Origin of the sequence: Photobacterium atrarenae, from assembly GCF_024380015.1 — a bacterium.
Classification (GTDB): domain Bacteria; phylum Pseudomonadota; class Gammaproteobacteria; order Enterobacterales; family Vibrionaceae; genus Photobacterium; species Photobacterium atrarenae.
In genome coordinates, this window is sequence record NZ_CP101508.1 from 741,838 (window position 1) to 799,508 (window position 57,671).

Genomic DNA, 57,671 nt, shown 5'->3' on the forward strand with positions numbered 1-57,671 from the left:
ATCGGCAGACTGAATCGCGATTTCAGCCAGTTGCTCTGCGTTTGGATCCGGGTTGATCGCGCAGTCACCGTAAACCAGAACTTGGTCTGGCAGCAACATGAAGAACACAGAAGAGACCAGAGACGCGCCTGGCGCTGTCTTGATCAGCTGTAGCGGTGGACGGATGGTGTTGGCTGTGGTGTGAACCGCACCGGAAACCAGACCGTCAACTTCGTCACGCTCAAGCATCATGGTCCCCAGGACCACGGTGTCTTGCAGCTGCTCGCGGGCAACGACTTCGGTCATGCCTTTGTTCTTACGCAGCTCAACCAGACGCGCAACATACTGCTCGCGAACCGCTTCCGGATCGATGATTTCAACGCCGGCACCCAGAACAACGCCCTGTTGCTCAGCTACACGCTTGATTTCTTCCGGGTTACCCAGCAGGACACACTCGGCGATACCGCGCTCGGCACAGATCGCTGCTGCTTTCACGGTACGTGGCTCGTCGCCTTCCGGCAGGACTACACGCTTGGCCGCTGCACGGGCAAACTCAGTCAGCTGATAACGGAATGCTGGTGGGCTCAGGCGGCGCTCACGGCTTGAACCTTCAGACAGGGACTCAATCCACTGGCCGTCGATGTGGCTGGCCATGTATTCATTCACCAACTCAACACGCTCTTTATCGTCAGCCGGTACTTCCAGGCTGAAGCTCTGCAGGTTCAGTGACGTCTGCCAGGTGTTGCCCTGGGCCGTCATTACTGGCAGGCCGGTCTTGAAGGCGCGCTCACACAGATCCATCACAGGTTTCGGCAGCTCATAGCCACCGGTCAGCAGCAGGGCACCGATTTCAACGCCGTTCATCGCAGCCAGGCATGCGGCAACGATCACGTCCGGACGGTCTGCAGAAGTCACCAGCAGTGAACCAGGACGGAAGTGCTCTACCATGTGCGGAATCGAGCGGGCACAGAAGGTGATGCTCTTGATGCGGCGGGTTTTGATTTCACCTTGGTTGATGATTTCAGCGTTCAGGTGATGGGCAATGTCGGTCGCACGGGTGGCGATCAGCTCAGAGCTCCATGGCGCACACCCCAGCACGCGGATTGGGCTGGAGTTGAAGACTTGCATCACTTCAACGTGAGTTGGTACGGTCGCTTCAGCATCGTCAAAGATCTCTGACAGATCCGGACGGGTGCGGCCTGCCGCATCAACCGGCGCGTTCAGTTTGTTGACGATCACACCGGAGATGTGTTTGTTTTTGATCCCGCCGAAGTTTGAGCAAGCCACTTCGATGCGCTCTTTCAGCTGTGCCGGATTGTCGGTGCCCGGGGCAACGACAAACACGATCTCAGCGTCCAGAGTTTTGGCGATTTCGTAGTTGATCTGGTTGGCGAACGGATGCTTGCGGGTCGGGACCAGACCTTCAATCAGAGTCACTTCTGCGCCTGCCGTGGATTCTTTGAAGCGGGCCACGATGTCTTCCAGCAGCACGTCGCTCTGGTCGTTACGGATCAGCTCTTCGGCACGGGCCATCGAGAAAGACTCAGCCACTTTCATATCGCTGTTGGCAGTGATGATGGTGGTGGTCAGATCCGGTTGCTCACCACCGTGACGTGGCTGGGCAATCGGTTTGAAGAAAGAAACGCGAACACCTTTGCGCTCCATGGCACGCAGGACACCCAGACTTACACTGGTCAGACCAACACCGGCGCCAACCGGAACAAGCATAATAGTACGAGACACTATAGATTCCTCAACGATTCAGGAAACAATGGTGCTGTTCAATAACGGTGAGTCACCGCTATTGGACAGCACCTCAATATGTGGACACCCGGACCGGCTTCAGATCAGTTCCGGTCGGGGGATGTGAAAACGGCCGGCCCAGGCCAGCCGCTTTCGAACGTTCGTCGCGAATTAGATTTCAGCCAGACGTGCTGTATCTTCGGCGATGATCAGTTCTTCGTTGGTTGAAACAACCATGGCAGGAACACGGCTGTCGGCAGTGGTGATCACGCCTTCGCCGCCGAAGCGTGCTTTCAGGTTTGCTTCACCGTCAACTTCTACACCCAGGATCGCCAGGCGGTTCAGCACCATCTCACGGATCGGGGCAGAGTTCTCACCGATACCACCAGTGAAGACGATTGCGTCCAGGCGGCCTTCCAGAGAAGCCGTGTAACCAGCAACGTATTTCGCCAGACGGTGGCAGAATACGTCCATGGCGCGGGTCGCTTCTTCTTTCTCACCGTAGTTGTCTTCAACGAAACGGCAGTCAGAAGTCACTTCAGTCAGACCTTGCAGACCAGACTCTTTGGTCAGCATGGTATTGATTTGCTCAACGGAGTAGCCCAGGGTGTCGTGCAGGTGGAAGATGATCGCTGGATCGATGTCACCACAACGGGTACCCATCACCAGACCTTCCAGTGGCGTCAGACCCATCGAGGTGTCAACAGACTGGCCGTTTTTGATTGCACATACAGATGCGCCGTTACCCAGATGGCAGTTGATGATGTTCAGCTCTTCCGCTGGCTTGCCCAGACGCTCCGCGGTTTCACGCGTGATGAACAGGTGAGAAGTCCCGTGCATGCCGTAGCGACGGATACCGTGCTCTTTGTACAGGTTGTATGGCAGTGCGTACAGGTACGCTTCTTCTGGCATGGTCTGGTGGAACGCCGTGTCAAATACTGCAACGTTCTTCAGCGCCGGGAATGCTTTTTGAGCGGCTTTGATACCGATGATGTGCGCAGGGTTGTGCAGCGGCGCCAGGGTTGCACACTCTTCGATACCTTTCAGAACGGCTTCGTCGATCAGGGCAGACTGGGTGAATTTCTCGCCGCCGTGAACAACACGGTGGCCGATCGCTGCCAGGTTCTCTGCCAGTTCAGGTTTAGAAGCAAGGATAGTTTCAACCATGAATTTCAGGGCTTCTTCGTGCGCTGCGCCGTCACCCAGTTGAGCTTCGTGCTTACCGTCAAGTTTCCACTTGATACGTGCTTCAGGAAGGTGCAGACATTCTGCAAGACCTGTCAGATGCTCCTCACCAGAGACTGCATCAACAACAGCGAATTTAAGTGAAGAACTGCCGCAGTTAAGAACTAAAACCAGCTTAGACATGAGAGTGACTACCTATAATCTGTCTGAAAGTTGATATTCAACTGAATAAAAATTACCCATAGGATAGCCGACTTTTATCTCAGTCGAACTAACCTGGGTCAAATTCGTGTTATGTCCGTATCGGCGAGAATTGAGAACCCCCACACTTCCGTCCATCCTTGGAGGTTTGCCTCAGGTTGCCATAACGGTGAATACAGGCAACAATTAGTTTAGGCGCGCCTAGGATAGCGATTGTTAAGCAATATAACAAAAAGATTTTTAGAAAATTTTAATTTCAATCAAGTTTGTTATCACTAGATTTTAAATTCTATAGATTTTTTTGAGTTTTGGTGGTTTATGAGTCAGAAAAAATCGATCTGGGCCTCTTTTCAACAGGGCCAGCAGTACATGGCGATCTGGCCGATGCGAAAAGAACTGGCGGCGATGTTCCCGGAATCGCGCTATATCAAAGCCACAAAATTTGCCAGCCGGGTGATGCCGGCGGTGGCGGTGATGAGTGTACTTAGCCAGATGGCGTTCAACAATTACGAGGCGCTGCCGCAGGCGATTGCTGTGGCGCTGTTTGCCCTGAGTATGCCGTTGCAGGGGTTGTGGTGGCTGGGCAGGCGCAGCCGGACCCAGTTGCCGCCGTCGCTGGCAAGCTGGTATCGCGAGCTGCACGGGAAGATCACCAGCGAAGGGTTTGCCTTACAGCCGATGAAAGCGCAGCCGCGTTATCTGGAATTGGCCCAGGTGCTGAACCGGGCGTTCAAGCAACTGGATAAAACCGCGCTGGAGCGTTGGTTTTAACAGCCTGGCCTTAGGATGCTCGTTCGGAACCACGGTAAGCAAGCTGCTGGAATAAAACCAGAGAGACAAAAAAAGTAGCCGCCGGGCTACTTTTTTTATGCTGCGCGTGTATCTGTCGCGGCCATTACTCGTCGTCGCTGTCGATTTTCTTTTGGCGTACACCCGGCTTGGCCAGGATTTCCAGGTAGAAGGAGGCCAGTGCCAGGGACTCGGCTTCATCAATGAACTTATTGATTTCCTTGACGTGAATGACCTTTGCTTCCTGCTCGGTATGGCCGAATCGGCAGTCGAAATCCCAATAGTCCGCGCCGGCAGGCAGGCTTTTTCTGCGCTCCCGCTTGAGATATTTCTTCACTTCATACTTAACCGCTTCTACAACACGCGGAACTGCTTTCTTGGGGTGAGTTAAAGCAAATGTCTTTTTCATCGTTTTCCTAAAATAAAAAGGCCCGGTCCATGCCGGGCACGATGCGCATCATACTGGAAATTGTCCGCAGCGGCTAACTCCGCGTGCGCTGTGGTTAGCTGAGCAGCAGACTGTCGTCGGCCAGCTCTTCACCGCGAACTTTGCTGAACATTTCCAGCAGGTGCTTGACGTCCAGCTGCGCGCGCTCTTCGCCGTCAACATCCAGAACAATCTCGCCTTGGTGCAGCATCACGGTGCGATCGCCGTAGGCCAGGGCATCCTTCATTGAGTGGGTGACCATCATCACGGTGAGATCAAATTCCTCGACCACTTTCTGGGTCAGGGCCAGGACGAAGGCCGCCATCCGAGGGTCGAGCGCTGCGGTGTGCTCATCGAGCAGCAGTAGCTTGCTGTCAGCCAGCGTGGCCATCACTAGGCTCACCGCCTGGCGTTGGCCGCCGGAGAGCAGGCCGATATTATCCCCGAGGCGATCTTCCAGGCCCAGGCCAAGGATGCTGATCCGCTCCTGGAACAGTTTGCGGCGCTGGGAAGAGAGGGCCATTTTCCAGCTGCGGCGGCTGCCGCGCTTATAGGCCAGCGCCATATTTTCCTCGATGGTCAGCGAGCCGCAGGTGCCGGCCAGCGGATCCTGAAACACCCGCGCCGCATATTGGGCGCGCTGGTGGACCGACTGGGGGGTGACGTCGATATTGTCGATCAGCACCTGGCCGCCGACCATCGGTGTTTCGCCGCTGACGGCCCCGAGCAGGGTCGACTTACCGGCACCGTTGGAGCCGATGACGGTGACAAACTGTTTCTCCGGCACCGTCATTGAGATGCCTTTCAGGGCCTGGTTTTCCAGAATGGTCCCTTCGTTGAAGGTGACGCGAATATCATTGAGCTCTATCATTTTTCACCTTCACTGTGGTTCAGCCAGCTTTTTTGCGCCGGCAGGCTGTTTTTTCTTGCGCTGGATACGGGTTTTCATTTTCGGCGCGATGAGGGCGACTGCGACCAGCAGGGCGGTGATCAGGTTCAGATCAGAGGCCTGCAGGCCAAACATGCCGCTGCTCAGGGCAAAGGCCACGGCGAGGCGATACAGCACGGAGCCGAGGATCACCGCGACCACTGCGACCCAGATCTTGCGACCGGGGATCAGGGTTTGGCCCAGGATCACTGCCGCCAGGCCGACCACGATGGTGCCGACCCCGGAGGTGACATCGGCAAAGCTGTTGGTTTGGGCAAACAACGCGCCTGAAAAGCCGACCAGGCCGTTGGAGAGCGCCAGCCCGAAATAAGTATAGAGCGCAGTGTTGCCGCCCTGCGCGCTGACCATACGGCTGTTGACGCCGGTGGCGCGCAGGCCGAGGCCGAAATCACTGCCGAGCAGGCGGGTCACCAGCCAGCCACTGCCGATCACCAGCGCCAGCACCACCAGCAGGCGAACCAGGCTGGGATCAAGCCCGGCATCGAAGGCCAGGATTTCAAACGGGGTGAACAGGGTATCTTCCCCCAGCAGTGCCAGGTTCGGGCGGCCCATGATCCGGATATTGATTGAGAACGCCGCGATCATGGTGAGGATACTGGCCAGCAAGTGCAGAATGCCGCAGCGAATGGCGAGGAAGGCGGTGACCAGGCCGCACAGGCCACCGGCCAAAATGGCTAACAAGGTCGCTGTCCAGGGATCAATCCCGGCGACAATGGCAGTGGCGGCGACGGCAGCACCCATCGGGAAACTGCCGTCAACGGTCAGATCGGGGAAATCCAGCACCCGGAAGGTCAGGTAGACCCCGAGGGCGACCAGTCCGTAGACCAGGCCGATTTCCAGGGTCCCCAGCAAGGCAAAGAAAGACATCCATATTCTCCTTGTCTTTGTATTGGTTCAGGCTGTGCTCCAGGGGCCGGCTTGCAGGTCGGTCCCTGAAATCAGATCATCCCCGTGATTAGTTGGCGACCGAGGTCGCGCGCGTCAGCACTGATTCCGGGAAGGTGATCCCGAGTTTTTTCGCCGCTTTCTGGTTCAGGGCCAGATCAGAGCCTTTGGCCACTTTGACCGGCAGCTCAGCAACTTTCTTGCCTTTGAGCAGGGCGTCGACATACTCGGCGGTCTGGACGCCAACCTGGTAGTAGTCAAATCCCAGTGCGGCCAGGGCACCGTTCTCGATGTAGGTGGTGGAGGCGCCGACAATGGGTTTGTTAGCTTGATTGGCCGCATTGACCAGGCCGTCAATGGCACTGGCCACAGTGTTATCGGTTGGGGCATAGATGACATCAGCCTTGGCGGCGACAATCTGTGCGGCAGACTGGACATCAGCACTCTTGAGTGCGGTCCCTTCGACCACTTCCATGCCTTTTGCCTTGGCAGCTTCACGCAGCAGTTCAACCAGGGCAACTGCATTGGCTTCGCCCGGATTGAACACCACCCCGATGCGCTTGGCCTCAGGCAGCAGCTCCTTCATTAAATCCACATGCTGGGCGACTGGCGAGAGATCGGACAGGCCGGTGACGTTACGCTTGGGGTGGTCCATATCTTTCACCAGCTTGGCGCCGAGCGGATCGGTCACCGCAGTGAAGACAACCGGGATAGCGCGGGTGGCTGCTGCCAGGGCTTGTGCGGTTGGGGTGGCAATCCCCACCAGAACATCCGGACGTTCACCGACAAACTGCTTGGCGATTTGAACCGCAATGGCCGGGTTCCCCTGCGCGGTCTGGTAGGTAAATTCAAGGTTTTCACCTTCGACATAGCCTTTTTGCTTCAAGCCGTCTAAAAGACCATTGCGCGCAGCATCAAGTGCCGGATGTTCAACAATTTGCGATACCGCGACTTTGGCGACATCGGCGAGTGCCAAGGGGGCGGTCAAGGCCAGGGATGTGGCGACACAGGCGGCAGTAAATAGTTTATTTATCGGATTTTTCTTGAATTCCATCTCACAAGCTCCTTGCCAGGTAATGTAGTACGGCGCGGGGGAATAGCGTGGTTATAAAGTGGGTCCCCTCGGAATATTGTTTTAGCGCAATGTGGAAAGAAAGAACATCTATATTTTAACAAAAATTAAACATATATCAGGGCGTTTATTCTGCTTTTGGTTCTACAAGTAAACGATCTGGCCAATGATAATTTAAATCTCAGTTCGTTTTTCGAACAGCTCGATTTGTTTTGGTTGAATATTCTTATTTAGAATTTGTCGGGTGATCCGGCCTGACTTTGCAGCGCTTCGTGGGAAACCCACAGCTTGGCAAGGTTTGTTATGCAATGGATGGATTAACCGGCGATTGTGAGTCAGGGTGGGGCTTGGCTTGATGGCCACAGGCGTTGTTGCCTGCGGCTCAGGGGAGAGGGTTAGCGAACTGGCTTTTCCGGATGGCACTGGAGTGAATCGTTACGGGAGTGGATCTGACTCATGGCTGCCATCATCTTGTCCCGATCGACATAACCGGTCGGCAACGGCTTCATGGAGACCTGGTAATCCGGTGCCTGTGCGGCCAGTTGTCCCTGTTCGGTTACCGGGGTGACCATCACCACCTTCAGGTTCGGGTTCCGTGACCCAATTCGCGAGGCGGTGCCCAGCCCTTCGGCAACGTGGAAGCGCCCGGCAATGTGCATGATCTGCTTGTCCGGGTGACGTGTCAGGTAGTTCACCATGCTTTCGGCCATGGTATCGTCCCAGGCGGTCTGCGCGGCGAATTGACGGCGGGTTTTGGCTTCATCGCCATGGTGCATGGATGCGTTGAATTTCTCCAGGTAAGCATCCGGTGTGAGCGTCAGTGAGCGGGCCACCCATTGGCGTTCATCTGCTGGCAGGCGGTCGAGGTAGCTCGCGCCGAACTTGCCGATGCAGCGGACAATCGGTTTGGGAGCATTGGCTGCAATCACATCCAGTTGATGCTGTTTGGCAAATTCCACCAGCGGGCGGTAGCTGCCGGTGTAGTTGGGCCAGGCATTGCCTTCTTTGATGAGCGTTTTCTCCCCGATTTCGCCCGCCAGGTATTGATCGACCACCGCTTGTTTATCGCGGGTGAATTGTTCCATCGACAAGGCCAGGTTCGGGTTTTGTGCATACAGGGCGGCAAAGAGTCGGGTCTGCATCAGATGAGCCCCCGGATGACCGTGCCACTCTCCGACTAAAATGATGTCGGCGTCCTGAAGGGCCCGGGCCATTTCCGGTAGGGTCAGTGAATCCCCTTGCGGTGAGGTGATGCTGTAGTCGTAAAACGTTTGTGGCAGCGGAGCACTTTGAGTTGCCGTTGGCTCAGTACTGCAACCGAACAAGAAGCCTGCCAGTCCGAGAAGAAGCCATTTTTTCATGAAATCACCACTGTGGTTGAAAGCGCAGACAATTGACTGTGCGAACAGGTGCTTGCTGCATTAACTGTAGACGGGGCGGGATCATAAGGGAGAAAAAAAAGGAACGCAATCGAAGTGAGAATTATTTTCAAAGGGGCCGGTAGCCCCTAATTCTGGCGGTCGCAGGTCTGGCGGGATCAGTGCTTGCGGTAGACCCGGATCATAAAGTCCGTTTCGCACGGGAAAGCTTCGCTGGTTGCCAGCTGTTGCCAGATAGCGGCACTGGTTTTCCAGGCAAACGGCGTCATCTGCATCAGGGCGGTGGCCGCAGCGCCGGGTAAATCCAGGGTTTGGTGCAACTGCTGCTCGTCAATCAGGCTAAAGCCGTCGATTTGCTCCGGGGCGACATCGTGTAGTCGCACTTCATCGTAAATCAGTGCTTTGAGCTGGTACAGGTGGCGCGCAGCCGGGGTCACGGTGAGCACAATGCCGCCGGATTTGACGGTCCGCTTGAGCTCTTCGGCCTTGCACGGGGCGTAGATCCGGACAATGCCGTCCAGCGAGGCTTCGGCAAACGGCAGCCGGTGGCTGGAGGCAACGCAGAAGCGGCAGGCCTGGTGGCGCTTGGCAGCGTAACGGACCGCGACTTTGGAAATGTCCAGCCCGTGAACGGCCAGGTCGGGGTGGCCGACGGCCTCACCGATAAAACCGGCGGTGTAGTAGCCTTCGCCACAACCGATATCCAGCAGTTCGGCGCTGTGGGGCGGCAAGTGTTGGGCGAGCTTGGCAATCACGGCATTGCGCAGCGGCGCGTAGTAACCGGCTTCCAGAAACTGGCGCCGGGCCTGCATCATTGCTTTATTGTCCCCCGGGTTTTTCGAGCTTTTGTGGTGCGCCGGCATCAGGTTGACGTAACCTTCTTTGGCCTGGTCAAACTGGTGATTGTTGTGGCAGCGCCACTGGTTGCCGCTCAGCTGAAGCGGGTGGTGGCAGAGGGGGCATTGGTAAGGCATGACAAAAACCGGGGTGTTGAAAACAGCCGCCATTGTAATCACCCGCCTCCCTTGCTGCAAGCAAGGCGGCGGGTTGAGATTGTGCCGGGCTCCTGCTGTTCTCAGTTCGGCCGCACTTTGTACTCGGCTTTGTCGAGGTTGTGCTTTTTCATCCGCAAATAGAGCTTTTTGCGCGGGATCTGGAGGTAGTTCGAGACATCGTTAATCCGTCCGGCAAACAGGTAGAGCGCATCTTCAATCACTTGCTTTTCGTAGCTGCCGACCAGCTCGTCCAGCGGGCTGCTCATTTGATCCAGCGGTTTAGTGCGTTCCTGGCCGGCCAGCTTGACGATCCCGATGGCATAGAGCTCGGCGACATTTTTCAGCTCCAGGACATTTCCCGGCCATTCATAGCGGCTGAGCGTGTTGAGATAGGCCTTGTCGACCGGCGGGAGCGCTTTGCTGAGCTTGTGGCAGCTCAGTTTCAAAAAGTGCCGGAACAGCGGAATAATGTCGCAGTTGCGCTGTTTCAGCGACGGGATCTGAAAGCGGATCTGACTCAGGAAATAAAACAGCTCCGGTAACAGCTTGTCCTGCTCGACCTGGGCTTCCGGAGGGCCTTCGACCAGAGCCAGCACCCGGACTTCTTTTTTCCCCTGTCGTTCTTGCTCCAGCAGGAAGCGGCACAGCCACTTCTGGGTTTCCTGCGGCATGTCCTGAGGATGCATCAGGCACAGGCTGCCACCGCGGGCGGTGAGCATGCTGCGCTGCAGATCGGCCGTACACTGAATGGCTTCGCCCGTAATGGTGACATAGGGACCGGCACTGAGGGCGCTTTTCTGGTGCAGCAGCCGGGCGATGGTATGGCGGCCGACCCCATGCTCACCTTCAATCAGCACATCTTTAGTGGTGAGTGCCACTTCGGCAATTTGCTCACGCAGTTTGATCATCAGGGGACTGTCGCCGATCAACAGTTCGGCCGTGGTTTGCGTCAGGCTGGTACGCTGTTCAATCAGCTGTTTGCGTACCGGCAGGTGTTTGTCGAGCAGGGCCAGCAGCTCGTTGGGCTGGAGCGGCTTTTGCAGAAAATCAAGTGCGCCTTTTTTGACTGCGTCGACGGCCATCGGGATATCGCCGTGGCCGGTGATCATGATGACCGGCAACTCCGGGTCAAGGGTTTTGATCTGCTCGAGCAGCTCCATACCGCTCAGGCCCGGCATATACATATCGGTCACAATCACCCCCGGCCAGTTTCGGTCCAGTAAATCCAGGACCCGGGACGGGTCAGTGATGGCGCAGGTTTTGTAGCCGGACACTTCCAGCAGATGTTGGTAGGCATCAACGACATCTTGATCGTCATCGATGATCAGTACTTCAATATCGTTATTAATCGTCATAGCAGTTTAACTCCAACACGACCAGTGCGCCGCCATGAAGGTTCGAGGCGAGGTAGATATCCCCTTCCAGGCGGTCCAGAATTGAACGACAGATGCTCAGGCCGAGACCGAGCCCGACGTCTTTTGTAGTGGTAAAAGGTACAAAAAGTTGTTCAATAATTTCGGCATTGAACCCACTGCCGCTGTCACTGACGGCCAGCCGCAGTTGCCGTCCCTGGTTGGGGAGGGTGCAGACTGTAATGGTGCGTTCGGCCCCGGCCGCTACGGCATCACAGCTGTTGACCAGCAGGTTGACCAGAACCTGCTCCAGCTGAACCTGATCAGCAAGCACCATCAGGTGCGGGTCGAGCTCGCTAACGATGGCGGTTTTTTGCACTTTGGCCCGACTTTCGACGATCAGCATCGCTTGTTGCAGCGCGTCCTGGAGGTTGACTGGAACGAGCGGACTGTTGGCCGATTGCTTCTTGGCAAAGTTGCGCAGGCTGGCAATGATCCGTCCCATGCGTGAGGTGAGGCTGTCGATTTTATCCAGGCTGACCGGCAGTTGCTCCGAGCGACCTTTTTCCAGCGCCACCCGGGTGGCGAAGACATGGGTTGAAATAGCGCTCAGGGGCTGGTTCAGCTCATGGGCCAGCGAGGTCATGGTTTGGCCCACAACAGCCATTTTTGCGGCCTGGATCAGTTCATCCTGGGTTGCACGCAGATCGGCTTCAATTCGTTTGCGATCGTCGATTTCGGCGTTGAGCTGGCGGTTGCGGTTGAGCAGCGACTGGGTTTTGTCACGGACCATGTTTTCCAGCCATCGTGCGGCATTTTCCTGCTCGGTAATATCGGTCATGGTGATGATCACTTTGTCGCTGTTGCCCTGGCGGAACAAGCGAAAATCAAGGCGCAGATACAGCATTTTGCCCGAATGATGATCGTGTTTGAGGGTCAGGCTGCATGCGCCGTTATTGAGCAACGGACTGCCGAGGGCAAACAGGGTCTGGAGGCGCTGTTGCATGCTGTCGCTGAACAAGCTCCATAAGGTCTGCTGCGTTGAGGTATTGTTGTAGTGGAACAGCAGCTGGGCACTGGGGTTCACCGACTCTACCAGCCCCTGCAGGTTACAGGTGATGATACTGGCCTGGGTGTTGTTGATCAGGTTGAGGGCATTGCTTTGCTGCATTTGTTGCATCTGGTGGCAGAAGAGACGCAGGTTATCGCCCAGCATACCGATCTCATCCTTGCCGGAGACCTGCACCTGAGTATCGAGCTGGCCGTTGGCGACGGCGTAGAGATCCTGGGACAGTAAGTTTAATCGCTTGACGATGCCACGCCCGACCAAGTGGATTGACAAGATCACCGACAGGCAAACGGACAGCAGCATGGTGCCAAACAGGATCAGGTTGCTGATGGTGATGGTCCGGTGCGCCTGTTCATTCAGCTGATGCAGGTCGTGGTTCTCCTGCTCCACCATTTGTTGGATCAGATCTTCCTGGCTGGATAACCGGGTTTGGATCCGTTCCTGATAGCGCGCGATGTTGGTGTGGAGTTCGATATCCTGACGCAGTTGTGTTTCCAGTACCCCGGCCGGTGCCACCAGAGTGATAATTTCTTTGAGAAGCTGGTGGTAAGCTGTGGTAGCGGTGTAATGATCGAGGTTTTGGCTGATCGCATTAATCTCTTTGACTTTATTACCGATATAGTAAAAAGCCTGGCCTAGATCCAAGGTATGTCGCTGCTGCATGATTTCCTGAACCAGTAAAAACAGCTCGCTTTCCTTAACGGTAATGGACTGGATGTAGGAGAATTCCGTCATGGTTTCCCGGATCGCTTCCGGCCCCAGGGCATTGGGCACCACGCTGGTCAGTTGCCATTCAACCTCCTGGCGCAGGGGGGCCAGTTCGTCGACCAGATCCTTGTGCAGCCATTTGAGGGTCTTTTCGGTTTGGCTGACGGCATAACGATGGGCGTTTCGCTCGTAGAGTAGGTCGGTATAGACCGCGATGTCTCCAAGCAGGGTTTCGTGTTCGGCTTTAATGGCCTGGTAGTGGTCGAGATCGGCAGTTTCGTTGATCGCGGTACTGATCCGTTCCAGCTTTTCGCTGATTTCCTGCTTGAGTTTATTGTGGTGCACCGGATCCTGGTTGTTGCTCAGGGCATTGAGTGATGCCTGTAACCCGGCGGTGTTGCGCTCAAGCCGGTAACTGGTCCACAGTGCCGGTAGGTTTTTATCGACAATGGCTTTGATCTGGGTATCTAAGGTATTCCAGTTGATCACGGCGATGATACTGACACTGATGGTCAGAAAGGACATAAACGCTATGGCGGCAATCAGCCGGTTGCCGATGGTATTACGGATCAGCATGGCAACGTCTCACTGGCACCCGGCAGCAGCCCTGACTCGGCGGATACCGGTTCGGCAGGGGCGAAGCGAAGAGTACACGGCATTGCGAGTGGGGTTCGGCTCATGGCTTCCTGCAACGATTTGGGCTCGAAAGGTTCGGACTGCAAGCTTACTCCGAAGTGCTGATAGAAATAAAAATTGTTCGATGAACTTCTATGCTGTTAGCTATTTTGTTGGGTTGGGGGTGTTATGTTGAGTCAATATTGACTCGCAGGAAATGAAACTTGGTTGAAGATCACATATTCCGGTCAGACCTACCTAGTTTATCGCAGGAAACTGGGCGAAAGGAATCACAAATGGTGCCCGGTTGTGGGGCTGGAAAACGAAAACCGGAGCCATTGCCCCGGTTTTGATTCAGATGCTGTGCCGCCCGGGCCGTCAGGCATTGACGATTTGCTGTATCTCTGTGGCGGACAGGTGGTATTGGCGCGGGCAGTTGCGCCAGGTTTGTAGCATGCGTTGGTATTTGTCCTGCATTGGAACCTGGCTGTTGAAGTTGTGCTCGGCTTTTTCGAATTGTGGATACAGTCCTTCTTCTTCGGTCAGGAAACGAACATAGTGGACCAACTGCGACTCGGTGGCCGCATCGAAGCCCAGGAACTGCAAGCGGCGCGGTTCGACATCGACTTGCTTGTCCGCATCAAGCATCTTGTAGGATTCCTGTAGTGCGTGATGCAATTCCATCGCGTCAATCACCTGGCGGCATTCTTCTTCAGACAGGCAGCCAAAGTCTTTGTTCAGCTCACGCATCTGCAGCCCGTAGCCGCGCTCGACAATCGTTTGCAGGCGGCGGTACTTGGCGGCATTTTCCGGATCCATTTGCGCCATCAGATTGTACTGATTTGAAAGAATAAGACGTTGCGCGTTGGTCATTTCCATAGTGGTAGGCCTTTCATTATCTATTGAGCTGGGATTGAGATTAGCAGGTTGCGGGTAAAAAAAATTGATCTGACGACGGCTTGAAGGTGATTTTCCGTGAAATATAAATGACCGACGAAAGCTTGCCCAGTCAGGCTTCGCAGCGGATCAGGCCGCGGCTGGAAGCCCGGCTTTTCGCGGTCTTGGGAGAGCTTGCCAAAAACAGGGTTAATGAATTGATAACGTACTGATATACTTCAGCTCTTAACTTGCTGCAAGGATGTAGACACGGATGACATGGTTACAGGTTGCCGGTTATGTGGTGTGGTTGGCTGTGATACTGCTCAGTTTTCCCCGCGAATTCTGGCCCAAGTTTCGCTATGAGAAGGACTACCAGCATCTGGTGATGGCGAGCATAGTGATCCTGTTTATGTTGTGGGGACTGCGGGCCGGGATCGCCGATGGGCTGCAGGTGCATTTTCTTGCCCTGACGGTGCTGGCGTTGTCTCACGGCTGGCAGATTGCCACCTTGATTGGGTCGGCGGCGACTTTGCTGATGGCGGCGCTGGGCTTCGTGGCCTGGCCGGATATCGGCCTTTATGCCCTTACGGGCGTGATGCTACCGGCGATGTTCAGCTTTGCGGTGTTTTGGCTCAGCTACCGTTTTCTGACCCGGCACCTGTTTGTCTATATCTTTGTTGCTGCCTTTCTCAACGGCGCGCTGACTATGATCGTGCACCTGCTGCTGACCAGTGGCTGGATGTTCTGGAGCGGGACGTACAGCTGGGCTTATATCATGGACAATTATCTGTCGCTGCTTCCGCTGTTGCTGTTCCCCGAAGCCTTGCTGAACGGGATGGCAACGACCTTGCTGGTGGTCTACAAACCCGAGTGGGTCAGAACCTTTGCCGATCGCGATTATTTAGATCCGTTTAATCATAAAAAATAACCTTCTTCACTACGCTCATCAGACTCTTCTCGCGAAACAGAAATCCCAAAGAGCGCCTTGGGCGCTCTTTGGGGTCCTTTATCGCAAGTATCCGTTTTAGCTCAGGTCGGTGATATTGTCGTTTTCATCGAGGCCGAGTGCCATGAAGGCTGGAGTTCATGCCAGCTCGGCGCGATCATCTGAGGTGTTATCCGAATGACGGGCGTCATTTTCAAGCTCGGTGACGGCGACCATCTGGCCATAGACCGGGCGCAGGGCCCGCATTACATCTTGGCGGCTGATGATACCGACCAGTTTGTCGTCAACGACGACCGGGAACTGGTGCGGCCGGGTGATCACCATGGTGCGGGCACGCTCACTCAGGGACTGGGTGGTGAGCTGGGTGGCAATGCCGCCGCTGGAGACCGGGTAGAGAATATTCTTATCAATACTCATATACTCGGCGATTTCCACAATAGCGTTGTCCGGGCTGACGGTTTGGATCTCATGTTTCATCAAGTCCTGGACCTTGCGCTCCGGATCCGGCATGTAGTCGTTGAGCCAGAGGTCGACCAAGCTGTCGTGCAGGGAGAAGTAGCCCACCAGGCGTTGATCCTGGGTCAGCACCGGGGCACCGGTTAATTGCGCCGCCAGCAACTGATCCAGCGCCTCGGCAACTGGCATACCCGGTTGCAGCGTGACATCGGCCGGGCGCATGAAGTCGTTCACAAGTAAGTTGTCCTGCAGCATAGTATTATCCATATTCCGTGTTGATTGGTTTGAAAAGTCAGGTTGAATCAGGGTGGCGCCCGGCAAAGCCTGGAGCGGCGCGCGGTAAATCGTCCAGTAGCCAAGCCCGACCAGCACCCCGCCGCCGACGATATTGCCCAGGGTGACCGGGATCAGGTTGGCAAAGACGAAATTGCTGATGGTGAGATCGGCATACTGGCTCGGATCGGCGCCCAGCTCCACCCAGAAGGAGGCCGGGGCCAGGTGCTGGATGGTGATCCCGAGCGGTACCATGAACATATTGGCGACGCTGTGTTCAAAGCCGGTGCTGACAAACATCGCAACGGGTAGGATCAGCATTGCCATCTTGGTCATCATGTTGGCTGAGCAAAAGGTCATCCACACCGCCAGGCAGACCAGCATGTTACACAGTACCCCCAGCGCAAATGCCTGCAGCGGTTGGTGGTGCAGTTTGTGCTGGGCAACATTGAGCGCATTGAGCCCCCACTGACCGCCGTCAAGCTGATACAGGCCGGCCATCATGACCAGCACTAGCAACAGCATCGCGCCGAGGAAGTTCCCCGCATAGACCTTGCTCCAGGTGGCGATCATCCGCCGTGGGGTGATCTGTCGGTTGGCACAGGCAATTGCTGAGAGCACGGTACTGGTGAACAGCTCGCCGCCGCAGATCACCACCAGGATCAGACCCAGGCTGAACGCCAGACCGCCGAGTAGCCGGTTCAGCCCCCAGCTCAGGTGGCTGCCGCCGGTGGTGACGGTGAGGTAAAACACGAAGGCCAGGCCGATGAACACGCCGGCAGTGACTGCCAGAGCGACCGTGGTTCGGGTCGGTTTGGCGGTTTTTCCCACCGCATAGATCTCCGCTTGTTTCATCATCTCCTTGGGGTTGAAGTCACCGGGAGTGGAAGGCATTGCCGAAGCCATAAGCCAGTCCTCCCGCCGTCCTGACGAGCCCGTCAGTGTTGATTTGTAGATAGGATATTGAAATTGCCACTTTTTCCTCCTTGTGACGAATAACTGACTGTTAGGATAAAGGGACAAAAAAGTGTGAGTAAAATTGATAATTTCTTTAACCCACATTCAAAACATTGATACTCTGTGCAGATAGGAAATGGATTGCATTATCGGGAGTGAAATGATGCGTTATTCACTGAAACAGTTAGCGGTTTTTGACGAGGTGGCCAGGACACGCAGTGTCTCCAAGGCCGCGGAAAACCTGGCGATCACCCAGTCTGCGGCCAGTATGGCCCTGTCTCAGTTGGAGCGGCTGCTGGGCCGTCCGCTGTTTGAACGTCAGGGAAAGCAAATGACCATGACCTACTGGGGCGCGTGGCTCAGACCCCGTGCCAAGCAGCTGTTGTTTGATGCCCAGCAGATTGAGCTGGGGTTTTACGATCAGCACTTGGTCAGCGGGGAGATCAATGTTGCCGCCAGCCAGACCGTGGCTGAACATCTGTTGCCGGAACTTATCAGTATTATTGATAAAGACTTTCCTGAACTGCGGATCCAGTTGATGGTTAGTAATGCCCAAAAGGTGATTAACCGGGTCCGTAACTTTGAGTGCGACCTGGGGATCATCGAGGGCCGATGTGACGATAGCCGCCTGGTGCAGGAGGTCTGGTGTCATGACCACCTGGTGATCATTGCCGCCCCGCATCACCCTTATGCCAAGATGGAAACCGTTAGTCTGGCGCAACTGGAGCAGGCCAAGTGGGTGCTGCGGGAGCAGGGCGCCGGAACCCGCAAGAGTTTTGAGAGCGCACTGCACGGGGTGATTGATGATCTGGATGTCTGGCGTGAGTACGAGCATATCTCTGTCCTGCGCAGCCTGGTGAAAAATGGCCCGTACCTGAGCTGCCTGCCATATTTGGACGTAGTACAGCACATTGAGCGGGGAGAGTTGGCGGCGCTCAAAGTCCCGGAGCTGAATATGCAGCGGACCCTGTCGTTTATCTGGCGTGCCGATTCGATTGAGAACCCGTTGCGCGACTGTATTCGCCGTGAGGCGGTGCGGATGATGAAAGATCGGAAGATGGAGATGTGAACCGCCTGTTGGCAGCTGGCTTAATCCTTCTATATCAGGAAAGTTGATAGCGGCAAGAAAAATTATCGATATGCGCCATTGTTAATATCTGGTGCAAATGTCACCAATTTTACAATTTAGATACGACAGCTCGCCATTTTATCGACTTTTCGTGTCTACTTTTGCCCTTTAGAACTAATTGAAAGCCATTGATGTCTTAAATTATCTATTTAGTTCAGTTAGTCAGTGGTTTTTTTATCATCATGATCATTGATACGCATCTATATAATATCTGATGCATATTGTGGGCGGGGACATAACGTCAGTCGTGTCGAGGGGATCGACGAGCAGGAAAGTAGGGTGGCCGCAGTATAAGGCCCGGCCACCTGAACGGGATCAGTACATCACATGATGGCCATAGTTCGCCAGAATAGATTTGATGCTTTCCATGGTCTCTTTGCTGGGTGGCTTGACGCCGGCCAGCGGATAGTCAAATCCCAGCGCTTCCCACTTGTGGACGCCCAGCTGGTGATAAGGCAGTAGCTCGATTTTCTCGATATTGTCCATATCCCGAATGAACTCGCCTAACAGGTGGGCAGAGCGCTCGTCATCGGTATAGCCGGGCACCACGACATAGCGGATCCAGGTTTTTTGTCCGCGCTGGTGCAGGTAACGGGCAAAATCCAGCACTCGTTTATTCGGGACCCCGACCAGCTCATGGTGGATACTGTCATCCAGTTGCTTGAGATCCAGCATCACCAGATCCGTGTTATCCAGCACTTCATCGATCACTTCGGTGTGTTTACGTACATAGCCGTTGGTATCGAGGCAGGTATGGATCCCTTCCGCCTTGGCTGCGCGGAAAAAGTCGCGGACAAATTCCGGCTGTAGCATGGCTTCTCCACCGGATGCGGTCACCCCGCCACCGGAGGCATTCATAAAGTGGCGGTAGGTCACCGCTTCTTTCATGATTTCTTCAACGCTGACTTCACGACCGCCGTGCAGATCCCAGGTGTCTCGGTTATGGCAATACTGACACCGCATCAGACATCCTTGCATAAACACGATGAAACGGATACCGGGTCCATCCACGGTACCGCAGGATTCGAAAGAGTGAATACGGCCTTTTACTGACATGGTGACGCTTCTCCACAGGGGATGTGTTTGGGTGTTATTTTATTACAAATTGGTGGACTAAAATAGCGAAAAGTACGTTGGAAATGTAAGGTTAATACACTTTCTGTTGCTTTAAGTATGGGCGATTGGTGTCGACCCGGAGCGGAAGTTAACCGGGGTTTCCGCTTGTTATTGAGCTTTTTCACTTCTGTAACCAAATGCATCGAAAATAATGCATCCCTACTACTAAATCATTACATCTGATTGGCAAATTGCGGCATAAATCTCATCAAAATATGCGCAAAGCGCTTATGATTTTAGTGTGATATCAGTTGGCATTACACATGAGGTTATACGGGATTGACCTTGGTGCCGGCCTGGCTGTTTTGGGACAGAAAATAAAAGCGATAATAACAAAAGGAGATGTATGTTCAGTTTAAGTAATTTGACCGTCAAGCATAAGTTGATTGCCTTGGTGGTCAGCGCCATTGTTCTACTCGTCAGTGTCAGTATTCATGATGTGCTGGAGCAGAAAAAGGTAGCGTATTTCGAGCGGAAAGCGTCCTTGAAAAGTCAGGTTGAGCTGGCCGTTGATATTCTGGACTACTATGCGTCGCAGCAGAGCACCCTGGGTCGTGAGCGGGCGCAGCAACAAGCGATCGCGATGATCAATGCGGTGCGTTATGACACCACCAATTACTTTTGGGTGATGACGCCGGAGATGGAGATTGTCAATCATCCCCTCAAGCCGGACCTGAACGGCAGCTCTGCGCGTGGACTCACCGACGCCGGCGGTAAGCAGCACTGGCAGGAGATGGTCACGGTGTCGGCGCAATCCGGTGCCGGATATCTGGATTACAGCTGGCGCTCCCCGAAAGGGAACATTGAACCGAAAGTCTCCTACGTGCAGCGTTTCCCGGCCTGGGGGTGGATTGTCGGTACCGGGGTGCATGTCAAGGATATCGAAGATGACTTCAAGGCGAGCGCACTGAAGTCCGGGGTGATTGCGCTGATCGCGACGGCAATTCTGATGACGATCGGCTATGTGATCAGTAAAAATATTTCCGAACCGCTGGAGGCGCTGGTGGAGAAGTTTGATGCCATCGCCAGCGGTGACTTACGCATCAGCTGTGATGAAGTGCGCAAGGATGAAATCGGCAAGCTGGCGCGGCGCATGGATACCTCGATTGGCAGTATCCGCCAGGCCCTCAAAGTTGCCCACGAGTCGGCGATGCACTCGTCGCAGATGGCCAGCACGATTGCTTCGGCCAGTGAGGAAAGTGCGCACAGTATCCAGTCGCAGCATATCCAACTGGAGCAATTGGCCACTGCGATGAATGAAATGACGGCAACGGTGGCCGATGTTGCCAATAATGCGGATCAGACAGCGCTGATGACCAACGGGATCTCCGACAAAGCCACGGTCAGTAATGATAAGCTGGAAGAGACCACCCGTCATATCCGTCAGGTGGCTGAGCAAGTGGCTGAGGCTGATCAGCGGGTGGAGGCACTGAAACAAGGGGTCACCCAGATCAGCGAAATGGCGGATGTGATCCGGGGCATTTCCGAACAAACCAATCTGCTGGCCCTCAACGCGGCGATTGAAGCGGCCCGCGCCGGTGAGCAGGGACGTGGGTTTGCGGTGGTCGCTGATGAAGTACGGAGCCTGGCGCAGCGCACCCAGTCTTCCACGGAAGAGATCCAAACCACGGTCGATGCCCTGACCCGCGGCGCGTTCGAAACGGCAACGGCGATGAAAGCCAGCCATGAGAGCAGTCGCAGCAGTGTTGAAAATGCTCAGGATACCCAGCTGCAGTTGCAGAATATGGTCGAAGAGCTATATCAGTCGAATGATCGGGTGGCGCAGATTGCGGCAGCGGCCGAGCAGCAGGGGACGGTGTCGGAAGATATTAACCGCAACGTCAGCAGTATTCATCTCTCGGCCAATGAGGTCAACGCCGCTGCGCAGCACCTGGCCGATCAAAGCCAGAGTCTGGCCGAAGCCTCGGAAGAGTTGGCGCACAAGTTGCAGCACTTTAAGGTTTGATTTCTGCCGCGTGACTATTGCAGCAAAAGAATGCAGCAAAAGAAAAGCCGGTCGCAAGACCGGCTTTGGTTTCTCTCGTTGTTTAGCTCTGGCCGCGGTAATGCGGCCAGTGATCTCCCCGAGTGGTGGGGCTGAACTGAGCCTTACAGCGACTCAGTAAAGGTCCGTGCAATCACGTCTTTCTGCTGCTCGGCCGTCAGAGAGTTAAAGCGAACGGCGTATCCGGAAACACGAATTGTCAGCTGTGGGTACTTCTCTGGGTGCTTGACGGCATCTTCCAGGGTTTCACGGTTCAGGACGTTGACGTTCAGGTGCTGACCGCCTTCAATTCCTGCCTCGTGGTGGAAGTAACCATCCATCAGGCCGGCCAGGTTTGCTTTCTGGGTATCTACATCTTTACCCAGTGCGTTTGGCACGATAGAGAAGGTGTAAGAGATCCCGTCTTTTGCATCGGCGAACGGCAGCTTACCGACTGAAGTCAGCGAGGCAACGGCGCCTTTCTCGTCACGACCGTGCATTGGGTTGGCCCCCGGCGCAAATGGCGCACCTGCTTTACGGCCATCCGGCGTTGTCCCTGTCTTCTTACCATAAACCACGTTTGAGGTGATGGTCAGAATCGACTGTGTTGGCTCCGCATCACGGTAAGTCTTCAGCTTACGGATCTTGTTCATGAAGGTTGTGACCAGCTCACAAGCGATATCATCAACCCGTGCATCGTTGTTACCGAACTTCGGATAATCACCTTCGATTTCGAAATCGATCGCGATGCCGTCTTCGTCACGAATTGGCTTCACGGTTGCGTATTTAATCGCAGACAGGGAGTCCGCAGCAACAGACAGGCCGGCAATACCACAAGCCATGGTGCGCTTCACATCACGGTCGTGCAGCGCCATCAGTGAGGCTTCGTAGCTGTACTTGTCATGCATGAAGTGGATGCTGTTCAGGGCGGTGACGTACTGCTTGGCCAGCCAGTCCATGAAGTGATCCATACGCGCCATCAGATCGTCATAGTTCAGCACTTCGTCGGTGATTTTTTCCATTTCCGGACCGACCTGGATCTTCAGCTTCTCATCCACACCACCGTTGATGGTGTACAGCATGGTTTTCGCCAGGTTCGCACGGGCACCGAAGAACTGCATTTGCTTACCGACAATCATTGGCGAGACACAACACGCGATCGCGTAGTCATCCGAGTTCATGTCCGGGCGCATCAGATCGTCGTTTTCGTACTGGATTGAAGAGGTATCAATCGAGACTTTGGCACAGAACTTCTTGAAGCCTTCAGGCAGTTGCTCAGACCACAGCACGGTGATGTTCGGCTCTGGTGATGGGCCCATGGTGTACAGGCTGTTCAGGAAACGGAAGTTGGTACGCGTGACCAGTGTACGACCGTCCAGACCCATACCGCCCATAGATTCGGTTGCCCAGATTGGGTCGCCAGAGAACAGCTCATCGTACTCAGGGGTACGCAGGAAGCGAACCATACGCAGCTTCATCACGAAGTGGTCGATCAGTTCCTGAGCTTGCTCTTCGGTGATCTTTCCGGCTTCGATATCACGCTGGATGTAGACATCCAGGAACGTAGATGTACGACCCAGCGACATCGCAGCGCCGTTCTGAGACTTCACTGCAGCCAGGTAACCGAAGTAAGTCCACTGAATTGCTTCTTGTGCGGTTTCAGCCGGACGAGAAATGTCGAAACCGTACTTCGCAGCCATTTCTTTGATTTGACCCAGCGCACGGTGCTGCTCAGCGATTTCTTCACGCAGCTGCATGGTTGCCTGTAGATCTTCGCCGTTCTCGAAACGCTCTTGCAGAGACGTGAACTGAGCGAACTTGTCTTTCATCAGGAAGTCAATCCCGTACAGGGCCACACGGCGGTAGTCACCGATGATACGACCACGGCCGTAGGCATCCGGCAGACCCGTCAGTACACCAGACTTACGGCACTTCATGATATCCGGGGTATAGATATCGAACACACCCTGGTTGTGGGTTTTACGGTACTCGGTGAAGATTTTCTTCACCGTTGGATCCAGCTCACGGCCGTACACTTTGCACGAACCTTCGACCATGCGGATACCGCCGTTCGGGATGATCGCACGTTTCAGTGGCGCTTCGGTCTGCAGACCGACGATAGTCTCAAGATCTTGGTTGATGTAACCCGCATCATGTGCAGTGATGGTAGAGATCACAGAAGTGTCGAAGTCAACAGGGGCGTGGGTAGCGTTTTCCTGCTTGATGCCTTCCATGACCTGAGCCCAAAGTGATTTCGTCGCCTCAGTACCTTCAGAAACCAGGAAAGACTCGTCGCCTTCATACGGGGCGTAGTTTTTCTGAATGAAGTCACGTACGTTGACTTCGTTCTGCCAATCACCAGCTGTGAAACCTTCCCAAGCTTTAGCAAATTGCTCTGCCATGACATACCTACCTTATTAGTAGAAAAAACACGTACTGCGTTAACGCTGTTGAGCGAACGACCGCCGGATGGCGAACAGTACACTTTATTAACAATAATACGGATAATCGAGCCAGGTTTTGCTACGATTTCGTGACGCGATTATTCGTATTCATACTAATACCGAGTTTGATATGGCGGGCGGTGCTTGGCACTGCCCGCCGCGTTTCAGTTGCGCTTACAGAAGCGCAGGAATCCCGTATCGGCTCTCCAGCATGCCGACCGCCAGCATGGCAATCAGGCAGATGATCAGAACCCCACCCGGAATCACCACTTTATCGGTGAACGACAGTTTCGCCGCCCGCGCTTTGTCGCCAATCAGACCGTTGTTGTCCAGCAGCATGGTCAGCGCCCAGGCCAGGACCGGGTTCACCACGGCTGAGGCAAAGATACAGATCCCGGCAGACTGCGAGTCCTTGGTTTCTTTCACCATTTGTACGCCGGCTTCCAGCAGCGGCAGGAATACCCCAACCAACAGTGCAACACGCATCACCGGTGGCCAGACCGCCACATCCATCGGGAAGCCCAGGATAGCGATGAACATCACCAGGACGCCCAGCACAATCGCACCCGCAGGGATCGGACGTTTGGCAATCGCTGCCGGGATCATGTAAGTTCCCCAGGAAGACGTGATGTTCCCGCCGCCCAGTGCTGTGCCGACCATCTGGCGAACAGAACACATGGTCATGGTGTCATCGACATCCATCAGCACTTTCTCAGTTCCTCTCGGGTAGTTCAGCTCCTGGAAGATCCGGTGGCCCAGAAAGTCCGGAGACCACATTGCAACCGCTAGAATAGCAAAGGGTAGAGAGGCTATAAAATGCTCAATAGTTGGCAGCCCCAGCATCCAGCCTTCTTCTGTGCTGCCCCACCAGTACACAGGGTTCAAATTCGGCAGACCCATCTCGGTTTCAAATTTCAGATCAAACCCGGCACCCAGCACCAGGGCAACCAGCAGGCCGGTGATGGCACAAGCCGGGATTGCCAGCCAGCGCTTGTTGATCCGAGCCAGGTAGGCATACAGGACAATGTTGACAGCCAGTACAATCAGGCCCACATAACCCATACTGCCCGCAGCAACATCCGCAGACTGCAGCCCGGTTGCCCAGGTCTGGATTGAGCCAATCTGGCTCATGGTGCCGGTAAAGCCGAGGAAAATCAGCAGGCCACCGGCGGTGCCTTCCGAAGTCAGGTTGACCAGTTTCGAGCCCCCTTTGAAGTAGCTCAGTAGCAGGCCGAAGACACCCAGCAGAATTGCCAGTGCCAGCGGGTGCGCACCAGCCAGGGCAATGGAGCCAATCAGCGGGATCATCGGACCGTGGTTTCCGGCCAGGTTGGCCCGCGGGTTGATAAACCCGGATGCCAGGACACAGAACAACAGCGCCGGCAGCAGCATTTCGACCCGGGCGACTTCAATCGCAAACTCTTTGCCCAGATTAATGTGATCCCACGCCTGGGTCAGACCATCGGCCCACGACATCATGACCGCAGAGTACATTGCGATAATGCCGATGGTACCGGCCAGAGCCGGCACCAGATCTTCCAGCTCAAAGCGGAAATCACGGCCGGGCAGGTTCAGACCAAACCGGCGCGGCTTCATGATTTTCAGCTCATGATCCAGATAGTCTGAGCGACTTGAGAAGTCAGAGGCAGGGCGGTGGAGCTCCTGGTAACTTCTTTCTTCAGATGACATAAGTGCCTCGTCTACAGGTAATAATAATTCTTGTATTTAGTGTTTTGATGGCCGCGTCGGCTGATGTGTGCCGGGGGCTGTGTGTTTTGTAATTATCTTTCACTAATTTTTAACTGGAGTGTACCGCCCGGGGTCATGACGGGAATTGATCTCGATCAGTCGCTTTCAAAAAAACGAGGAGGGAATTCAAAAAAAATTGAGAGTGATGATCAGATATGTCCGGATGTGAACAGCAGTGGTGAAAAAGTGTTATGTTGTATGCGCGAGGCAATAGGGAAATTTAGCGTATTTAATTGTTTTCAATGAGTTTTATCCTGTAGCTCGTTTTTTCCGTGCAACCTATTGAAAGCGAAGGTTTTATTTCAGTTTTTTGGATATGGCGGGATAATTGGGACAAAAAATGCCAACCCGGTGGGGTTGGCATTGGACGGATGCTTGTGGCGTTTTGTAATAAAATTACTTCATTGCAGCCTGTTTCGCTGCTTGCAGCTTATGGTAAGAGGCCAGCAATTTTTGGTGTGCCGGGAATTGGCTCAGACTCAAATCGCCGGCAGTCAGGCCGTAGAAGCGGGTGGTGCCTTCAATGGAGCCCCAGGCCGCCGCGACGGTGTCGGCGCCGAACATCCGCTCGAAGGTCGCTTTGTACTGGGCCGGATCGCGGTCATCGTCCAGCGCCAGCTTGAGGCTGGAGACCAGGCAGCGGAAGAAACGGGCACGCTCGGCGCTGTAGGTGGAGACGTTGTAGTCGACACACCAGTTGGCCTGCTCCAGGGCCAGCTCCAGATCGCCGCCGGCCAGTGCCAGCAGGCATTTTAGTTCGCCGATGCGCAGGGTCTGCCAGGCATCGCCGGCCTGCGGCACCAGGCCGACAATTTCGTACAGGCGGTTGAAATCATCAAAGCCTTCTTCTTCGAGAATGTGGTACAGCTCGGCGTACTGCTCGGCTTCCAGCTCCATCGCCGGCAGTGCCAGCAGGGTTTCGCGCAGCTCGAGGGCAACGTTGTTGTTGGCTTCGATCAGCTCTTCGACCGGATAGATCTCAGACCAGCCCGGCACGATGATCCGGCAGCAGTCGACCCCCAGGTGGTCGTAGTCGGCGATGTAAGCATCGGTCCCTTCTTCATGCAAAATGGCCAGCAGGTGGTTGAATTCTTCTTCTGATGTGCCGCTGAAGTTCCAGTTGACAAAGTCAAAGTCAGCATCTGCTTTGAACAGATCCCAGGAAATCAGGCCGGAAGAGTCGATGAAGTGGGTTTCCAGGTTGTGGTGATCACTGACTTCATCCTTGTCGAAAGACGGTTCCGGGAACACGTCGAGATCTTTAAGGCTCCGGCCTTGCAGCAGCTCGGTGACGGTCCGCTCGAAGGCCACTTCAAAGCGCGGGTGGGCACCGAATGAAGCAAAGCTGGTATTGTTCTGCGGGTTGAACAGCACCACGCAGATCACCGGGTATTTGCCGCCCAGCGAGGCATCATAACAATAGATAGGGAAGCCTTCCGCTTCGAGCGCATCAATGGAGGCTTTGATCCCCGGATAGCGCTCAATCACGCCGGCCGGGATTTCCGGTAGGCTGATATGTTCGGCGATGATGCGGTTCTTGATCTTGCGCTCGAACACTTCGGACAGGCCCTGGGTACGGGCTTCGGTCTTGGTATTGCCGGCGGACATGCCATTGGAGACATACAGGTTGCCGATGATGTTCATCGGAATATAGATGGTGGCCTGATCGCTCTGGCGCTCAAATGGCAGCGCGCAGATCCCACGTTCCAGGTTGCTTGACTGCAGATCGATCAGATCGGTGCCCAGCAGCTCCAGCGTCGGATCATAGAACTGGGTCAGGCGTTCATCAAGGATATCTTCCGGCGGCAGGTTTTCTTCCAGATCGACAGGGAACCACTTTTCATTCGGGTAATGGACGAACGCGCTGTTGGCGATGTCCTGGCCCAGGTAGTAGTCCGCATAGAAGTAGTTGGTCGCCAGCCGCTCGAAGTACTCACCCAGGGCTGAAGCCAGGGCTGCTTTCTTGGTTGCGCCTTTGCCGTTGGTGAAGTTCATTGGGGCATCGACATCCCGGATATGCACCGACCAGACATTCGGCACCGGGTTTAACCAAGAGGCTTCTTCGATATTGAACCCCAGCGCTTGAAGTTTGGACTGGAAGCGCGCGATGGACTCTTCCAACGCGGCGTCTTTTCCGGGAATAAATGTTTGCATGTTCGATCTCGTCAGCTGTGTGAGTGGCGCGCAGTATACCGAATTCTGTGTGCTGAACCCAAGTGCCGGATGTTGCGGCAGTGACGGGGCTTACGACTGGATGAACCGGATTGTTTTATGGCAGCTTGGGGCGCAAGGCCAGTACATGGAGTAAGCGCTCCGGGTTTTGCGGCCAGACTACCGGGTTGGCGACTGGATTGTCCTCGTCGAACCAGCCGGTGAAGCGCTGGGTATTGTATTGATAGAACTGGACTGTGTTATACAGCGGGACGGTGATTTGCTGACTTGCGACCAGGCGGTCGAGGTCGCGAATAATCGACAGTCGCTGGTGCGCAGTTGCTGCTGTTGGAAACTGCTCCAGCAGGGTGTCAATGCGCGGGTCGCGATAAAAATGCATGGCATAGCGCGGGTATTGCGGGGCCTGATAGGCGCTGTCAAAGCCAAGTTTAAAGTAGTTGAATGGGGTTAACCCGTCCGGGTAATTGGTGAGGGCCAGTGTGTAGTCGGCTTGTGCCATCCGCTCGGCAAACTGGTAAAACTCGACCTGCAGGGTTTGTGCCTGAATACCGATATCTGCCAGCATTTCTGTCAATAACAGGGCGGTGGTATTGAAATCTGACCAGCCCTTCGGGGTCAGGATGGTCAGGGAAAGTGGCTGACCGGAAGAGAGCTCGCGCCAACCGTCCTGATCATGGTCATGCACGCCGAGCGTATCGAGTCGCTCACGCGCCAGAGCCGGGTTATAGGTCATGTAAGGACGGTACTTTTCTTTGGTCACCGGATCGGCCCAGTGCTCAAAGCGCTGGCTCATGCCGGAGGCAAACTCCGAGGGAACGCCCTGACCGAAGGCGGCAATATCAATCAGCAACTGGCGCTGGACGGCCATGGAAATTGCGCGGCGAAAGGAGCGCTGTTGAAAAAGTGCCCGGATTTCCGGGTTGGCTGTCTTGAAATTAAACAGCAGGTTAATGGTGCTGGCCGGCGGTAGCCAGTAGTTGTAGTCCGGAGAGTAGGAGGCGTAGTGCCGTTCAATATCCGGAATAAATGATCCGGCCCAGTCAAACTCGCCCGTGGCGACCCGGGCTATAAAATCATCATTATTGGTGATTTTGGGATAGCGCAGACAATCAACGTGCAGTTGTTTGGCTTGCCAGTAATGGGGATTGCGGCATTGGATGTAGCCATCTTCGGTCAACTGAGAGATTTGCGTAAAAGGGCCGGTGCCGATAGGTTGAGCGTTCTGAAATGTGGCTGGGTTTTCGACACTCTCCCATTGGTGTTTCGGAACAATGGGGTTCAGAACCAGGGAATAGGCAATGAGGGCGTTGGGCTGGGTGAGTTTGACATAGACCTGATTGTTGTTCACTTGCTGTACGCTGTGAACCCATTGAGTTATGCCATGTGAGTCAAGATTTGGGTATTTTTGTACCAATGACAATGAAAATACCACGTCTTCGGCGGTGAATGGTTTTCCATCTGACCAGCGCACGCCCTGACGCAGGGTGAAAGTGATCCCTTTGAGATCCTCGTCCAGCTGATAGTCGGTCGCCAGACGGTATACCGGCTTGTTGTGCTGGAAAGAGTTAAAGATGACTAAAGGCTCGAAAATGAATTCATGCGTGGTGGGCATCGGAGATTTTGCAAAAGGATTAAAATTGGCAGTGACATGCTCAATATATTCCGGAACCAGGGTCAGAATAGTGGGTTTTTGCGGCGCTGGCTCACCGGCGCAGACAGCGCCGGAAAGCAGAGTCATAGCAAAGAGTAGCCGTTGAGCCCAATGATAAAAAGAGTGATAAAAATTGGCGCTAAACATATCTAGGTTCGCTAATGCTCGTACTGCAGAACTTTTATCGCCTTAACCTACCGCAAGTTACTTTGCGGATCAAATGATGTAACCTCACGCCAAGTGATTAAATATGCATGGAATTTAACTGCTGATTCCCCAGAGTAAAAAGTTAATAAAATGTTGCCAATCGAGGTTTGTGGTGATACTTTCGATGAAGTGCTCGGAAAACAGACAAAACTTCTAGACCAGGCCTTTCGTGCCAGATTGACGAAAGACTGGCATTGAGAGGAAGTGCTCCGAGCAAAACGTCCCGATTCATGGAGCAACAGGAGTTCGCGCGCATGGCTGAAGTAGTGGCGCTGGATGTAAAGGAACTGCATAAGTCTTTTGGTCAGAATGAGGTCCTCAAGGGGATCTCGCTGACTGCTCATCGCGGTGATGTCATCTCGATTATTGGCTCTTCCGGTTCAGGCAAGAGTACGTTTCTGCGTTGTATCAATTTACTGGAAACGCCGACCCAAGGTGAAATCTGGGTGAACGGCGAGTTGATTAAAATGAAAAATAACCGCCGCGGGGAATACCTGCCGGTGGATGAAAAACAGGTTCAGCGGATCCGTTCCCGGCTGGCGATGGTCTTTCAGGGCTTTAATCTCTGGTCGCATATGACGGTGCTGGGCAATGTGATAGAAGCACCGATCCATGTGCTGGGGGTACCGAGAGCCGAAGCAATCGAAAAGGCCGAAGCGATTTTAAAGAAAGTCGGCTTGTATGAGCGCCGAAATTATTATCCGGGCCACTTGTCCGGTGGTCAGCAGCAACGTGCGGCAATTGCCCGGGCGTTGGCGGTTGATCCGGAAGTGATGCTGTTCGATGAGCCAACGTCGGCGCTGGATCCGGAGTTGGTTGGGGAAGTGCTTGGCGTGATGCAGGATCTGGCCCAGGAAGGCCGTACCATGCTGGTGGTGACACACGAAATGGCCTTTGCCCGTGATGTTTCGAATCAGGTGATGTTCCTGCACCAGGGGCTGGTTGAAGAGCAGGGCTGTCCGAGTAAGTTATTTACCAACCCGGAATCAGAACGACTACAACAATTTATTTCGTCGATTTACTAAACTTTATTTTTACAATCGACAAGTATTTCTGATCGGCTGTGTTTGGGGACATCGCCGGACAGATGTAAACACAACAGGAGTAGAAGATGAAAAAATGGATTTTGGCTGCGGCCGTGGTGTCCGCACTGGGTGCAACGTCAGTTCAGGCGAAAGAGTGGAAAGTGATTCGCTTCGGGATCGAAGGAGCTTATCCTCCGTTTAGCTGGACGGAGCCGAACGGTGAGCTGAAAGGCTTTGATGTCGACATGGCGAACGCCCTGTGTAAAGAGTTACAGGCAAAATGTAAAATCGTCGCTCAGGATTGGGACGGCATTATCCCGTCATTGTTGGCACGTAAGTACGATGCCATTATTGCCGCGATGTCGATCACCGAAGAGCGGAAGAAGAAAGTCGATTTTACCGGCAAATACGCCCTGATCCCGAACAAGTTCGTGGCCAAGAAAGGCACCGAGCTTGACTTTACCAAAGCTGGCCTTAAAGGGGTGAAAGTCGGGGTTCAGCGTGCGACGACCCATGATAAGTATCTGACCGACAACTACGGTGACTCGGTGTCGATCGTCCGTTATGGCTCATTTGATGATGCTTACCTGGATCTGAAAGCCGGCCGGATTGCGACTGTGCTGGGTGATGCATCGGCGTTGCAGGAAGGCTTGCTGAACAAGCCGGGCGGCGAAGGCTATGAGTTTATCGGTCCGTCATTGACAGATCCGCAGTGGTTTGGTGAAGGCTTCGGCATTGCCGTGCGCAAGCAGGATAAAGACCTGACCAAGAAGCTGGATGATGCCATCCAATCGCTACGCGAAAAAGGTGAGTACCAGAAAATTGCTGCCAAGTACTTTGCCTACGATGTGTACGGCGAGTAATACCTTTCATGTAAAGAAGCGGGGGCCGGCGCTGCCGGTCCCGGTTTGAGCCAGCCGGCTCGCTTCCCTTTGTAGTATGAAGGAGCAACCTTTTGTTGGACTTAAAAGGATATGAATGGTCATTGGCGGAAGGGGCATGGATCACTCTGCAGGTTGCCTTGCTGTCGCTGGCCCTGGCCATGATTCTGGGGATGTTGGGCGCCCTGGCGAAACTTTCACCCTACCGCTGGGCACGGGCGATTGCCACTGTCTATACCACAGTGATCCGCGGGATCCCGGATCTGGTTCTGATGATGTTGATTTTTTTCGGTGGCCAGATGCTGCTGAACGACAGCCTCTATAACCTTAATGAGTGGTTAAACAATTTCTTCGCGTCATCTGATCCCAATCATGAATGGACCGAATACCTACCGGATTATGTCGAAGTCAGCCCGTTTGTGGCCGGTATTCTGACGATTGGCTTTATTTTCGGAGCCTATATGGCAGAGACCTTCCGCGGGGCCATTTTGGCTGTCGATAAAGGCGAGCTGGAGGCCGGAAAGGCTTACGGGATGAGCAGTGTGCTCTCTTTCCGGCGTATTTTGCTGCCGCAGATGATCCGCCACGCACTGCCAGGCTTTGGCAACAACTGGCTGGTCCTGTTGAAAACCACGGCGCTGGTGTCAATTATCGGCCTCGATGACATGGTGCGCAAAGGGGCGTTAGCTGCTGGGACCACGCAGATGCCGTTCACGTTTTATATGAGCGTTGCGGTAATTTTCCTGGTGTTTACCTCATGCTCGACCTCCGTGTTGAAGTGGGTCGAACGCAAGTTCAGTATTCATACGAGGTAAGGTGATGGATTTTAGTATTCTGACAGAGAGCTGGCAGCTCTATTTAGAAGGGTTCTATACCACGGTCTGGATGGTGTTTGTGGCGCTGGTGGTCGGCCTGATCATTGCAATTCCTATTGGGGTCGCCAGGAACAGCCGGATCCCGGTGGTTTCAGGGCCGGCGTGGGCCTTTATTTACTTCTTTCGTGGCACACCGTTGTTGATCCAGCTGTACTTGATTTACTACGGCCTCAGTCAGCTGATTGCGGTGCAGGGCACCTTGTGGCAGGAAGCCTGGTTTTGCGCCCTGGTTGCTTTTGTTCTCAACACGTCGGCCTATACCGCAGAGATTATCCGCGGTGCGATCAATAGTATGCCGAAAGGGGAAATTGAAGCGGCGAAGGCTTACGGTATGAGCCCCTGGCAGGCGTTTCGCCGGGTGATTTTACCAAGCTCGATGCGTCGCGCGTTGCCAGCTTATAGTAACGAAGTGATCTTCATGGTGCATGGCTCGGCTGTGGCCGGGATTGTCACCATCGTGGATCTGACCGGGGCGGCTCGGATCGTCAACTCCCGGTACTATGCACCGTTTGAGTCATTCCTGTTTGCCGGTTTGTGCTACATGGCACTGACGTTCGCCATTATCTGGTGTTTCCGCAAACTGGAAGGCCGCTGGATGCGTCATTTGCGCCCGCTCAGCTGATCATGCTGTTGGCAACAACGATACCACAGAAAACGCCGGTGCTTATGCATCGGCGTTTGTATTTGGAGCGCTAAAAATTAGAAGATTATCCGGCAAAGGTCGACCAGATTGGCGCATGGTCGGATGGCTTCTCGATCCCTCGTAGTTCATAGTCAATCCCGGCTTCGGTGCAGCGTTGGGCCAGGGTTGGCGTTGCCAACACCACATCAATGCGCAGGCCGCGGTTATCGTCAAAGCCACGGGATCGGTAGTCAAACCAGGAGAACTGATCTTCAACTGTCGGGTGTAGCTGACGGAATGTGTCGACAAAGCCCCAGTCCATCAGGGTCTTCAGCCATTCGCGTTCGATGGGCTGGAAGGAGCATTTACCTGTTTTCAGCCAGCGCTTGGCATTGGCCTCACCGATCCCGATATCACTGTCGAGCGGGCTGATATTGATGTCGCCCATCACAATCAGATCTTCTTCGTTGCAATGATGGTTATTGAGGTAAGTCATCAGGTCGGCATAGAATTTTTCTTTGGCCGGGAATTTGATCTCATGGCTGATGTTGTCGCCTTGCGGGAAGTAACCGTTGAGAATGGTCACCTTTTTGCCGTTTGCTTGCTCAAAGGTTGCCATAATCATCCGACGCTGGGCATCTTCATCGTCGGTCGGGAAACCGCGCTTCACTTCCAGAGGCGCCTGTTTGCACAGCATGGCAACCCCGTAATGGGCTTTCTGGCCGTGGAAATACACCTTGTAACCCATGGCTTCGACCGCTTCAAGCGGGAAGGCTTCATCATGAACTTTGATTTCTTGCAGGCCGATCACATCCGGCTGGTGTTTGTCGATCACCGCTTGTAGCTGGTGTAGGCGGGCGCGAAGTCCGTTGATGTTAAATGAGATTACTTTCATTAATGCTGGTTCCGTAATTTGGCTTGGGAAACAGGGGGATCCCCTTGGCAAACGCCGATAGTAACACAGATGCAAAGCGGCAATGAACCGCCGCAGCTGGTGGTGGTGCAGGTCATTGACTAAGCTGATGTTAATATTTTTCTTCATAATGAGGTGATGTAATGGGCATTTTATCCTGGATTATTCTCGGGCTGGTTGCGGGGGCACTGGCAAAATGGCTGATGCCGGGCAAAGATGGCGGCGGCTGGCTTGCAACTATGGCACTGGGGATTGCCGGGGCTTTTGTCGGCGGCTGGGTGGGGAGTTTTATTGGCCTCGGGCCAGCTACCGGGGTGAATCTCGGCAGCCTGATCACCGCGACGCTGGGGGCGCTGATCCTGCTGTTTGTCTATAACAAGTTTCTGCGGTGAAGCTTCTTTTATTCAGAAAAATTGACGATCATGCTCAACATACCCTGGCCGACACGCATCCCGGGCCTGCCTATAATCGAAATATTCATGATTCAGGAGGCAGCAGAATGGGAAAATTAGTTAAAGGGGTATGGCAGGATGTCTGGTATGACACTGAGGCCAGCGACGGAGCGTTTGTACGAGAAGATGCCGGTTTTCGCCACTGGCTGACGGCGGATGGTGGTCCCGGCCCGGCTGGGCAGCGGAGCTTTCCGGCTGAGTCCGGACGCTATCACCTGTATGTTTCGCTGGCTTGTCCCTGGGCCCATCGAACCCTGATTTTTCGCCAGCTCAAAGGCCTGGCACCGCATATCGGGGTCACGGTGGTCAGCCCGGACATGCGGGAAAAAGGCTGGGTATTTGACAAGCCGGAACCAATCAACGGCTTTGACTATATGCACCAGCTTTATACCATGGCCAAAGCGGATTATACAGGCCGGGTGACAGTACCGGTGCTGTGGGACAAGCAGACGCAGACTATCGTCAGCAATGAGTCTTCAGAAATTATCCGGATGCTGAACACGGCCTTCAATCATCTGACCGGCAATGAGACCGACTTCTACCCGCCGTCACTTCAGGATGAGATTGATCGCTGGAATCGGTTTATCTATCCGGCCATTAATAACGGCGTGTATCGTTGCGGTTTTGCGACGACCCAGGAAGCCTATAACACCGCATTTGATGAATTGTTCGCCGCCCTGGATACGGTGGAAGCGCACCTGGCCACCAGCCGCTATCTGGCTGGTCGTACCCTGACCGAGGCGGATTGGCGTCTGTTTACCACCTTGATCCGTTTTGATGCCGTGTATGTCGGCCACTTTAAATGTAACCGCCAGCGCATTGCCGATTACCCGCACTTGCAGGGATACCTGAAAGAGCTGTATCAGTATCCGGGGGTGGCAGAAACGGTTAACTTTGATCATATCAAGCGACACTATTACTTCAGCCATGCCATGATTAACCCAACCGGAATTGTGCCTAAAGGACCGGCGCTCGATTTGCAAACCCCCCATCACCGCGATGGTCTGTAGGATTGATAGGGTATGAAAAAGCTGGCCGGTGCTCTTAGCTGGCCATCGCCCTGTCTGGCTGGATGTGTTCATGATAGCGCTCGGTACGGCGAACATAATGCTGGCCGAGTCGGCACAGCCAGGCCGGCAGCGAGCGCTGCGCTGTGACGATTTGGTTGAGTAGCCGTGCGCGCCACTGGTGCAGCCCGGCGGGGAGTGGACTTTCGCTGATCACACTCAGGCTTTGGCGGAGTTTGAGTTGCTGCTCCGATCCTACATGCAAACGTAGCTGGCTCTCTAGTCGCCCCAGGTGAGCTTCGGTGCAAAGGGGGTACTCACTGAGAACCTGCTCATAGGTCATCAACGCGGTGGCAGGCTCGCTCACCAAGGCTTGAGCGCCGAAGTTCAGTTGGCGCTCAAGGTTCCTCACCGCTTCTCCCAGCACCTGATCTGTTTTGAGATCGTCTAAGCGATGCCGGCTGTGGCCATCAAATTGATCCCGTAGCTTCAGAGCCCGGCATATCTCGCCAACCAGCCGGGTTTCCCCCAAATGAGCCAGGGCGGGTAAGGCGTCAGCCAGCATGACCGAAGGGAGGCGGGGGATGCGGTCAAAGTAGGGAGCAAGGCCAAGCATCAGCCGGCGTCTTGCTTTTCGGGTCGTGATGGTTGATCGGGCGGTTCCTAACTTTAACCGGCAAGTGATGAGGTGACCAAAGCTGATCAGAAACGGCATTTGATACGGAGTGACGCGCTGGAGTGCCCGGCGGTGGATTGTAGCCAGAGCCTGGCGCAACTGGCGACGCAGTTTGTCAGACGGTTGGGTAAAATAGAGCTTTTCGAAAATAGCGGTGAATTCGGCAAAGCAGATGATCCAGCTGATATCCATGATCGGCAGTCGTTCAGCCAGGGTCCGGCCAGCGGCGATCAGTTCTTCATGGCGATTGAGATCAGCGGCTAGCTGGGCGGCGGTTAGTGCGCGGTGGCTGATCCCCGGGGTAAATGCCAGGGCTGTTTCCGCAGTTTTCAGCGCGTCATAATACTGTTTGTTTTCTTCTTGATAGTGAGACAAATAGTCGTAAGCTTCGATGATCAGCGGTGAGCGATGCAGTAACTGCTCCAGTAAGGTAATGGCTTTCTGGCGCTGACCCTGATGGTGCAGGAGCCTCGCCTCTGCCAGCAACAGCTTATGGGTGGGAGGATACTGTTTCAGGTGGGTGATCAGCGTCGCGACGGCTTGCCATTGTCCGGCTGTGATCAGCAAATCGAGTAGCAGGCTTTCGAGTTTCGGATCATGTCCCGTGCGCTGTAGCTGCTGTTTGCAGCGCTCAATGGCAGCCGGGACCCCGGCCTGACCTAAAGTGTGGTAAATGGGGGCACGAGCCTGGATCGCGGCCTGAACTTCCGCGATTTTGGTTTTTAGCGGTGCCAGGGCAATCGGTTTGGTGATAAAGCTGTCGGGCTCTGCGGCCATGGCGGTGAGGACCACTTCCAGCGAATGATCGCTCGACATCATGATCAGGCCGGAAAGCGCAGAAAGATAATTGCGCTTGCGCAGCAGGTTGATCAGCTCAAAGCCATTGAAGTGATGGGTCAGGTGGTAGTCGACAAACAGCAAATCATAGTGGGTCTGCTGGCAGCTATCGAGTGCTTGTTGGTAGGTGAGCGCAATATCGACTCTGAATGTTCCCAGCTGCTGAAGCTGCCCTTTCAGACACAGTGCTGCTGAGCGCTGATCGTCAATGATGAGTATTTTTTGTCGCTTTCCCGGTTGCTTCTTGTGAGCTTGCTGGTACTGATTCTGTGCCATCACGATATCCCTGCTCAAGCGCGTTTGGCTGATGGTAATTAGCCTAGAGGGTGGGGAGGAAAGCGACTGTCTCAGAAAAGAGAGCTGAAGAAATTTGTGGTGAATTTTTACTCCGGGGTGAGGCATGCAGTTGACATCCCACCATAAAAAAAGCCAGCTGCAATGCAGCTGGCTCGGAATATGGTGGAGGGGGACGGATTCGAACCATCGAAGGCAGTGCCGGCAGATTTACAGTCTGCTCCCTTTGGCCACTCGGGAACCCCTCCACGGGGTGTTGCAAATTGTGCGATTGCCCGTTCACCGGGGCAATATTGAGAACCGCGTTCGCCATTCTCAGCAATGATGGTGGAGGGGGACGGATTCGAACCATCGAAGGCAGTGCCGGCAGATTTACAGTCTGCTCCCTTTGGCCACTCGGGAACCCCTCCACGGGGTGTTGCAAATTGTGCGATTGCCCGCTCACCGGGGCAATATTGAGAACCGCGTTCGCCATTCTCAGCAATGATGGTGGAGGGGGACGGATTCGAACCATCGAAGGCAGTGCCGGCAGATTTACAGTCTGCTCCCTTTGGCCACTCGGGAACCCCTCCACGGGGTGTTGCAAATTGTGAGATTGCCCGTTCACCGGGGCAATATTGAGAACCGCGTTCGCCGTTCTCAGCAATGATGGTGGAGGGGGACGGATTCGAACCATCGAAGGCAGTGCCGGCAGATTTACAGTCTGCTCCCTTTGGCCACTCGGGAACCCCTCCACGGGGTTTGCTAAGCAAGTGAGTTACTTACTTGCCAGAAAGACGTACCTTACACCAGATAAGGAACAGCTTTCAAGAAAAATGGTGGAGGGGGACGGATTCGAACCATCGAAGGCAGTGCCGGCAGATTTACAGTCTGCTCCCTTTGGCCACTCGGGAACCCCTCCACAAGTGCGGGGTGGATAATAGCAAACATTCGGGGGCTGTAAACCTTTTTCCAGGGAATACTGCATTGGATGCTGGTATTTTCATCATCTTGTTGAGAGACAAAACATAAATTCAGGTTGTATTCGCTATCTCCCTCACTTATAAACGCTTAAATGCTTTACTTTACATTTCTTTACCCTGCTTTGAGCCGGAATTGGGTATGATTTTCTCAGAATTCTAGAAGCGGTTTTGAACATGAAGAAAATACTTGTTGCTGCATTGGTGACGGCAGCGCTTTCGGGTAGTGGTCTTTTCTATTGGCAACAGAGCAGCCAGGCGGCCGAACAACCGGCACCAGTGCGGGGTGGCCGTCAAATCCCGGTGACGACGCAAGCCGTCGTGGCCCATCCGATCCGAGAGTCGCTGTCTCTGGTCGGGAAACTGGCTGCCCAGCGCTCGGTCAATATTGCCGCAGAGGTCTCTGCCAAGGTGGCACAGATAGCGGTGAGTGCCAACGACCAGGTGGCTAAAGGCGCGTTGCTGGTGCAACTCGATGATGCCAAAGCGCGCGCCGCTTATGAAGAAGCCCGCGCCTACCTGAGTGATGAAAAGCGTAAATACCGCGAATACCAGAGCCTGGTCAAACGTGGGGCGGTGACCCAGACCGAGCTCGATGCCCAACTGGCCAACGTGACGATTGCCGAAGCGCGACTGAAAGCGGCGAAAGCTGCGCTTGATGATCATGCGCTCCGGGCGCCGTTCGCCGGGACGGTCGGGCTGATTGATTTCAGTCCGGGCCACATGCTGACGGTCGGCAGCGAGTTGTTCTCTTTTGATGATTTGTCGACCATGCGGCTCGATATTCAGGTACCGGAGCAATATCTATCTTTCCTGCGTGAGGGGATGGCAGTGACGGCGACCAGCCAGGCCTGGCCGGATATCACCTTTAGTGGCGAGATCCAGGCGATTGATTCGCGGGTCCAGTCCGATTCGCTCAATATTCGGGTGCGGGTCCGGTTCGACAACCCGGACCGCAAGCTGAAACCGGGGATGCTGATGGCGGCACGGCTTGGGTTTACGCCGCGAGATGCGGCTATTGTCCCGGTGCAGGCGCTGGAATATTCCGGCACCAAACGCTTCGTCTACTTGGTCGATGAAGCCGGCAAAGCCCGGCGTACGGAGGTGATGCTGGGTACGCGGGTTGAGAACGAGGTGGTGATCAAATCTGGGATTCAGATTGGCGACCGGATTGTGGTGCAGGGGCTGGTCAATATGCGAGACGGTGCTCAGGTCAATGATCTGACCGTCGCTCCGGCGGCGCAGGCCGGGCAGCAACACGGAGAGAAAGCCTGATGTGGTTATCGGATGTTTCGGTGAAGCGGCCGGTGGTGGCCGTGGTGCTCAGTCTGTTGCTGTGTATTTTCGGCATGGTGTCGTTCAACAAACTCTCGGTCCGTGAGATGCCGGATGTGGAAAACCCGGTGATCAGTGTCAGTACCCGTTATACCGGTGCGTCAGCCTCGATTATGGAAAGCCGGGTGACAACTGTGCTCGAAGATCAGCTGTCGGGGATCAGCGGCATTGAGCGGATCACCTCGACCACGCGTAACGGCTCGTCGCGAATTTCCATCGAATTTGAAATGGGGTGGGATCTGACCGAAGGGGTCAGCGATGTCCGGGATGCCGTGTCAAGGGCTCGTCGCAGCTTGCCGGATGAGGCAAATGAGCCGGTGGTGTCGAAAGACAACGGTTCGGGTGAAGTGGCGGTGTATGTCAACCTGATCTCCAGTGTGATGGACCGCTCCCAGCTGACGGATTATGCCGAGCGGGTGCTGGTGGATCGCTTCAACCTGATCAACGGGATCAGCTCGGTGGACTTGTACGGTGCACTCTATCGGGTGATGTACATCAAGCTCAAGCCGGATCAAATGGCCGGACGGGGCGTGACCACCAAAGATATTGTCAATGCCCTGAATGACGAAAATGTTGAGTTGCCGGGCGGGGTGGTGCGCAATGATACCACCACCATGTCGGTGCGCACCGCACGGCTGTATCGCAACGCGGATGATTTTCGGTACCTGACGGTGCGCAAAGCCGCGGACGGCACGCCGATCTATCTCAAAGACGTGGCCGAGGTTGCCATCGGGGCCCAGAACGAAAATGCGACCTTCAAAAACAACGGGGTGGCGAACCTGAGCCTGGGGATGGTCACCATGACCGATGCCAACCCGCTGGATGTCGCCGATGCAGTTTATCAGGAAGTCGAGCGCATGCAGCGCTTCCTGCCGGAGGGGACCTCCCTCTATGTGGATTATGACTCGACGGTGTTTATCGACCGGTCGATCCAGGAAGTCTACAGCACCCTGATGATCACCGGTGCCCTGGTGGTGCTGGTACTGTATATCTTCATTGGTCAGGCCCGGGCAACATTGATCCCAGCCATTACCGTGCCGGTCTCCCTGATCTCCGCCTTTATGGTGGCCTATTTCCTCGGTTTTTCGATCAACCTGTTGACTCTGATGGCGCTGATCCTGGCTATTGGCCTGGTGGTCGATGATGCCATCGTCGTGGTTGAGAACATCTATCACCATATTGAGCGGGGAGAGCCGCCATTGCTGGCGGCTTTTAAAGGCACCCGGGAAGTCGGATTTGCCGTTGTGGCGACCACCGCTGTGTTGGTGATGGTGTTTTTGCCAATCTCCTTTATGGACGGCATGGTCGGCCCGCTGTTTACTGAATTTGCGGTGTTGCTGGCGTTTGCGGTGATTTTCTCCTCGCTGGTGGCGCTGACGCTCAGTCCGGTGCTGGGCAGCAAGCTGCTTAAAGCGAATGTGAAGCCCAGCCGGTTTAATCTGGCGGTCGATCGGTTTTTCGCTCGATTGGAAGCCGGATATCGCACCTGGGTCAGCGCGGCGGTGCGCTACCGTTACGGGGCGCCGCTGATTGTGCTGGCGTTTGTCGGTTTGAGCGCCTGGATGATGCAGTCTGTGCCATCGCAGCTGACACCGCAGGAAGATCGCGGGGTAATTTTTGCTTTTGTCAAAGGCGCAGAAGGCACCAGTTATAACCGCATGGTGGGCAATGTCGAAGAAGTCGAGCGCAGGCTGCTGCCGATGGTCGGTAACGGTGTGATCAAATCCCTGTCGATCCAGACGCCGGCATTCGGTGGCCGGGCCAGCGATCAGACAGGTTTTGTCATCATGCCGCTGGAGAACTGGGAAAAACGGAGCGTGAGTGCAGAAGAAGCGCTGGGCGAGGTGCGCCAGGCGCTGCAGGGGATCCCGGATATCCGGGTCTGGGCGTTTATGCCGGGGTTCGGCGGTGGCTCCTCGGAGCCGGTGCAGTTCGTGCTCAATGGCGCAGACTATCAGGAGCTGTTCCACTGGGCAAGCCAGCTACAAAGCCTGGCTGAAGAGAGCCCGATGATGGAAGGGGCTGATCTGGATTATGCCGAAACGACACCAGAGCTGGTGGTTTCAGTGAACCGTCAGCGGGCCGCTGAGCTGGGGATCCCGGTGGCCGATATTGCCGAAACGCTGGAGATCATGCTGGGCGGGCGGTCGGAAACCACTTTTGTTGATCGCGGCGAAGAGTACGATGTGTATTTGCGAGGGGATGAAAACAGCTTTAATAACGCTACAGACTTGAGCCAGATCTATGTGCGGACTAACGCCGGGCAGTTGATCACCCTGGAATCGGTCGCCAGCGTGGAGGAAGTGGCCTCGGCACAGCGGCTGAGCCATAACCGTAAGCAAAAGTCGATCACCCTGTCGGCCAACCTGATGCCGGGCTATACCCTGGGTGAAGCGCTCGATTACCTTGATGAGCAGGCGCTGGATATGTTGCCGAGCGATATCGTGATTGATTATGCCGGTGAATCGAAAGACTACCGCGAGAATCAGAGCAGTATCCTGCTGGTCTTCGGCCTGGCCCTGTTGGTGGCCTATCTGGTGCTGGCGGCGCAGTTCGAAAGCTTTATTAACCCGATGGTGGTGATGCTGACGGTGCCGATGGGGGCTTTCGGCGGGTTGGCCGGGATGTTGCTGCTGGATCAGAGTATGAACATCTACAGCCAGATCGGGATGATCATGCTGATCGGGATGGTGACCAAGAATGGGATCCTGATTGTTGAGTTTGCCAACCAGTTGCGCGACAAGGGGGTTGCTTTTGAGCAGGCGATTGTCGATGCGGCTGAGCGGCGCCTGCGACCGATCCTGATGACCGCCTTCACCACCTTGTTCGGCTCGGTGCCGCTGATCCTTTCCAGCGGCGCCGGGGCGGAAAGCCGGATTGCGGTCGGGACCGTGGTGTTCTTCGGCATGGCCTTTGCCACCTTGGTGACCCTGGTGGTGATCCCGGCGATGTACCGCCTGATGTCGGCCGGGACCCATTCCCCGGGTTATGTGGCTGAGCAACTGGAGAAAGCACTGCACCTGGACAGGAACCAATCGCCTCAGGCAAGCCCGGACGCACTGGGTTAACAAGTCACTTCCGTATCGATGAATGAAAAGCCGTCCGTGTGACGGCTTTTTGACGTTTGTTCCATGCGCAAGTTCAGCGCTGAATTATTTTATCGATTGTGTTTCTCGGAATTTATTCCTTATTTATTCGTTTTAAGCTGTTTTGTTTTTCTGTGTTTCGCAATGGGTTCATCAGACTTTGAGAAGCATTTCTATGTACGCGATGTATCAAATGGAGAAATGACAACTCGTCAAAAAGGCTATTCTGTGAATTCAATTGACGATGAATTTGAGGTGACCTGTAAGAGAGCGCCATCAATTTGAAAACAAATATTAATAATGAGGTTAATAATTAGGCTAACGTTTGCATATCTGTCTGAAGTGTGATCGAGTGCGCACATGTGTTGTTGAATATGAGATATTCACCCCATAATATAAGTGGTTGATTCCAATAGTCTTGGAACCCTCCTTATCTTGTTTCTCATATATTGGCGTAAAAATAGCTATGCAAAGCGAAGAGTTGACGGTTGAGACGACACCAAACCTTTGGGTAAAAATGCAAAGTATTGCGTTTGCGGTTGTCGCCATTATGTTGTCACTGGGACAGTGGAATGACACCAAAGATGCGGTTGAAGTTATTTATGAATCTGTGATCACGAATTTCACCAATGAAATTGAGTATGAACAGCTTGAACAAATTAAAGTCGGCCAGACCCACGATTATATTCAATCGCTGATTGGCGTAGCCCAGGCATCGAAACCGTCCAAAATTAATCCGGCCGTGAATTTCTTTTATTACGGCCAGGATAAGTACTTACTGACCATTGCGGTGAAAGCTGAGCGAGTGGTCGGCTACAGCGTGGTCGCCCTGACAGATAGTTTCTCTGCAGGAGTCCCGTATTCCGAACTGAGCTTGCTGGAAACGCCGATGAGCCGCCAGGTGACGGAGTTTGAACGCTACTTCACCGACTTTGGCAACCTCGACTATTATGCCGAGTCTCATACTCTGGGGCGCAATGCCATGTTTTATAACCTGCTGCTGGCTACGGTTGATTACGGCCAGATGGCCCCACCGGCACAGCAGGCGATTCAATCCCTCAATCGTCAACTGAATATGGGTGCAGAGGTACAAGCCACTGATTTACAGCCGCTGCGACAGCAAACGCCCAATGCTTTTGCGCTGTCTGAAGTCGGACCGGAGATCATGGCTGAAGCACTGCTGACCCAGTTCGAGTTCACCGCCTTTTTTCGTTAATTAACGCGAGTCGATCATGAAAATGAAAGCCATCCTGGCGCTGTCAGGCGCCTTGATGTTGTCTGCATGCCAGTCAACATCAACGCCTGAGTGGGTGCTTACACCAACTCAGGAAACGAATCAGCAACTCTATGCGGTAGGCCATGGGGGGAGTCTGTCGGCAGCTCAGCGGATGGCCATGAGTCAGCTCAATGAGCGGCTATGGACTCAGGTTGAATCCTCCGGTTATCAACGCCAGGTACTACGTGAGCTGAATGGCGATGAGAACTTCCAGTCCATCAATGACTCCCGGGTCAATGTCAAAACGGCGCCTGTGGTGTTGACCGGTGTGGACTATCCCCGCCAGCAGCAGGTCGACGGGATCTACTATGTTGAAGCAACTATCAACAAAGCGACCGTGAAGACGCAACTGCAACGGGAGCTGACTCAGACAGCAGAAGATGTCAAAACGGCCTTGCTCAGCCGCGACCATGCCGATCCGCTGCTGTGGTGGCTCAAGCACAGGGATGTACAAGCGGTGAAAGATAAAGTTCTGACCCGGCAGGCGATGTTGCTGGCCGTCAGTGACGGTGTTGCCCAGGCCCATCCGGTGACCGAGCAGGTGATTGCGCTGGAGCGCACCCTGCAGGCCGTGAAAAATCAGCTTCAGTTTAAGGTGGTGGCCCCAAAAGGGGATCGCTGGATGAAAGGGTTTGTCGAGCAGCACCTGGCCGCGGAGCACATTGCCACGGGCTCCAGCACCAGCAAAGCGACTCATATCCTCAACCTGGATACCGAGTGGCGTCAGAGCAAAGTGGGTGATGCATATATTTCAACGGTTATTGCTGATTTGACGATTCAAAACAAACGCGGGAAAACAACCGCAAATCGTGAAGTGATTGCCAGCGGGAACTCTGTTTCTAATTACAAAGTATCTAAAGAAGGAGCCTCCCGTCATTTTTCCGCCCAAATGAGTGAACAAGGACTTTGGCACTTTTTGGGCGTTTTATAACACGCAATAATTGGATAAAGGTTATGTCAAAAAAAGCATTATTAGCGGTCAGCATTGCTGCGTTGATGACAGGCTGTAAGAGCCTGCCAGATGCTCCGGAAGGGATCTGTCACGCTAGCACCGCTATTAATATTCCGCAAAGTGAAGTCAAGGTGGCGACTTCACAAGCGAAAAAAGCGATTGTACTTCCGGCTGATGTGGCCAGCGGGATTGATTATCCGCGTACCATGGCGAATGCCTTCCAGTATCGTCTGGAAAGTCAGGTGGATCAGTCCGGTGCCAAGCTGGTTGATCGTTCCCTGGCCGGCAAGCTGAAGCAGGAAATTAAGCTGGCTGAGCAAAGTGGCCGGATTAACACTTCCGGCGTGGCAATTGCCGATTATGCGGTGCTGGCCGAAGTACGCTCATCGAACCTGAAGTATTCCTTCAGTGATGAGGAAACCAAAGTCAATGACGATGGTGAGCGTAAATACTATCCGGCCGAGTGTTCCTTTACCGCGTCTGTCGAAGGCATCGTGAAAGTCGTTGCGCTGCCGAGCATGGAAGTGGTCAAACGGATTGAAATCAGCGGTCGCGAAATGAGTACGTTTGAGCAGGATCGTCCGGATTCAGATTGTCCGATCTCGAATGGCCAGTACAAGCGCCTGGTTGAAGAAGCTGCGAAAAACGCGGTCAACCGCAATGACGAGCTGCTGAACCAGTTCGCTCCGAGCGGTACGGTTGAAGAGCTGCGTCAGTGTGAAGAGTACGGCGCCATGGTTCGGGTCAACATGGGCTCAACGTTGGGGATCAAGCCAGAGCAAAAAGTTGAAATTACGACGGCTGAAAAAGTGCAGCTGGCCGACGGCACGGAAGTGGTTGAATATTATCCGGTTGGTGAAGGACAGACCGCAGATGAAGATAACCGCCACGGCATCAAGCCGACCTATTCCTGGATCGGCGTTGACGAGAAGAACGTGATGAAAATCCAGCGCGGCGATCTGGTTGAAGCGCGCTTTGAAAGCGGCTGTAACGATGTCATTGAACCGTTCCGTACTATCTGTTGGGAAACATACGAAGCGTTCAGCAAAAAAGGCTCATAATGGGCGGGTTCACCCCTAAACAAGTAGATATATGATGATGAAAAAAACATTGATGACCACCATGTTGGTCATGGGACTGGCAGGCTGTCAGTCGAACACGGTCAGCGACATTCAATCCATGGCGTGTTACTACCCGGATGCGATGCAGCACGAAGCGCCGAAATGGGTGTGTGATGTAATGCCGGATGACGTTGCGATTGGCAGCGTGGGCTACGCTAAGAAAAGTGCGGCCGGCATGAGCGTGATGCGCACTATTGCGACCAATGATGCCCGTAAGCGTCTGGCAGAGCAGTTTGAAACCAACGTCAATACCATGTTTAAACAAGCGATGACGGCTGAAGTGGTTTCGAGCAATGAATCTGTGACCGAAGAAGTGAATGAGCAGTTCCAGTCGGTAACAAAAAATGTCAGCAGCCGCACTCTGAGCAACAGCCGGGTGATTGTGTCAACCCGCAGTCCGGGTGGCGGCCTGTATACCTTAGTCGGCATGGATCAGGCGACCTATGATCGTAACGTCGCGCTGGTGGTTGAAGCGGCGACTGATAAGGAATCTGGCCTTTGGAAGCAGTTTAACGACAAGAAAGCAGAAGAGAGTCTGCAAAAAGCATTGGATTCGATGCTTTAATCGTTCAACAAGATTGAGGGCTACGCGAGTAGCCCTTTTTATTTGAGAAAAGGAATAATGGATGAAGCTATCACGATTAGCCTGTTGTTGTGCCTTGCTGCTTGCTGCCCCGTTGCAAGCCAATAATGATCCGTTTGCCGAGCTGAGTTCTTCTGTCGCGGAAGTGAATAAGTCTCAAGCTGAGATCGATAAAGAATATGCACAGTTTGTCGCGGAACGCCTGGCTGAATATTCCCTGTGGCGCAAAGCGTACCTGGCCGAATATGATGCCTACCGGGCAGAAGTGATTGCCGAATGGGGAGAGGGGTTGCTCTCCGAGCCGCTGGTCACTGTGGACTATAGCGATGATAAAAGCACCCGGACTGTCGTTGATCTGGAGAACAATGAAGCTACGATTTCGGTTCTGGTGGATCAGAATACCACACCGGAACAAGCGGCTGAACAGGTGAAGCAGGCTGCGGCTGCGGTTGTGGCGAAAACCGGCTCGACGCTAGCAGAAGTTGTCGCTGAGCCGGGTCAGCTGCCGAATGGCAAAATTGCTGAAGCGGCGGTTGATTATTCTGAAGCTGCGGAAAAGTCGGCGAAGAAGGCTGTGATCGAACAAGCCCGAGCTCAGTTACAGGAGATCGATAAAGAGTCTGAAGCTGTGGTCGCCAAAATGCCGGGGATGCGACCGGAGATCGCCGAGTCAGTGGCCGTGAAGCAGAAAGAGCAACTGGTTGAAGAGACCAAAGCACGCCTGGCGAGCCTCGAAGCCACCTATGATGAGGCCCGGGAGAAAGCAGCGTCGCTAACCACCAAGAAAGTCGTGGAGTACCGGATCCAGTTACCGGCGAACGGTATTGGCAAGCGTGCCGCCAAATATGTCGGTTTCGCTGAGGCCGAGAGTGAGCGCTTTGATATTCCGGCGGCCCTGGTGATGGCGATTATGCACTCCGAGTCGAGCTTCAACCCCAAAGCCAAGTCGCCGATCCCGGCGTATGGCCTGATGCAGATTGTCCCGACCACTGCCGGTCATGATGTTAATGCCCGCATTCGTCAGAAAAATGAGCCGATGAAGCCTGCGGAGTTGTACATCGCCGGTGTGAATGTGGAAACAGGCACAGCCTACCTCAATATTCTGGATAAGAGTTATCTCAAATCTATCACCAATGAGCAGAGCCGTCTTTACTGCACTATTGCTGCGTATAACACCGGGGCCGGGAACGTGGCTAAAGCGTTCAACCCGGACGGATCGCGCAATATCCGCAAAGCCGCCAAGCTCATCAATCGCCTGACGCCACAGCAGGTCTACGATAAGCTGATGGCTGATTTGCCTTATGATGAAACCAAAAACTACCTGAAGAAGGTCACCAGCCGGATTTCGCTGTACGAGCAGCACAGCGCTTAATCGCGCGATTGAAGGCCGGCTTGTTCACAGTGCCACCATCCGGTGGCACTGTGCGTTTCCGGTCTTGCCCGTCCTGCTCTCATTGCGGTTGATATTCTCTTTTCCTTTTGCTTTCCCAACCCGGCCCGGTGTTGGTAAAATACGCGTTACATCCGTGAAAACGAACCTTGATCGCGTTGCGAAACGCTTAGTGTAGAAGAACCTCATGTCTCAAAATCAGCCTCACCCAACTGCAAATGCTGCCGCTCAGGCAGGGGCAGTGCGTTTAAACAAATTCATCAGTGATTCAGGCTTTTGCTCACGCCGGGAGGCGGACAAGCTGATTGATCAGGGACGGGTCACCATCAATGGCCAGGTGCCGGAAATGGGCACGAAAGTGCAGCCGGGCGATGAAGTCCTGGTCGATGACAAGCCGTTGCGCACGAAGGAAAAGCCGATTTATATCGCGCTGAATAAACCGACCGGGATCACCTGTACCACCGAGCGCCATGTCAAAGATAATATCATCGACTTTATCGGCCACCGCAAGCGGATTTTCCCGATTGGCCGGTTGGATAAGCCGTCAGACGGCCTGATCTTCCTGACTAATGATGGAGATATCGTTAATAAAATTCTCCGGGCCGGGAACTCGCACGAGAAGGAATACGTGGTGCGGGTCGACAAGCCGATCACCCAGGCTTTCCTCGATAAAATGGCTTCCGGGGTGGAGATCCTCGATACCGTGACTTTGCCGTGTCAAGTGACCAAGGAAACCACGTATTCGTTCCGGATTGTGCTGACTCAGGGGCTGAACCGCCAGATCCGCCGGATGTGTGAAGCGCTGGGGTATGACGTGTTTAAGCTGCGCCGGGTGCGGATCATGAACATCAGCATTGATGGCCTGCCGAACGGGAAATGGCGCTACCTGAGTGAGGATGAAGTGGCGGAGATCCATCGCCTGATTGCAGACTCGAGCGGCACGGAAGAAGCGTCCCAGGTCGATGGTCAGGGCGGTGCGATTCAAAAAGCGACTGATGCCAAGCTGTTTGACAGTCGCCAGCAGGACAGCCAGCGCCAGGACGGTAAAAAGACCTACAAAACCTACAAGGGTAAAGGTGAGTTTTACCGTCAGCGCCGTAGCGGCGATCATGATGAGCGCGGTGGTGCTCGTAGCGGAGCTCGCAACGGCAGCCGTGACGACAATCGTGCGCACAATCGTCCGAACCGGGGCAAGCAGCCAGGGCATCATAAAACTGGTCGAGATAGCGACGGTCAGTCTCGTCGCCCGCAAGGCGCTTCCGGCGGGATCAAGAAGTGGAAGTCAAAGAAAGAGTCCTAAGCGATTCGTTGACGCGGTTTTAACTTTACTGACCAGCGCAGCCCCATTGCCCTCCGTGGTGATGGGGCTTTTTCGTGTAATTTATTGCTAAGCGCGAAAGGCATGAATATTCCGTCAATTGCGTCTTGCATTCAGGTGGATGAATTTGCACTATGTATTCATTCACTATTTTCTGCGATCAAAGCCCGCTCAGAACAGGTTGAGCCGGGATACGGGGATCGGCATTACACAGAGGAAGTCATGGCAGGCAATACGATTGGACAACTTTTTCGCGTCACCACCTTTGGTGAGAGCCACGGCCTGGCACTGGGCTGTATTATTGATGGTTGTCCGCCGGGACTGGCGTTGACAGAAGCGGACATGCAGCATGATCTGGATCGTCGTCGCCCGGGCACGTCCAAGTATACTACCCAGCGTCGCGAGCCGGATGAGGTTAAAATTCTGTCCGGGGTGTTTGAAGGGCAGACCACCGGCACCTCGATCGGCTTGCTGATTGAAAATACCGACCAGCGCTCCAAAGATTACTCCAACATCAAGGATACCTTCCGCCCGGGGCATGCCGATTACACCTATCACCAGAAGTACGGCGTACGTGATTACCGTGGCGGCGGTCGTTCATCGGCGCGGGAAACCGCCATGCGGGTTGCGGCCGGTGCGGTGGCGAAAAAATACCTCAAGCAGGTACACGGGATTGAAATTCAGGCGTATCTCTCGCAAATGGGAGACGTCAAGATTGATCAGGTGGACTGGAGCCAGATTGAACAGAACGCTTTCTTCTGTCCTGATGCCTCGAAAGTCGATGCGCTGGATGAGCTGATCCGTAAGTTGAAAAAAGAAGGGGACTCGATTGGCGCTAAGCTAACTGTCGTCGCCCGCCATGTGCCGGTCGGTCTTGGCGAGCCGGTGTTCGATCGCCTGGATGCGGATATTGCCCATTCGCTGATGAGCATTAATGCGGTGAAAGGGGTTGAGATTGGCGATGGCTTTGACGTCGTGCAGCAGCGCGGCAGCGAGCATCGTGACGAAATGACCCCGGAAGGTTTTAAGACCAACCATGCCGGTGGGGTGCTGGGCGGGATTTCGTCCGGTCAGGATATTGTTGCCCACCTGGCGCTGAAGCCAACCTCTAGCATTACGGTGCCGGGGGAGTCGATTAATCGCCAGGGCGAGACTGTGGAAGTGGTCACCAAGGGCCGCCACGATCCTTGTGTCGGGATCCGCGCAGTGCCGATTGCCGAAGCCATGCTGGCGATCACCCTGATGGATCATTTGCTGCGCCATCGTGGCCAGAACAGCGGTGTGGCAACTGAGACGCCGAAGATTTAAACCGTTCATCGGAACCATGTTTAAAATAAAACGCGAGGTGCCCGGCACCTCGCGTTTTATTTGTTGTTCTCTGATGATCACCCCTGGCTTTCAGTTGCTTTTGCGGCCACGGTTTCTGTGTCTTCCAGGCGGAATACCGGCAGGCGCCAGCCAAACTGGACCGCAGCCATGCGGATCACAAACCCCAGTACCAGGGTGGCCACGGTGGCAATCAGCTCAGGTACGGCAACAAACATCAGGATGTAGTACATGCCGCCAGCCAGAAAAGCGACTGAGGCGTATAGTTCCTTATGCAGTACCATTGGCGGTCGGCGGCAGATCAGATCCCGTAGCAGACCGCCAAAGACCCCGGTGACCACGGCGGCAACCAGACAGATCAGCGGCGAGAGCCCCATGTCCATCGCTACCCGGCAGCCGATAATGCTAAACACAATTAACCCCAGCGAGTCGAGCAGGACAAATACCTTGTGAAAACGCACCACCTGCGGTGCGATCAGGGTGGTCAGCAATCCGGCCAGGCAGGTAATGGCCAGGTAATGCGGGTTTTCTACCCAGCCAAGCGGGTAGTGACCCAGCAGGATATCTCGAACGGTTCCGCCACCAATCGCGGTGGCGCTGGCGACCAGCATCACGCCGAACCAGTCCATATGACGTTTACCGGCAGCCAGGGCGCCGGTCATGGCTTCTGCGGTAATGCCGATGAGATAGAGTATTGTTAATAGCATGAGATAAATTGATGAAATAGAGAGAATGCCAAACGGAATTCGATTGTATTGAGCTAAATATGTGACGTCGAATGAAAGGTTTACGAAAGTGGATGAATTGGATTCATGTTTTTGTCACGGAAGTGACGCAGATATCCGAACTAGCGGGGCAGAAAGCGGGAAAAATGGCTAAAAAACAAAGCGGGCGCTGTGTTTATGCCCACTTTGGTCGTCATTGCGCCAGGTGCCGTCGCTGGCGCACGTTAACAACAGGTTAGAAACGGTAGTTGGCCTGAACCCCAACCAACCAGATGTTGCCCTGGATTTCTCCCTGGTAAGTCCCGCCGAATGGCACCGAAGATTGATCCGAGGCAATCCCGTTGCGCGGCTCGTTGACCGGTGCTTCTTCTGCAAAGATATAAGTAAAGCCGGCATCCATGGTCAGGCGCTCAGACCAACGGTAGCCCACACCGGTGCTCAGCCACAGGCGATCTGTTTCCGGAATTGTCAGGGTGCGGTTGGTGTCGTTGACTGCTGAGGTGTCATAAGCCACGCCGCCGCGCAGGACGGTTTTATTGTTGAGCTGGTAAGTCGTTCCTAACGCCAGGCGGTAGTTGTCTTCCCAGTTTTCTTCCTTAATATCCACCGTACCTATGGTGTTGATGTCGGCGGCAAGCTTTTTAAAGCTGCTCCAGTCAGTCCAGTTCAGGCTGGCGTGAACGGCCAGTTTGTCACTTAGCTGGTGGTGACTGGCCAGTTCAGCAGTTGCCGGCAATGACAGGTCCATGCTGCCTGGTAGCTGTTGATCCGGCATCAGGCGGAAGGCTGCGCCTTCAGCATGACCTTCCAGGCTAAAGTCCACTTTTGAGCGGTAGTTGAAGCCGATGCGGTGGGCGTCATTGATTTGCCACACGGTTCCCAGTTGCCAGCCCCAGGCAGTGTCATCCCCCTCCATATACTTCAGGGTAGCGCCTTTTTTCAGCACGAGTTCACGATTCTGGTTATAGGTATCAGCCGAGCTGACGGCTCCGAAGTGGCCTTCACCCAGCACATAGCGCACGCCGCCGCCGATGTGCCATTGGTTGTTCACCTTGTAGGCCAGATTCGGGTTGATCTCGACCGTTTTCACCATGGCTTCGTTGCCGAACTGGGTGCCTTTGAAATCACCCGACAGCTCGGTTTCCATGCCGTAGTTGGTGGCCAGTGCCAGGCCGGCTGCCCACGTGTCATTTATCTGATGGCTCAGGTAGAAATTCGGGATCACCGCACCATGGGCGATATCATCAGCGTTGCTTTCGACTGAGTCGCCGGTCAGGTTGCCGTTCGCCGCGTGTGGTGTCGCTGAGCCTTTGATATCGACATTTGGATTGACGTAAATCGCACCGGCAGAGATTTGGGTGCCTTTCAGATAAGTCAGCAATGCCGGGTTGCGAAATTGTGCACTGGCGTTGTCGGCCATAGCGGCCTCACCGGCAAACGCGCGGCCCAGGCCGGTGGCGGAGTATTCGGCCAGCTGGAATCCGGCAGCAGTGGTATTGGCGCTAAAGCCCAGGGCCAGCGCAGCGGCTAAAGAAAGGGTAATTCTGTTTTTGTTCATCAATCTGAATGTTCGCTGAAATTTGATAGTGGAGATCATACAAAATAGAGTAATCACTTTAAGTATTTCTTGTGAACCAATTTATTTTTGGATTGAATTTCTGTCATTGTTGTCTTTTTTGGTTATTTATCTGGTATAAAGTAATCTTTACTATCTGGTCGGATGTGGTTTCAGCGAACAACTGTGCAGGTATTGGCAGGTTTCAGCGACGCCGTGTTCACTGAAATTAGGCTGATGTTACTGGAACGATCAAGTTGGCTTTTTTGATCAATAAGTTACTTGAAAAAAGAAAAAGGGAGCTTAATGCTCCCTTCTAATGGTCCGGTAAATTTGTTCGCTGAATTAGAACGAACGGCTGTACTGAACCCCGTACAGCAGGGCGTTGGCACGGGTTGTGGCGTTCACGGAAGTGAAGTCGTTGGCTTCAACCACTTCTACATCTTTACCCATCAGATAAGTGACACCCACATCAATGTTGGACTTGGCATCCAGGTGGTAGGTAAAGCCGCCGGAGAGCCACTGGCGATCTGAATCCGGAACCGAAATCGACGTCAGTTGATCCTGGGCACTGGTGTCATACATATAACCGGCACGCAGGGTCCAGTCTTGGTTCAGGTAGTACGTTCCGCCCAGCGCGTAGTGCCAGCCATCCTGCCACTCATAGCGGTTCAGGACTTTCTTGCCGGTTGTTTCCAGTTGGTCAAACTCGCTCCAGTTGATCCACTGTACGCTGTAGTGAACAGCAAATTGTGCATTGAGTTTGTGGAAGCCTGAGAACTCGGCCATATCAGGCAGCGGCATGATCAGCTTTTCATGGCTGATGTCACCACCGCCAAGTTGGTATTGCATATCGCCTTTTGCTTCCAGATCCGGGCTGTAACGGTAGGACAGGCCGAAGCGGTTGTTGTCATTGTACTCATAAACTGTACCGACGTTCCAACCCAGTGCAAATCCGTCCGCATCAATATCGACGAGCGGGCCCTGAACACCGGTTTGAGCGGCAATGCCCGCTTCCAGCATTTTGTTGCTGCGCTTGAGCTTCCCTTCGCCATAGATCACATCCAGGCCGGCACCAACACTCCAGGCTTGGTTGATGCGGTAAGACGTGCCCAGGGCTAGGTTCAAGCTTTTCACATCCGTCAGGCCACCAAATTCGTTCCCCGCAAAACTGTCGCTAAATTCCGTCTTGGTGCCGAAGTTGGAGTACAAGCCTGTACCAACGGTCCAGTTGTCATTGATTGGGTGGATATAGTAGATGTTCGGCACATAGGAGGTATCGCCGACTTGCTCGTCGCCCAGTGGGAGGATTTTGCTATATGTGGTGTTCTTTACCTCAATATCGGTATCAATGGCATTGATACCCAGCGACAGCGCCGGGGCATCAAACAGCGACATGGCGGCAGCATTGCGGGCCATGGCGGATGCATTGTCTGCAATCACGGCATCACCGGCAAAGGCTCGGCCCAGGCCGGTTGCTGATTGGGCATTGAGCTGAAAGCCCGCTGCGAGAGCTTGCTGTGATGAGACGGCAACCGCCACGGCCACCACAGATTTTGTAAACAGACGCTTCTTATTCATATTTGTTGTTTTTCCAAACATATTATCGTTATTTTCTGCAACTTACGGCAGAGTGCGCGAGATTGTATGGGGGGAGGTGAAGGGAGCAAATCTGACCAGTTCATTAATTTGATAAAATTCAGTCATATCCAACGAAAAGTGCAGCTTGGAAGAAGTGCGGGAGCGAGCAGAGGGACTAGCGTTAAATGTTAACTTGTTGATATGTATGTAATTGTGACAATCAGGCGGGAACTGGCATCGATCTTTGCCGTTTCCCGCCGAAAATGTTACTGAGTTTGTTAGATTTTTTGCTGGAGGTCGGATTTTAACCGTTCGGCAATGGGCATTACGTCCTGACCCTTGTCGCCGATGACAATCAGGCTGGTTTCCTGCAACGGCATCACCACCCCTTGCAACTGCTGATCGGTAAATGAGGACATCGCCGGGGTTTTCTCCGGCACCACAAACACAGTCACTTTGCCGCCCTGGCCGGCCATGACCATATGCAGGGCATTTTTTTCGCCAAAAGCACAATGGTTGACATAGTAGACATGCCCGCCAAGTGCGTTCAGTTTCGAGCCAAACGGAGTCAGTTTGGCATTGACCTGTTGCAGGGAGACGGATTCGTCTACATGCTCGACAAACGGTGCTTCATCATAAACGTGCTTGAGCGCGACCTGGGCAATGGCACTGGTGTCATGGGCATTGGCCGGAAACAGCTGGGTATTAAACTGGCCGAGAAATAACCCAAAGACAAATGCAATCGATGCGGCAATCGCCAAATGAAAGCGTATCTTGCTGCGGTTATTTTCCGGCTGGCCTGACTGGTGGAACAAAATCCGATCCGCCAGATCGTCCGGGACATCCACTTTCAAAATACTGTCTAGTTTGGCATCTAATTGCAGCAGTTCATCAGCAAGCTGACGATTGGCTGATGAGGCGTTCTTGGCTGCAAGCATTTCCTGGCTGTTGTCATTCGGATCGGCCAGGAGACGACGACGGAATTCAAGATCGTCCATTGTGTTGACCCCTCCGCTCGGATAATTTTTCAATTTGCTCTTTTAACTGATTCCTGGCTCGGAACAAGCGTGTCATCACGGTGTTGCGATTCAGGTCGAGGATGTCGGCAATCTCATCGCCGCTAAACCCCGCCATCACCTGCAAGACCAACGGCTCGCGATACTCAGGCGCCAGCTTCATGATCTCCCGGTGCAGGAGCTGTTGCTCGGCATCCATATCGGCGCCCTGGTGCTTGGTGTCCGCGACAGCATAATCATCGATATCGACGAGATCCAGCTGCTTGCGTTCAAATCGTCTCGCATTTTCCCTGCGTAAAATTGTGATTAACCAGGACTTCGCTGCTTTATCATCATGGAGGCTATCGAGCGAACGCCAGGCCCTTAAACAGGTTTCTTGGACCAGATCTTCCGCAATGTGGGGATCATGGCACAACCAGTAGGCGTAGCGATACAAGTCTCGATGCCAGGCCCTGACCAGGGCTTCATAGCGTCTTTGTTTATTCATGTCTACAGAGACCGAGGCATCCGCGTTTTTCTTTCGGAAAAATTGCTTAATCATAGTTATGCCTATCAAAAACTATCACGGGTGAGCATTGTTTTTCTCGTTATACGTGTGATCGGGAATCATCGGATTATCAGCCTTAAAATTGATCTGGTTCAATTTGTATCGACACAGGAAAGTTATAGTAGTTCACGTCATCTGATGGTAAGCATGCGTTACGGTGCTGAAGCTTAGTCTTGGTCTGTGAGTCGTGATTACTGTCTGTTGAGCAAGATGACAACTTCCTTTTGAAGGCTGACTTTACTTTCTCCTATCAGGTTATGCCTGATTTGCAATTGGCTTTACGTTAATTGACTTATACCCTACACGGATGAATTTCTGTGTAATTATAACCATACCATAACGGTATGGTTTTTTTTTGCCTGTCCACCACCGAACCTTGCCTCGCCCACAAAACTTAAAACGATTGTTTGAAATAAATAACAAGTTGATTACAATTGGTGTGGTCTGACCTCTAGTTATGGCACATTGAGTGCCCCTGAAATCATCAAAAGGAGTAGCGATGACACGTCTCCAGAATCTCACCACACGACAGGGTGAGCGCATCGCCGTCGTCAGCGGGTTACGAACCCCGTTCGCCCGCCAGGCCACGGCTTTTAACGGCGTCCCAGCCCTGGATATGGGGAAAATGGTCGTCAATGAAATGCTGCAACAAATGGATTTTGACCCGAAGCTGATTGAGCAGGTGGTATTCGGCCAGGTGGTACAGATGCCGGAAGCGCCGAACATTGCCCGCGAAATTGTGCTGGGCACCGGGATGAACATCGGCACCGATGCCTACAGTGTCACCCGCGCCTGTGCCACCAGTTTTCAGGCGGCGGCCAATGTGGCCGAGAGTATTATCTCCGGCACGATTGATATCGGGATCGCCGGCGGCGCGGACTCCTCGTCTGTCCTGCCGATTGGGGTGTCGAAAAAGCTCGCTGCCACCTTGCTGGCCCTGAGTAAGGCCAAGACGATGGGTAAGCGCCTCAAGCTGCTCAGCCAACTGAGCATGAAAGATCTAATGCCGGTGCCGCCGGCAGTGGCGGAATATTCGACGGGTCTGAGCATGGGGCAGACGGCCGAGCAAATGGCCAAGAGCCACGGCATCACCCGCCAGGAGCAGGATGTGCTGGCCCACCGCTCGCACACGCTGGCCGCACAAGCCTGGAACGACGGCCTGATCCGTGATGAAGTGATCACCGCGTTCCCGGAGCCATATCGGCAGTGGATCGATAAAGACAACAATATTCGGGAAAACTCCAGCCTGGAATCCTATGCCAAGCTGCGTCCGGCCTTTGATCGCAAGTTCGGTTCGGTCACCGCGGCGAATGCCACCCCGCTGACTGATGGCGCGGCGGCGATTATGCTGATGCGCGAGGGCCGGGCCAAAGAGCTGGGCCTCAAGCCGCTCGGCTACATTCGCTCTTATGCTTTTGCGGCGATTGGCGTCGAGCAGGACATGCTGATGGGGCCATCGTATGCCACGCCATTAGCGCTGGATCGCGCGGGCCTGAGCCTGTCGGATCTGACTCTGATCGATATGCACGAAGCCTTTGCGGCGCAGACCCTGGCCAACGTGAAGATGTTCGGCTCGAAGAAATTTGCCGAAGAGAAACTGGGCCGTAGCCAGGCGATTGGTGAGATTGATATGGACAAGTTCAATGTTCTGGGCGGCTCGATTGCCTACGGTCACCCGTTTGCGGCAACCGGCGCGCGAATGATCACCCAAACCTTACGTGAGCTGCAACGCCGTGGCGGCGGTTTCGCGCTGAACACCGCTTGTGCAGCCGGGGGCTTAGGCGCTGCAATGATCCTGGAGGCAGAATAATGACCGAACACGTATCCGCATTTTCTTTATCTTACGCTGACAACGGTGTCGCCTGGCTGAAGGTCGATGTGCCGGAAGAGAAAATGAATACCTTGCAGTCAGCCTTTGTTGAGCAGGTCTCCGAAGTGCTGGCTGAGCTGAAAACCAAGACGGACGTCAAGGGCCTGGTGGTCTATTCCGGTAAACCGGATAACTTTA

At 54.2% G+C, this 57,671-nt stretch carries 46 protein-coding genes and 5 tRNA genes (2 of these 51 only partly in view); 22 read left to right on the forward strand and 29 right to left on the reverse strand.

Annotated elements, in window-relative coordinates:
- Together pta and NNL38_RS03790 are read right to left on the reverse strand one after the other, a co-directional pair.
- Positions 1–1,722 carry the 5' portion of a phosphate acetyltransferase gene (pta, locus tag NNL38_RS03785; RefSeq protein WP_255389697.1) on the reverse strand. It extends 432 nt beyond the left edge of the window, so only the first 1,722 of its 2,154 coding nucleotides appear in the window; it begins with the start codon at positions 1,720–1,722; its stop codon lies beyond the left edge, outside the window.
- Between the two features lie 171 nt (positions 1,723–1,893).
- Positions 1,894–3,090, reverse strand: a complete 1,197-nt coding sequence (locus tag NNL38_RS03790) for an acetate kinase (RefSeq protein ID WP_255389698.1) — start codon at positions 3,088–3,090, stop codon at positions 1,894–1,896.
- Between the two features lie 336 nt (positions 3,091–3,426).
- Here NNL38_RS03790 and yfbV point away from each other — a divergent pair, with 336 nt between their 5' ends.
- Positions 3,427–3,879, forward strand: a complete 453-nt coding sequence (gene yfbV, locus NNL38_RS03795) for a terminus macrodomain insulation protein YfbV (protein ID WP_255389699.1) — start codon at positions 3,427–3,429, stop codon at positions 3,877–3,879.
- A 124-nt stretch (positions 3,880–4,003) separates the two neighbouring features.
- On the opposite strand, the gene NNL38_RS03800 is transcribed toward yfbV, so the two are convergent.
- From NNL38_RS03800 to NNL38_RS03840, 9 genes are all read right to left on the reverse strand, one after another.
- Positions 4,004–4,306 (reverse strand): DUF6172 family protein, encoded by a 303-nt coding sequence (locus tag NNL38_RS03800; protein WP_255389700.1) that lies wholly within the window; start codon positions 4,304–4,306, stop codon positions 4,004–4,006.
- Between the two features lie 94 nt (positions 4,307–4,400).
- Positions 4,401–5,195 (reverse strand): ABC transporter ATP-binding protein, encoded by a 795-nt coding sequence (locus tag NNL38_RS03805; protein ID WP_255389701.1) that lies wholly within the window; start codon positions 5,193–5,195, stop codon positions 4,401–4,403.
- A 9-nt stretch (positions 5,196–5,204) separates the two neighbouring features.
- Positions 5,205–6,140 carry an ABC transporter permease gene (locus NNL38_RS03810; RefSeq protein ID WP_255389702.1) on the reverse strand — a complete coding sequence of 312 codons (936 nt, stop codon included), beginning with the start codon at positions 6,138–6,140 and terminating at the stop codon, positions 5,205–5,207.
- Between the two features lie 88 nt (positions 6,141–6,228).
- Positions 6,229–7,212, reverse strand: coding sequence for an ABC transporter substrate-binding protein (locus NNL38_RS03815; protein WP_255389703.1), 984 nt, complete (start codon positions 7,210–7,212; stop codon positions 6,229–6,231).
- A gap of 413 nt (positions 7,213–7,625) precedes the next feature.
- Complete coding sequence (locus NNL38_RS03820) at positions 7,626–8,591, reverse strand: ChaN family lipoprotein (RefSeq protein WP_255389704.1); 966 nt, start codon at positions 8,589–8,591, stop codon at positions 7,626–7,628.
- Positions 8,592–8,767: 176 nt separating this feature from the next.
- Positions 8,768–9,583, reverse strand: a complete 816-nt coding sequence (gene rlmA / locus NNL38_RS03825) for a 23S rRNA (guanine(745)-N(1))-methyltransferase (protein ID WP_255390553.1) — start codon at positions 9,581–9,583, stop codon at positions 8,768–8,770.
- A gap of 101 nt (positions 9,584–9,684) precedes the next feature.
- Positions 9,685–10,959, reverse strand: coding sequence for a sigma-54-dependent transcriptional regulator (locus NNL38_RS03830; protein ID WP_255389705.1), 1,275 nt, complete (start codon positions 10,957–10,959; stop codon positions 9,685–9,687).
- Positions 10,949–13,309 carry an ATP-binding protein gene (locus tag NNL38_RS03835; protein WP_255389706.1) on the reverse strand — a complete coding sequence of 787 codons (2,361 nt, stop codon included), beginning with the start codon at positions 13,307–13,309 and terminating at the stop codon, positions 10,949–10,951. The genes NNL38_RS03830 and NNL38_RS03835 overlap by 11 nt, the downstream gene beginning before the upstream one ends.
- 417 nt (positions 13,310–13,726) lie before the next feature.
- On the reverse strand, positions 13,727–14,227 hold the full coding sequence (locus NNL38_RS03840; protein WP_255389707.1) for a YfbU family protein: 501 nt from the start codon (positions 14,225–14,227) through the stop codon (positions 13,727–13,729).
- Positions 14,228–14,498: 271 nt separating this feature from the next.
- On the opposite strand from NNL38_RS03840, the gene NNL38_RS03845 reads away from it, so the two are divergent.
- Positions 14,499–15,155, forward strand: a complete 657-nt coding sequence (locus NNL38_RS03845) for an energy-coupling factor ABC transporter permease (RefSeq protein ID WP_255389708.1) — start codon at positions 14,499–14,501, stop codon at positions 15,153–15,155.
- Positions 15,156–15,311: 156 nt separating this feature from the next.
- Here the strand turns inward: NNL38_RS03845 and focA are convergent, their stop codons facing one another.
- On the reverse strand, positions 15,312–16,808 hold the full coding sequence (gene focA, locus NNL38_RS03850; protein WP_255389709.1) for a formate transporter FocA: 1,497 nt from the start codon (positions 16,806–16,808) through the stop codon (positions 15,312–15,314).
- A gap of 214 nt (positions 16,809–17,022) precedes the next feature.
- Between focA and NNL38_RS03855 the strand changes: the two genes are divergently transcribed.
- Complete coding sequence (locus NNL38_RS03855; protein WP_255390554.1) at positions 17,023–17,928, forward strand: LysR substrate-binding domain-containing protein; 906 nt, start codon at positions 17,023–17,025, stop codon at positions 17,926–17,928.
- Positions 17,929–18,303: 375 nt separating this feature from the next.
- On the opposite strand, the gene pflA is transcribed toward NNL38_RS03855, so the two are convergent.
- Positions 18,304–19,044, reverse strand: coding sequence for a pyruvate formate lyase 1-activating protein (pflA, locus tag NNL38_RS03860; RefSeq protein ID WP_255389710.1), 741 nt, complete (start codon positions 19,042–19,044; stop codon positions 18,304–18,306).
- Between the two features lie 406 nt (positions 19,045–19,450).
- Between pflA and NNL38_RS03865 the strand changes: the two genes are divergently transcribed.
- On the forward strand, positions 19,451–21,070 hold the full coding sequence (locus NNL38_RS03865) for a methyl-accepting chemotaxis protein (protein WP_255389711.1): 1,620 nt from the start codon (positions 19,451–19,453) through the stop codon (positions 21,068–21,070).
- A 143-nt stretch (positions 21,071–21,213) separates the two neighbouring features.
- Here NNL38_RS03865 and pflB read toward each other — a convergent pair whose 3' ends face one another.
- The 3 genes from pflB to ycaO form a co-directional block, all read right to left on the reverse strand.
- Complete coding sequence (gene pflB, locus NNL38_RS03870) at positions 21,214–23,490, reverse strand: formate C-acetyltransferase (RefSeq protein ID WP_255389712.1); 2,277 nt, start codon at positions 23,488–23,490, stop codon at positions 21,214–21,216.
- Between the two features lie 216 nt (positions 23,491–23,706).
- On the reverse strand, positions 23,707–25,221 hold the full coding sequence (locus NNL38_RS03875; RefSeq protein ID WP_255389713.1) for a DUF3360 family protein: 1,515 nt from the start codon (positions 25,219–25,221) through the stop codon (positions 23,707–23,709).
- 456 nt (positions 25,222–25,677) lie between these two features.
- Positions 25,678–27,435 carry a 30S ribosomal protein S12 methylthiotransferase accessory factor YcaO gene (gene ycaO, locus NNL38_RS03880; RefSeq protein ID WP_255389714.1) on the reverse strand — a complete coding sequence of 586 codons (1,758 nt, stop codon included), beginning with the start codon at positions 27,433–27,435 and terminating at the stop codon, positions 25,678–25,680.
- Here ycaO and NNL38_RS03885 point away from each other — a divergent pair.
- Positions 27,434–27,589 carry a hypothetical protein gene (locus NNL38_RS03885; RefSeq protein ID WP_255389715.1) on the forward strand — a complete coding sequence of 52 codons (156 nt, stop codon included), beginning with the start codon at positions 27,434–27,436 and terminating at the stop codon, positions 27,587–27,589. The genes ycaO and NNL38_RS03885 overlap by 2 nt on opposite strands.
- Here NNL38_RS03885 and NNL38_RS03890 read toward each other — a convergent pair.
- A complete protein-coding gene (locus NNL38_RS03890; RefSeq protein ID WP_255389716.1) occupies positions 27,551–29,191 on the reverse strand; it encodes an ABC transporter substrate-binding protein in 1,641 nt (546 codons plus the stop codon). The two genes, NNL38_RS03885 and NNL38_RS03890, sit on opposite strands and share 39 nt — an antisense overlap.
- 374 nt (positions 29,192–29,565) lie before the next feature.
- Between NNL38_RS03890 and NNL38_RS03895 the strand changes: the two genes are divergently transcribed.
- From NNL38_RS03895 to NNL38_RS03910, 4 genes are all read left to right on the forward strand, one after another.
- Complete coding sequence (locus tag NNL38_RS03895; protein WP_255389717.1) at positions 29,566–30,336, forward strand: ABC transporter ATP-binding protein; 771 nt, start codon at positions 29,566–29,568, stop codon at positions 30,334–30,336.
- An 86-nt stretch (positions 30,337–30,422) separates the two neighbouring features.
- On the forward strand, positions 30,423–31,199 hold the full coding sequence (locus NNL38_RS03900) for an ABC transporter substrate-binding protein (RefSeq protein WP_255389718.1): 777 nt from the start codon (positions 30,423–30,425) through the stop codon (positions 31,197–31,199).
- A 92-nt stretch (positions 31,200–31,291) separates the two neighbouring features.
- Positions 31,292–32,032, forward strand: a complete 741-nt coding sequence (locus tag NNL38_RS03905) for an ABC transporter permease (RefSeq protein WP_255389719.1) — start codon at positions 31,292–31,294, stop codon at positions 32,030–32,032.
- 4 nt (positions 32,033–32,036) lie between these two features.
- Positions 32,037–32,714: an ABC transporter permease gene (locus NNL38_RS03910; RefSeq protein ID WP_255389720.1), complete on the forward strand. Its 678-nt coding sequence runs from the start codon at positions 32,037–32,039 to the stop codon at positions 32,712–32,714.
- Between the two features lie 85 nt (positions 32,715–32,799).
- On the opposite strand, the gene xthA is transcribed toward NNL38_RS03910, so the two are convergent.
- Positions 32,800–33,609 (reverse strand): exodeoxyribonuclease III, encoded by an 810-nt coding sequence (gene xthA, locus NNL38_RS03915; RefSeq protein ID WP_255389721.1) that lies wholly within the window; start codon positions 33,607–33,609, stop codon positions 32,800–32,802.
- Between the two features lie 161 nt (positions 33,610–33,770).
- On the opposite strand from xthA, the gene NNL38_RS03920 reads away from it, so the two are divergent.
- Both NNL38_RS03920 and NNL38_RS03925 read left to right on the forward strand, forming a co-directional pair.
- Positions 33,771–34,019, forward strand: coding sequence for a GlsB/YeaQ/YmgE family stress response membrane protein (locus NNL38_RS03920; RefSeq protein ID WP_255389722.1), 249 nt, complete (start codon positions 33,771–33,773; stop codon positions 34,017–34,019).
- Positions 34,020–34,126: 107 nt separating this feature from the next.
- A complete protein-coding gene (locus tag NNL38_RS03925) occupies positions 34,127–35,089 on the forward strand; it encodes a glutathione S-transferase family protein (protein WP_255389723.1) in 963 nt (320 codons plus the stop codon).
- Positions 35,090–35,123: 34 nt separating this feature from the next.
- Here the strand turns inward: NNL38_RS03925 and NNL38_RS03930 are convergent, their stop codons facing one another.
- The 6 genes from NNL38_RS03930 to NNL38_RS03955 form a co-directional block, all read right to left on the reverse strand.
- Positions 35,124–36,875, reverse strand: a complete 1,752-nt coding sequence (locus NNL38_RS03930; protein ID WP_255389724.1) for a response regulator — start codon at positions 36,873–36,875, stop codon at positions 35,124–35,126.
- Between the two features lie 181 nt (positions 36,876–37,056).
- Positions 37,057–37,141: transfer RNA gene (locus NNL38_RS03935), tRNA-Tyr, on the reverse strand.
- A gap of 77 nt (positions 37,142–37,218) precedes the next feature.
- Positions 37,219–37,303, reverse strand: a tRNA-Tyr gene (locus tag NNL38_RS03940).
- 77 nt (positions 37,304–37,380) lie between these two features.
- Positions 37,381–37,465 (reverse strand) — tRNA-Tyr (locus NNL38_RS03945).
- Between the two features lie 77 nt (positions 37,466–37,542).
- A tRNA-Tyr gene (locus NNL38_RS03950) sits at positions 37,543–37,627 on the reverse strand.
- Between the two features lie 82 nt (positions 37,628–37,709).
- A tRNA-Tyr gene (locus NNL38_RS03955) sits at positions 37,710–37,794 on the reverse strand.
- A gap of 229 nt (positions 37,795–38,023) precedes the next feature.
- Here NNL38_RS03955 and NNL38_RS03960 point away from each other — a divergent pair.
- The 9 genes from NNL38_RS03960 to aroC all read left to right on the forward strand — a co-directional run bounded on the left by NNL38_RS03960 (position 38,024) and on the right by aroC (position 50,221).
- The gene (locus NNL38_RS03960; protein ID WP_439651372.1) at positions 38,024–39,127 is read left to right on the forward strand and encodes an efflux RND transporter periplasmic adaptor subunit; all 1,104 of its coding nucleotides are present in this window, start codon (positions 38,024–38,026) and stop codon (positions 39,125–39,127) included.
- On the forward strand, positions 39,127–42,255 hold the full coding sequence (locus NNL38_RS03965) for a multidrug efflux RND transporter permease subunit (protein ID WP_255389726.1): 3,129 nt from the start codon (positions 39,127–39,129) through the stop codon (positions 42,253–42,255). Before NNL38_RS03960 ends, NNL38_RS03965 begins: the two co-directional genes overlap by 1 nt.
- Positions 42,256–42,739: 484 nt before the next feature.
- Complete coding sequence (locus tag NNL38_RS03970) at positions 42,740–43,489, forward strand: ETEC_3214 domain-containing protein (RefSeq protein WP_255389727.1); 750 nt, start codon at positions 42,740–42,742, stop codon at positions 43,487–43,489.
- A 16-nt stretch (positions 43,490–43,505) separates the two neighbouring features.
- Positions 43,506–44,480 (forward strand): LPP20 family lipoprotein, encoded by a 975-nt coding sequence (locus tag NNL38_RS03975; protein ID WP_255389728.1) that lies wholly within the window; start codon positions 43,506–43,508, stop codon positions 44,478–44,480.
- 23 nt (positions 44,481–44,503) lie between these two features.
- Positions 44,504–45,562, forward strand: coding sequence for a hypothetical protein (locus tag NNL38_RS03980; RefSeq protein WP_255389729.1), 1,059 nt, complete (start codon positions 44,504–44,506; stop codon positions 45,560–45,562).
- 37 nt (positions 45,563–45,599) lie between these two features.
- Complete coding sequence (locus NNL38_RS03985) at positions 45,600–46,187, forward strand: LPP20 family lipoprotein (RefSeq protein WP_255390555.1); 588 nt, start codon at positions 45,600–45,602, stop codon at positions 46,185–46,187.
- Positions 46,188–46,248: 61 nt separating this feature from the next.
- The gene (locus NNL38_RS03990) at positions 46,249–47,577 is read left to right on the forward strand and encodes a transglycosylase SLT domain-containing protein (RefSeq protein ID WP_255389730.1); all 1,329 of its coding nucleotides are present in this window, start codon (positions 46,249–46,251) and stop codon (positions 47,575–47,577) included.
- A gap of 205 nt (positions 47,578–47,782) precedes the next feature.
- Positions 47,783–48,895 carry a 23S rRNA pseudouridine(2604) synthase RluF gene (gene rluF / locus NNL38_RS03995; protein WP_255389731.1) on the forward strand — a complete coding sequence of 371 codons (1,113 nt, stop codon included), beginning with the start codon at positions 47,783–47,785 and terminating at the stop codon, positions 48,893–48,895.
- Positions 48,896–49,135: 240 nt separating this feature from the next.
- On the forward strand, positions 49,136–50,221 hold the full coding sequence (gene aroC, locus NNL38_RS04000) for a chorismate synthase (RefSeq protein ID WP_255390556.1): 1,086 nt from the start codon (positions 49,136–49,138) through the stop codon (positions 50,219–50,221).
- Positions 50,222–50,298: 77 nt separating this feature from the next.
- Here the strand turns inward: aroC and NNL38_RS04005 are convergent, their stop codons facing one another.
- From NNL38_RS04005 to NNL38_RS04025, 5 genes are all read right to left on the reverse strand, one after another.
- The gene (locus NNL38_RS04005) at positions 50,299–50,946 is read right to left on the reverse strand and encodes a trimeric intracellular cation channel family protein (RefSeq protein ID WP_255389732.1); all 648 of its coding nucleotides are present in this window, start codon (positions 50,944–50,946) and stop codon (positions 50,299–50,301) included.
- A gap of 253 nt (positions 50,947–51,199) precedes the next feature.
- Positions 51,200–52,522, reverse strand: a complete 1,323-nt coding sequence (locus tag NNL38_RS04010) for an outer membrane protein transport protein (protein WP_255389733.1) — start codon at positions 52,520–52,522, stop codon at positions 51,200–51,202.
- 342 nt (positions 52,523–52,864) lie between these two features.
- Entirely contained in the window at positions 52,865–54,100 is a 1,236-nt protein-coding gene (locus NNL38_RS04015) for an outer membrane protein transport protein (RefSeq protein ID WP_255389734.1), read from the reverse strand.
- A 278-nt stretch (positions 54,101–54,378) separates the two neighbouring features.
- Positions 54,379–55,098, reverse strand: coding sequence for a DUF3379 domain-containing protein (locus tag NNL38_RS04020; RefSeq protein WP_255389735.1), 720 nt, complete (start codon positions 55,096–55,098; stop codon positions 54,379–54,381).
- Positions 55,085–55,657 (reverse strand): sigma-70 family RNA polymerase sigma factor, encoded by a 573-nt coding sequence (locus NNL38_RS04025; protein WP_255389736.1) that lies wholly within the window; start codon positions 55,655–55,657, stop codon positions 55,085–55,087. Before NNL38_RS04025 ends, NNL38_RS04020 begins: the two co-directional genes overlap by 14 nt.
- A 505-nt stretch (positions 55,658–56,162) precedes the next feature.
- Here NNL38_RS04025 and fadI point away from each other — a divergent pair.
- Both fadI and fadJ read left to right on the forward strand, forming a co-directional pair.
- Entirely contained in the window at positions 56,163–57,473 is a 1,311-nt protein-coding gene (fadI, locus tag NNL38_RS04030) for an acetyl-CoA C-acyltransferase FadI (RefSeq protein ID WP_255389737.1), read from the forward strand.
- Positions 57,473–57,671, forward strand: partial view of a fatty acid oxidation complex subunit alpha FadJ gene (gene fadJ / locus NNL38_RS04035; protein ID WP_255389738.1) — the start only. It continues 1,913 nt past the right edge of the window; the window shows 199 of its 2,112 coding nt (coding positions 1–199); its start codon is at positions 57,473–57,475; its stop codon lies off the right edge, out of view. Before fadI ends, fadJ begins: the two co-directional genes overlap by 1 nt.

Bases quoted from the DNA above. Each gene is read 5' to 3' on its own strand.
- NNL38_RS03790 (WP_255389698.1), bottom strand. From the start codon at position 3,090: ATGTCTAAGCTGGTTTTAGTTCTTAACTGCGGCAGTTCTTCACTTAAA.
- yfbV (WP_255389699.1), top strand. From the start codon at position 3,427: ATGAGTCAGAAAAAATCGATCTGGGCCTCTTTTCAACAGGGCCAGCAG.
- NNL38_RS03800 (WP_255389700.1), bottom strand. From the start codon at position 4,306: ATGAAAAAGACATTTGCTTTAACTCACCCCAAGAAAGCAGTTCCGCGT.
- NNL38_RS03805 (WP_255389701.1), bottom strand. From the start codon at position 5,195: ATGATAGAGCTCAATGATATTCGCGTCACCTTCAACGAAGGGACCATT.
- NNL38_RS03810 (WP_255389702.1), bottom strand. From the start codon at position 6,140: ATGTCTTTCTTTGCCTTGCTGGGGACCCTGGAAATCGGCCTGGTCTAC.
- NNL38_RS03815 (WP_255389703.1), bottom strand. From the start codon at position 7,212: ATGGAATTCAAGAAAAATCCGATAAATAAACTATTTACTGCCGCCTGT.
- NNL38_RS03820 (WP_255389704.1), bottom strand. From the start codon at position 8,591: ATGAAAAAATGGCTTCTTCTCGGACTGGCAGGCTTCTTGTTCGGTTGC.
- rlmA (WP_255390553.1), bottom strand. From the start codon at position 9,583: ATGCCTTACCAATGCCCCCTCTGCCACCACCCGCTTCAGCTGAGCGGC.
- NNL38_RS03830 (WP_255389705.1), bottom strand. From the start codon at position 10,959: ATGACGATTAATAACGATATTGAAGTACTGATCATCGATGACGATCAA.
- NNL38_RS03835 (WP_255389706.1), bottom strand. From the start codon at position 13,309: ATGCTGATCCGTAATACCATCGGCAACCGGCTGATTGCCGCCATAGCG.
- NNL38_RS03840 (WP_255389707.1), bottom strand. From the start codon at position 14,227: ATGGAAATGACCAACGCGCAACGTCTTATTCTTTCAAATCAGTACAAT.
- NNL38_RS03845 (WP_255389708.1), top strand. From the start codon at position 14,499: ATGACATGGTTACAGGTTGCCGGTTATGTGGTGTGGTTGGCTGTGATA.
- focA (WP_255389709.1), bottom strand. From the start codon at position 16,808: ATGGCTTCGGCAATGCCTTCCACTCCCGGTGACTTCAACCCCAAGGAG.
- NNL38_RS03855 (WP_255390554.1), top strand. From the start codon at position 17,023: ATGCGTTATTCACTGAAACAGTTAGCGGTTTTTGACGAGGTGGCCAGG.
- pflA (WP_255389710.1), bottom strand. From the start codon at position 19,044: ATGTCAGTAAAAGGCCGTATTCACTCTTTCGAATCCTGCGGTACCGTG.
- NNL38_RS03865 (WP_255389711.1), top strand. From the start codon at position 19,451: ATGTTCAGTTTAAGTAATTTGACCGTCAAGCATAAGTTGATTGCCTTG.
- pflB (WP_255389712.1), bottom strand. From the start codon at position 23,490: ATGGCAGAGCAATTTGCTAAAGCTTGGGAAGGTTTCACAGCTGGTGAT.
- NNL38_RS03875 (WP_255389713.1), bottom strand. From the start codon at position 25,221: ATGTCATCTGAAGAAAGAAGTTACCAGGAGCTCCACCGCCCTGCCTCT.
- NNL38_RS03885 (WP_255389715.1), top strand. From the start codon at position 27,434: ATGTTCGATCTCGTCAGCTGTGTGAGTGGCGCGCAGTATACCGAATTC.
- ycaO (WP_255389714.1), bottom strand. From the start codon at position 27,435: ATGCAAACATTTATTCCCGGAAAAGACGCCGCGTTGGAAGAGTCCATC.
- NNL38_RS03890 (WP_255389716.1), bottom strand. From the start codon at position 29,191: ATGACTCTGCTTTCCGGCGCTGTCTGCGCCGGTGAGCCAGCGCCGCAA.
- NNL38_RS03895 (WP_255389717.1), top strand. From the start codon at position 29,566: ATGGCTGAAGTAGTGGCGCTGGATGTAAAGGAACTGCATAAGTCTTTT.
- NNL38_RS03900 (WP_255389718.1), top strand. From the start codon at position 30,423: ATGAAAAAATGGATTTTGGCTGCGGCCGTGGTGTCCGCACTGGGTGCA.
- NNL38_RS03910 (WP_255389720.1), top strand. From the start codon at position 32,037: ATGGATTTTAGTATTCTGACAGAGAGCTGGCAGCTCTATTTAGAAGGG.
- xthA (WP_255389721.1), bottom strand. From the start codon at position 33,609: ATGAAAGTAATCTCATTTAACATCAACGGACTTCGCGCCCGCCTACAC.
- NNL38_RS03920 (WP_255389722.1), top strand. From the start codon at position 33,771: ATGGGCATTTTATCCTGGATTATTCTCGGGCTGGTTGCGGGGGCACTG.
- NNL38_RS03925 (WP_255389723.1), top strand. From the start codon at position 34,127: ATGGGAAAATTAGTTAAAGGGGTATGGCAGGATGTCTGGTATGACACT.
- NNL38_RS03930 (WP_255389724.1), bottom strand. From the start codon at position 36,875: ATGGCACAGAATCAGTACCAGCAAGCTCACAAGAAGCAACCGGGAAAG.
- NNL38_RS03965 (WP_255389726.1), top strand. From the start codon at position 39,127: ATGTGGTTATCGGATGTTTCGGTGAAGCGGCCGGTGGTGGCCGTGGTG.
- NNL38_RS03970 (WP_255389727.1), top strand. From the start codon at position 42,740: ATGCAAAGCGAAGAGTTGACGGTTGAGACGACACCAAACCTTTGGGTA.
- NNL38_RS03975 (WP_255389728.1), top strand. From the start codon at position 43,506: ATGAAAATGAAAGCCATCCTGGCGCTGTCAGGCGCCTTGATGTTGTCT.
- NNL38_RS03980 (WP_255389729.1), top strand. From the start codon at position 44,504: ATGTCAAAAAAAGCATTATTAGCGGTCAGCATTGCTGCGTTGATGACA.
- NNL38_RS03985 (WP_255390555.1), top strand. From the start codon at position 45,600: ATGAAAAAAACATTGATGACCACCATGTTGGTCATGGGACTGGCAGGC.
- NNL38_RS03990 (WP_255389730.1), top strand. From the start codon at position 46,249: ATGAAGCTATCACGATTAGCCTGTTGTTGTGCCTTGCTGCTTGCTGCC.
- rluF (WP_255389731.1), top strand. From the start codon at position 47,783: ATGTCTCAAAATCAGCCTCACCCAACTGCAAATGCTGCCGCTCAGGCA.
- aroC (WP_255390556.1), top strand. From the start codon at position 49,136: ATGGCAGGCAATACGATTGGACAACTTTTTCGCGTCACCACCTTTGGT.
- NNL38_RS04005 (WP_255389732.1), bottom strand. From the start codon at position 50,946: ATGCTATTAACAATACTCTATCTCATCGGCATTACCGCAGAAGCCATG.
- NNL38_RS04010 (WP_255389733.1), bottom strand. From the start codon at position 52,522: ATGAACAAAAACAGAATTACCCTTTCTTTAGCCGCTGCGCTGGCCCTG.
- NNL38_RS04015 (WP_255389734.1), bottom strand. From the start codon at position 54,100: ATGAATAAGAAGCGTCTGTTTACAAAATCTGTGGTGGCCGTGGCGGTT.
- NNL38_RS04020 (WP_255389735.1), bottom strand. From the start codon at position 55,098: ATGGACGATCTTGAATTCCGTCGTCGTCTCCTGGCCGATCCGAATGAC.
- NNL38_RS04025 (WP_255389736.1), bottom strand. From the start codon at position 55,657: ATGATTAAGCAATTTTTCCGAAAGAAAAACGCGGATGCCTCGGTCTCT.
- fadI (WP_255389737.1), top strand. From the start codon at position 56,163: ATGACACGTCTCCAGAATCTCACCACACGACAGGGTGAGCGCATCGCC.